At 44.9% G+C, this 57,671-nt stretch carries 46 protein-coding genes and 1 other annotated feature (2 of these 47 running past the window's edge); of the genes, 34 read left to right on the top strand and 12 right to left on the bottom strand.

Translation table 11 applies throughout. From position 1 onward, the window contains the following. A protein-coding gene (locus QNH28_RS07820) for a peptidoglycan D,D-transpeptidase FtsI family protein (RefSeq protein ID WP_283910874.1) crosses the window boundary here: on the top strand, positions 1-477 show its final stretch. 1,332 nt of this gene lie to the left of the window's left edge; the window shows 477 of its 1,809 coding nt (coding positions 1,333-1,809); the start codon falls outside the window, past its left edge; the stop codon is at positions 475-477. Here the strand turns inward: QNH28_RS07820 and QNH28_RS07825 are convergent. Then, complete coding sequence (locus QNH28_RS07825) at positions 438-1,628, bottom strand: AI-2E family transporter (RefSeq protein WP_283910875.1); 1,191 nt, start codon at positions 1,626-1,628, stop codon at positions 438-440. The genes QNH28_RS07820 and QNH28_RS07825 overlap by 40 nt on opposite strands. 209 nt (positions 1,629-1,837) lie before the next feature. On the opposite strand from QNH28_RS07825, the gene QNH28_RS07830 reads away from it, so the two are divergent. After that, the gene (locus QNH28_RS07830; RefSeq protein ID WP_283910876.1) at positions 1,838-3,238 is read left to right on the top strand and encodes a polysaccharide deacetylase family protein; all 1,401 of its coding nucleotides are present in this window, start codon (positions 1,838-1,840) and stop codon (positions 3,236-3,238) included. Between the two features lie 174 nt (positions 3,239-3,412). Here the strand turns inward: QNH28_RS07830 and ilvD are convergent, their stop codons facing one another. Both ilvD and QNH28_RS07840 read right to left on the bottom strand, forming a co-directional pair. Beyond that, positions 3,413-5,098 (bottom strand): dihydroxy-acid dehydratase, encoded by a 1,686-nt coding sequence (gene ilvD / locus QNH28_RS07835; RefSeq protein WP_283910877.1) that lies wholly within the window; start codon positions 5,096-5,098, stop codon positions 3,413-3,415. 315 nt (positions 5,099-5,413) lie between these two features. Then, positions 5,414-6,454 (bottom strand): acyltransferase family protein, encoded by a 1,041-nt coding sequence (locus QNH28_RS07840; RefSeq protein ID WP_283910878.1) that lies wholly within the window; start codon positions 6,452-6,454, stop codon positions 5,414-5,416. 187 nt (positions 6,455-6,641) lie between these two features. On the opposite strand from QNH28_RS07840, the gene QNH28_RS07845 reads away from it, so the two are divergent. The 5 genes from QNH28_RS07845 (at position 6,642) to QNH28_RS07865 (ending at position 11,096) form a co-directional block, all read left to right on the top strand. Then, entirely contained in the window at positions 6,642-7,382 is a 741-nt protein-coding gene (locus QNH28_RS07845) for an alpha/beta hydrolase (RefSeq protein WP_283910879.1), read from the top strand. 33 nt (positions 7,383-7,415) lie between these two features. Then, positions 7,416-8,180 (top strand): HAD family hydrolase, encoded by a 765-nt coding sequence (locus QNH28_RS07850; RefSeq protein ID WP_283910880.1) that lies wholly within the window; start codon positions 7,416-7,418, stop codon positions 8,178-8,180. A gap of 34 nt (positions 8,181-8,214) precedes the next feature. After that, positions 8,215-8,955, top strand: coding sequence for an NAD-dependent protein deacylase (locus tag QNH28_RS07855; RefSeq protein ID WP_283910881.1), 741 nt, complete (start codon positions 8,215-8,217; stop codon positions 8,953-8,955). 105 nt (positions 8,956-9,060) lie between these two features. Next, positions 9,061-10,065, top strand: coding sequence for an L-glyceraldehyde 3-phosphate reductase (gene mgrA, locus QNH28_RS07860; RefSeq protein ID WP_283910882.1), 1,005 nt, complete (start codon positions 9,061-9,063; stop codon positions 10,063-10,065). A gap of 32 nt (positions 10,066-10,097) precedes the next feature. Beyond that, entirely contained in the window at positions 10,098-11,096 is a 999-nt protein-coding gene (locus QNH28_RS07865; protein ID WP_283910883.1) for an aminoglycoside phosphotransferase family protein, read from the top strand. A gap of 86 nt (positions 11,097-11,182) precedes the next feature. Here QNH28_RS07865 and QNH28_RS07870 read toward each other — a convergent pair whose 3' ends face one another. Then, positions 11,183-12,079: an AraC family transcriptional regulator gene (locus tag QNH28_RS07870; protein WP_283910884.1), complete on the bottom strand. Its 897-nt coding sequence runs from the start codon at positions 12,077-12,079 to the stop codon at positions 11,183-11,185. 188 nt (positions 12,080-12,267) lie between these two features. Here QNH28_RS07870 and QNH28_RS07875 point away from each other — a divergent pair, with 188 nt between their 5' ends. The 13 genes from QNH28_RS07875 (at position 12,268) to pulA (ending at position 30,782) form a co-directional block, all read left to right on the top strand. Further along, entirely contained in the window at positions 12,268-13,443 is a 1,176-nt protein-coding gene (locus QNH28_RS07875) for a galactokinase (protein ID WP_283910885.1), read from the top strand. A 4-nt stretch (positions 13,444-13,447) separates the two neighbouring features. Continuing rightward, entirely contained in the window at positions 13,448-14,434 is a 987-nt protein-coding gene (gene galE, locus QNH28_RS07880) for a UDP-glucose 4-epimerase GalE (RefSeq protein ID WP_283910886.1), read from the top strand. A 55-nt stretch (positions 14,435-14,489) separates the two neighbouring features. Beyond that, on the top strand, positions 14,490-16,070 hold the full coding sequence (locus QNH28_RS07885) for a UDP-glucose--hexose-1-phosphate uridylyltransferase (RefSeq protein WP_283910887.1): 1,581 nt from the start codon (positions 14,490-14,492) through the stop codon (positions 16,068-16,070). A gap of 223 nt (positions 16,071-16,293) precedes the next feature. Further along, positions 16,294-17,457 (top strand): iron-containing alcohol dehydrogenase, encoded by a 1,164-nt coding sequence (locus QNH28_RS07890; protein WP_283910888.1) that lies wholly within the window; start codon positions 16,294-16,296, stop codon positions 17,455-17,457. A gap of 562 nt (positions 17,458-18,019) precedes the next feature. Then, entirely contained in the window at positions 18,020-18,556 is a 537-nt protein-coding gene (locus QNH28_RS07895; protein WP_283910889.1) for an NfeD family membrane protein, read from the top strand. Continuing rightward, positions 18,556-20,130 (top strand): flotillin lipid rafts scaffold protein FloT, encoded by a 1,575-nt coding sequence (locus tag QNH28_RS07900; RefSeq protein WP_283910890.1) that lies wholly within the window; start codon positions 18,556-18,558, stop codon positions 20,128-20,130. Before QNH28_RS07895 ends, QNH28_RS07900 begins: the two co-directional genes overlap by 1 nt. Positions 20,131-20,237: 107 nt before the next feature. Next, complete coding sequence (locus tag QNH28_RS07905) at positions 20,238-20,945, top strand: ABC transporter ATP-binding protein (RefSeq protein ID WP_283910891.1); 708 nt, start codon at positions 20,238-20,240, stop codon at positions 20,943-20,945. Continuing rightward, positions 20,929-22,551 carry a hypothetical protein gene (locus QNH28_RS07910; RefSeq protein WP_283910892.1) on the top strand — a complete coding sequence of 541 codons (1,623 nt, stop codon included), beginning with the start codon at positions 20,929-20,931 and terminating at the stop codon, positions 22,549-22,551. Before QNH28_RS07905 ends, QNH28_RS07910 begins: the two co-directional genes overlap by 17 nt. 129 nt (positions 22,552-22,680) lie before the next feature. Then, positions 22,681-23,556: a glucose PTS transporter transcription antiterminator GlcT gene (gene glcT / locus QNH28_RS07915; protein WP_283910893.1), complete on the top strand. Its 876-nt coding sequence runs from the start codon at positions 22,681-22,683 to the stop codon at positions 23,554-23,556. A gap of 331 nt (positions 23,557-23,887) precedes the next feature. Then, complete coding sequence (gene ptsG, locus QNH28_RS07920) at positions 23,888-25,951, top strand: glucose-specific PTS transporter subunit IIBC (protein WP_283912082.1); 2,064 nt, start codon at positions 23,888-23,890, stop codon at positions 25,949-25,951. A gap of 100 nt (positions 25,952-26,051) precedes the next feature. Continuing rightward, complete coding sequence (locus tag QNH28_RS07925) at positions 26,052-26,327, top strand: HPr family phosphocarrier protein (RefSeq protein WP_283910894.1); 276 nt, start codon at positions 26,052-26,054, stop codon at positions 26,325-26,327. Beyond that, a complete protein-coding gene (gene ptsP, locus QNH28_RS07930; protein ID WP_283910895.1) occupies positions 26,320-28,032 on the top strand; it encodes a phosphoenolpyruvate--protein phosphotransferase in 1,713 nt (570 codons plus the stop codon). The genes QNH28_RS07925 and ptsP overlap by 8 nt, the downstream gene beginning before the upstream one ends. A gap of 410 nt (positions 28,033-28,442) precedes the next feature. Further along, entirely contained in the window at positions 28,443-30,782 is a 2,340-nt protein-coding gene (gene pulA, locus QNH28_RS07935) for a type I pullulanase (RefSeq protein WP_283910896.1), read from the top strand. Between the two features lie 60 nt (positions 30,783-30,842). Here the strand turns inward: pulA and QNH28_RS07940 are convergent, their stop codons facing one another. The 5 genes from QNH28_RS07940 to QNH28_RS07960 form a co-directional block, all read right to left on the bottom strand. After that, positions 30,843-32,456 (bottom strand): diguanylate cyclase domain-containing protein, encoded by a 1,614-nt coding sequence (locus tag QNH28_RS07940; protein ID WP_283910897.1) that lies wholly within the window; start codon positions 32,454-32,456, stop codon positions 30,843-30,845. A 418-nt stretch (positions 32,457-32,874) separates the two neighbouring features. Beyond that, on the bottom strand, positions 32,875-34,047 hold the full coding sequence (locus tag QNH28_RS07945; RefSeq protein ID WP_283910898.1) for an ABC transporter permease: 1,173 nt from the start codon (positions 34,045-34,047) through the stop codon (positions 32,875-32,877). After that, positions 34,044-34,742: an ABC transporter ATP-binding protein gene (locus QNH28_RS07950; RefSeq protein WP_283910899.1), complete on the bottom strand. Its 699-nt coding sequence runs from the start codon at positions 34,740-34,742 to the stop codon at positions 34,044-34,046. Before QNH28_RS07950 ends, QNH28_RS07945 begins: the two co-directional genes overlap by 4 nt. Next, positions 34,739-36,178 (bottom strand): efflux RND transporter periplasmic adaptor subunit, encoded by a 1,440-nt coding sequence (locus QNH28_RS07955; RefSeq protein WP_283910900.1) that lies wholly within the window; start codon positions 36,176-36,178, stop codon positions 34,739-34,741. The genes QNH28_RS07950 and QNH28_RS07955 overlap by 4 nt, the downstream gene beginning before the upstream one ends. 55 nt (positions 36,179-36,233) lie before the next feature. Then, entirely contained in the window at positions 36,234-38,795 is a 2,562-nt protein-coding gene (locus QNH28_RS07960) for a hypothetical protein (protein ID WP_283910901.1), read from the bottom strand. Positions 38,796-39,064: 269 nt separating this feature from the next. After that, positions 39,065-39,350, top strand: a binding site (T-box leader). Positions 39,351-39,410: 60 nt separating this feature from the next. On the opposite strand from QNH28_RS07960, the gene pheS reads away from it, so the two are divergent. The 3 genes from pheS to QNH28_RS07975 all read left to right on the top strand — a co-directional run bounded on the left by pheS (position 39,411) and on the right by QNH28_RS07975 (position 45,498). Next, a complete protein-coding gene (pheS, locus tag QNH28_RS07965) occupies positions 39,411-40,445 on the top strand; it encodes a phenylalanine--tRNA ligase subunit alpha (RefSeq protein WP_076120826.1) in 1,035 nt (344 codons plus the stop codon). A gap of 351 nt (positions 40,446-40,796) precedes the next feature. Continuing rightward, positions 40,797-43,241: a phenylalanine--tRNA ligase subunit beta gene (gene pheT, locus QNH28_RS07970; RefSeq protein ID WP_283910902.1), complete on the top strand. Its 2,445-nt coding sequence runs from the start codon at positions 40,797-40,799 to the stop codon at positions 43,239-43,241. Positions 43,242-43,440: 199 nt separating this feature from the next. Further along, complete coding sequence (locus QNH28_RS07975; RefSeq protein WP_283910903.1) at positions 43,441-45,498, top strand: hypothetical protein; 2,058 nt, start codon at positions 43,441-43,443, stop codon at positions 45,496-45,498. A gap of 138 nt (positions 45,499-45,636) precedes the next feature. On the opposite strand, the gene QNH28_RS07980 is transcribed toward QNH28_RS07975, so the two are convergent. Beyond that, positions 45,637-46,017 (bottom strand): cupredoxin domain-containing protein, encoded by a 381-nt coding sequence (locus QNH28_RS07980; protein ID WP_283910904.1) that lies wholly within the window; start codon positions 46,015-46,017, stop codon positions 45,637-45,639. A gap of 507 nt (positions 46,018-46,524) precedes the next feature. Here QNH28_RS07980 and QNH28_RS07985 point away from each other — a divergent pair. Next, complete coding sequence (locus tag QNH28_RS07985) at positions 46,525-47,373, top strand: GGDEF domain-containing protein (protein ID WP_283910905.1); 849 nt, start codon at positions 46,525-46,527, stop codon at positions 47,371-47,373. A gap of 69 nt (positions 47,374-47,442) precedes the next feature. Here QNH28_RS07985 and QNH28_RS07990 read toward each other — a convergent pair whose 3' ends face one another. Beyond that, positions 47,443-47,790 (bottom strand): phage holin family protein, encoded by a 348-nt coding sequence (locus QNH28_RS07990; RefSeq protein ID WP_036683548.1) that lies wholly within the window; start codon positions 47,788-47,790, stop codon positions 47,443-47,445. 152 nt (positions 47,791-47,942) lie between these two features. Here QNH28_RS07990 and QNH28_RS07995 point away from each other — a divergent pair, with 152 nt between their 5' ends. The 3 genes from QNH28_RS07995 to QNH28_RS08005 all read left to right on the top strand — a co-directional run bounded on the left by QNH28_RS07995 (position 47,943) and on the right by QNH28_RS08005 (position 51,513). After that, on the top strand, positions 47,943-50,309 hold the full coding sequence (locus tag QNH28_RS07995) for an endonuclease MutS2 (RefSeq protein ID WP_283910906.1): 2,367 nt from the start codon (positions 47,943-47,945) through the stop codon (positions 50,307-50,309). A 31-nt stretch (positions 50,310-50,340) separates the two neighbouring features. Then, the gene (locus tag QNH28_RS08000; RefSeq protein WP_042125581.1) at positions 50,341-50,760 is read left to right on the top strand and encodes a DUF350 domain-containing protein; all 420 of its coding nucleotides are present in this window, start codon (positions 50,341-50,343) and stop codon (positions 50,758-50,760) included. 213 nt (positions 50,761-50,973) lie between these two features. Further along, entirely contained in the window at positions 50,974-51,513 is a 540-nt protein-coding gene (locus tag QNH28_RS08005; RefSeq protein ID WP_283910907.1) for a hypothetical protein, read from the top strand. Positions 51,514-51,604: 91 nt separating this feature from the next. Here the strand turns inward: QNH28_RS08005 and QNH28_RS08010 are convergent, their stop codons facing one another. Beyond that, positions 51,605-52,828, bottom strand: a complete 1,224-nt coding sequence (locus tag QNH28_RS08010; protein ID WP_283910908.1) for an NAD(P)/FAD-dependent oxidoreductase — start codon at positions 52,826-52,828, stop codon at positions 51,605-51,607. A gap of 177 nt (positions 52,829-53,005) precedes the next feature. On the opposite strand from QNH28_RS08010, the gene QNH28_RS08015 reads away from it, so the two are divergent. The 7 genes from QNH28_RS08015 to QNH28_RS08045 all read left to right on the top strand — a co-directional run. Beyond that, a complete protein-coding gene (locus tag QNH28_RS08015; RefSeq protein WP_042186181.1) occupies positions 53,006-53,239 on the top strand; it encodes a spore coat protein in 234 nt (77 codons plus the stop codon). Positions 53,240-53,269: 30 nt separating this feature from the next. Then, positions 53,270-53,659 (top strand): spore coat protein, encoded by a 390-nt coding sequence (locus tag QNH28_RS08020; RefSeq protein WP_283910909.1) that lies wholly within the window; start codon positions 53,270-53,272, stop codon positions 53,657-53,659. Between the two features lie 260 nt (positions 53,660-53,919). Further along, the gene (locus QNH28_RS08025) at positions 53,920-54,420 is read left to right on the top strand and encodes an Lrp/AsnC family transcriptional regulator (protein WP_060625226.1); all 501 of its coding nucleotides are present in this window, start codon (positions 53,920-53,922) and stop codon (positions 54,418-54,420) included. A gap of 13 nt (positions 54,421-54,433) precedes the next feature. Further along, on the top strand, positions 54,434-55,654 hold the full coding sequence (locus tag QNH28_RS08030) for an aminotransferase class I/II-fold pyridoxal phosphate-dependent enzyme (RefSeq protein ID WP_283910910.1): 1,221 nt from the start codon (positions 54,434-54,436) through the stop codon (positions 55,652-55,654). 315 nt (positions 55,655-55,969) lie between these two features. After that, positions 55,970-56,158: an aspartyl-phosphate phosphatase Spo0E family protein gene (locus QNH28_RS08035; protein WP_283912083.1), complete on the top strand. Its 189-nt coding sequence runs from the start codon at positions 55,970-55,972 to the stop codon at positions 56,156-56,158. Between the two features lie 301 nt (positions 56,159-56,459). Beyond that, entirely contained in the window at positions 56,460-57,026 is a 567-nt protein-coding gene (locus QNH28_RS08040) for a cob(I)yrinic acid a,c-diamide adenosyltransferase (protein ID WP_283910911.1), read from the top strand. Between the two features lies 1 nt (position 57,027). Beyond that, a protein-coding gene (locus tag QNH28_RS08045) for an RluA family pseudouridine synthase (protein WP_283910912.1) crosses the window boundary here: on the top strand, positions 57,028-57,671 show its 5' portion. It continues 343 nt past the right edge of the window; the window shows 644 of its 987 coding nt (coding positions 1-644); it begins with the start codon at positions 57,028-57,030; its stop codon lies beyond the right edge, outside the window.

The raw sequence follows: 57,671 nt of genomic DNA on the forward strand, positions 1-57,671 counted from the left end.
CAGACTGCAATTGGACAGCGAGATGTACAAGTCACACCTTTACAAGCAGCTAACCTTATCGTAACGCTACTGCATGGAGGTGAAGTAAGGGCACCAAGGATTCTGCAGCGAGTCACATTTGCGAACGGGCAGATGCTGGAGGAGCTGCCGGGACATCTGTCCCCTTCCTCAGCAGGAAGGATTTCTCAGTCTACAGCCCGCCAGTTACTGTCCATGATGCGCAAAGTTGTGACGGAAGGAACCGGAACGCGTCTACAAAGCACACACTGGCCCGTTGCAGGTAAATCAGGTACCGCACAAACTTTAGTTAAAGGTGTGCCACGCAATAATCAATGGTTTATCGGCTATGGCCCGGTGGATCATCCAAGATATGCTGTATCAGTTGCTGTAGAGAATGTTGCTCCGGACAGTCCGCATCTTGCCATTAAGCTGTTCGGTCAGATATTTGATTTATTATCGTCTTCTACAGAAGCTTGAGGCTCCGGAGGAGTAGCAGTAGCCTTGCCTTTAGATGAAGGGCCATTTGCAGCAAAGGGTGAAACGATAAACTCCTCTTGCGGCAAATAGATCCAGCTCTGCAGATATCCTTGTTGTATTAGTTCTTTGATCAGAATAAGCAGAATCGGCGACAGGATCAGACCGGCCATACCGAAAGCGGATGTGGACAGAATGACGAAGGACAGCATCAGAAAAGCAGACGATACGCCAATCGAATTCCCGGTAATCTTCGGTTCAAGCAGCTGTCTTACAATCAATACAATCGCCAGGAGTACGATTAAACCGATTGCTAATGAGGTATTGCCAACAATGAACAGATAGATAATCCACGGGACTAAGATTGTTGTTACACCAAGAAGTGGCAAGACATCAAATACAGCACAGATAAGCGCCATAGTGATTTCGTTACCGGTCCTTAGTATGAATAAGCCAACCAGTACGATAACAAAGGTAATGCTGATCAGAATAAGCTGGGCTTTTAAATAAGAGCCGATGGCTTTAAAGACGTTGCCCTGCAAAAAGGCATAAGCGGTTTTAAATGTTTTTGGCATTTTGTCATGGGCAATCTTGCGCCAATCTTTAATTTCCATACTAAGGAAAAATGCTAAAATAATGGCGATTCCAAAATTGGCCATGAAGGAGGAAAAGGATCCGAGCACACCGACCATATATTTTAGAAATGTAACCAGCCATTCTGTAAGAACATCCGTGGCATCTTTAAAGTATCCATTTACTTTGTTGGTAATATCCGGCGGCAAGCTTTCAATTTTTTGCTGAAGGTAGGTTGTGGATTCCACGAAATGTTGTTGTACCACATATGTATACTTAGGAAGATTATCCTGAAAGTGAAGCGCTTGGATGGTGACTAATAGCCCAGCGCCAAATAATGTACCTAGAAGAACGATTAGGAACAGAAGCACTGAGATCGCCGAAGCGAATGGTTTAGCAAGCCCCCGTCGGTTTAAGAAACGGGCAAGCGGTTCAATAAGCAAAAATACAAAAAAAGATAGGAATACAGGTGCAGCTAACTGATACAACTTACTGAAGGCGAACATAACCAGATAGACCGTGAGGACAATTAATCCAATGTCGAAGAACGTGCGCCAATATTTTTTGTATAACGGCAGCATAGATATAAACAACTCCCTTTTTAAATAAGTTGATAGGTCAGGCTGAATACATTGTACATGATTTTACTTAAAAAACGTCTATTTCTTTGATACATGTGTTAAAATAGGGGGTAACGTATTTTTTATCTAACTTCACTTGGCCGTATCACAGGTTCTGCTTGCAGACGTAAGGCGAGCCAAAGTCAACTCTGGAAAAGCGAGGAATTCATATGCAGACTTTGCTGCTCTGGTTATTTTATATCTCATCTTTTTATGCTTTTATCCCGGGTATGATTAGCCGCATTTTTGGTTATCGTGTCTTTCGTAAAGGAACTGGGCGTAATGAATTCGCGTTGACCTTTGATGATGGACCTGACCCTCGATTTACACCGTTACTTCTGGATTTATTGAAGAAGTATGATGCAAAAGCAACCTTTTTTGTAGTAGGATCTAACGCTGAACGTTATCCGGAGCTTATTAAACGGATACATGAAGAGGGACATCTTATTGGAATTCATAATTATGTTCACAAGACGAACTGGCTCATGCGGCCCGCAACCGTCCGTCGGCAGATTCAGCGCACGAATGATATTATCTACAACATTATAGGCGAGCGTAGTACGTATTACCGTCCACCTTGGGGGATTGTCAATTTGTTCGATATTTCAAAACGTCGCCAAGTTGAAATTGTTCTCTGGTCGGTAATGTTTGGAGATTGGCGTGAGAAGCTTGGTGCACAGCGGCTCACCGAGAAGATGTTAGCCCGATTGAATCCCGGTGAAGTGATGCTGCTGCATGATAGTGGCACAACGCTTGGTGCTGATCCGGACGCGCCGGAGAATATGTTGGTGGCCCTTGAATTGACGCTGCAGGAGGCCCAAAGAAGGGGACTGCGCAGTATTCGGGTTGACGACATGATCAAGATGGCGGAGAAGTCGCCCATTCGGCGTTTATCCTATGGTAAACGAGTACTGGTAGGACTCTGGTTGGCTTGGGAGCAAGTGTTTCAAGCACTGTTCCAGCTCAAGACAATTAACCCAGCCGATCCATTCATGCATTATCGAATGCGTAAATATCAGGGAGAGCCTGTTGAACTCGGTGATGGAACCTTGCTGAGTAAAGGTGATAAAGTCATTGAGCTGCATATTGATAACAGGCAATTATTCGAATTAGGTATTCATTCTCGTTCTTCTGCCCAACTTGCGATTCGAATGATTCGCAGAATGGAGAAAGGGTTGCCGATGCTGGCAGAAGTTATTGCCAAAGATGTAAACCTCGCGCAAGCCAAAGCACTTTATGGGGTTAGTATGATTAACCGTGGGCCAGAGAAATTCGGCTTTAGTGTACATGATTTGCCAGATGGCATATTCGCACGCTCCACCAAGTTTTACTTAAAGATCCTGTTAAGTGTGATTCATCCAGATGGTGGTGCTCGGCTCAAGGAGCGGAGTGAGGTCCTTGTACCAAAGCTAATCCTGATGCCTGTCTCAGAATTACTTAAGAAGATGAATAAGCAACTGCCTCATGATGAAAGGTCAGTAAGAAAACGCAATCCGCAGCAAGAGGAAGCACTGTCACTTAATGATTCACTTACAGAAGTGGAATTACCAGGAGCAACAGTAACGAATTGATTCATGATATTATTTAGTCATATATAATGAACCGTAATATAGATGCCTCACAAACCAGAAATGGGATTGTGGGGCATCTTTCTTGTGTCCAATAAAAAAGAGCAGTCCGACCATAGATTTTCTAAGGTGGACTGCTCTTGTATGCTAGGAACAACTAGAACTCGGGTTTGCTAATTAAATCTTCAGTACTGCACCGTTACTTGCGTTGGTAACCATTTTGGAATAGCGAGCCAGGTAACCAGTCTTAACTTTAGGCTCAAACTCTTTCCAGCCCGTACGGCGAACCGCCAATACTTCTTCGTCAACCAGCAGTTCAATCTTACGATTGTTGAGGTCAAGTTCAATGATGTCGCCATCTTCAACAAAAGCGATCGGGCCGCCTTCAGCAGCCTCCGGAGAAATGTGACCGATGCTGATTCCACGGGAAGCCCCCGAGAAACGTCCGTCTGTAATCAGACCAACCTTAGCACCCAGACCCATTCCCACGATTTGCGAAGTAGGAGCTAGCATTTCCGGCATTCCCGGTCCACCCTTTGGACCTTCATAACGGATAACGACTACATGGCCTTCTTTAACCTTACCGTTAGCGATACCTTCGAGTGCGGATTCTTGGGAATCAAAGCAGATCGCAGGACCTTTGTGATATCCACCAACAGAAGCATCTACTGCACCTACTTTAATGATGGAACCTTCAGGAGCCAGGTTGCCGTAAAGTACGGCGAGACCGCCTCTTTCGGAGTAAGGGTTATCGATTTTATGAATTACGGAAGTATCTTGGATTTCATGTCCGGTTACGTTCTCGGCTAATGTTTTGCCGGTAACAGTCATACATTCTCCGAATAGAGCACCCGGTTTCTTAAGTAGTTCATTTAATACGGCACTAACGCCGCCCGCGCGGTCCACATCTTCAATGAAAATATCGGAAGCCGGAGCCAGTTTAGCCAGGTAAGGAACACGGTTTGCAACTTCGTTAATGCGTTCAAGCGGATAATCGATACCAGCTTCTTGAGCCAGTGCAAGGGTGTGCAGCACCGTGTTAGTGGAGCCGCCCATTGCCATATCCAGCGCAAAAGCGTTATCGAGGGATTCTTTAGTTACGATATCTCTTGGTTTAAGGTCTAACTTAATCAATTCCATCAGTTGAGTAGCAGATCTGCGTACAAATTCTCTGCGCTCATCAGCTACAGCTAGGATGGTACCATTACCTGGCAATGCCAGTCCAAGTGCCTCTGCCAGGCAGTTCATGGAATTGGCCGTGAACATTCCCGAACAAGATCCGCAGGTAGGACAACCGAATTGTTCTAATTCAAGCAATTCAGCATCGTTGATTTTGCCGACTTGGTGAGCACCTACGCCCTCAAATACCGAGGTAAGGGAGAGCTTTTTACCTTTACTATCTACGCCGGCTTTCATTGGACCGCCGCTTACGAACATGGTTGGGATATTGACACGCAGTGCGCCCATCATCATACCCGGTGTGATTTTATCGCAGTTAGGGATGCAGACCATGCCATCGAACCAATGCGCCGAAACTACAGTTTCCAAGGAGTCAGCGATGATCTCACGGCTTGGCAGTGAATAACGCATGCCGATATGTCCCATTGCGATACCGTCATCAACGCCGATCGTATTAAATTCAAAAGGAACGCCGCCAGCTTCACGAATCGCTTCCTTAACGATCTTACCGAACTCTTGAAGATGCACATGACCTGGAACAATATCAATATAGGAATTGCAGACCGCAATAAACGGCTTTCCGAAATCTTCTTCTTTTACTCCGGCTGCACGAAGGAGACTACGGTGTGGAGCACGGTCAAAGCCTTTTTTAATCATGTCTGAACGCATTTTCTTAGTTGCCATATTGACATTTCCCCCCTAATAAATTGCAATGAAATATAGTGTCGCATTAACGCAATGAACTCCAAAGACCTGCGTATATACGGTTTATAGAATGAACGGGGACGAGCTTCCTAGAGAAGAAGGGCGAAGCCGATTCTATAAAAAATGCCGCTGTTTTGGTATAAACGGTTCCCGCCTATAATGAACGGGGAAGTCATTGTTATTAGTGAGTCTATCACAAAGAGCGCGTTTTTTCTACCGGACAATGTGAAGTTTCTCTTGAGGAGCCCGACCTTAAATAGTATAAAAAAACCTATCCGCTAGGGGATAGGCTACTTATAATGAGCGCCGTAAGGCAACACGCTGCAGGGTGATCATCCAACCAACTGGGGGCTCAACCATAGGATGCATCAGTCGTTTTACACTGGGTTGGGCTAAGAGAATGGTCAGTATGATTGCAGAAAGCACCAATAACATGGCAGCTATAGAATGGTTGATATAGGAGTACAGGCCAGAAATGGCGGTAAAACGAACGATAAATCCGTGAAGTAGAAAAACATACAACGTACGGGAACCCCAGTCAGTCATCCGGCTGAGCGAGTAAGGAATCCACCCCATAAACGCTAGTGCAGCAGTGAATTGCAGGCCGTAAATGGCCAAACGATAAATTCCTGCGTACCATTCTTGAAGCCCAAGCTGCATGTAGGTCATACTTCCGTAAAGCCAGCCTATCGGCAACTCTGATCCCCAAGATGCAAACAACAGGAGTAGAAGGATGGAGACTGCGGCAGCGGTAATTTTAATCCATTTTTGAAAAAAGCGAGAAAAGGACTGGAACGAAAAATGATAACCTAATACGAAGAATGGCAGGTATACAAAAGTGCGGCTAATGCTGAACCATACGCCATCAAGCTGTAGGTATCCAACGGCAATTCCAGCGGCGACAGCAAAAATGAATTGAGTGGCAGGCACCCATCTACACATCCCGATCATAAGTATACGCCAGAAGGCATGACTTGCCAGGAACCATAAGAGCAAATAGGGGGCGAAAAAGGAATGATGGATACCCTGTACCTGATATATGGTGGCGTCCAGCACAGAGTAGAGGCTCTGAAAAATAATGTACTGCAATCCGATTTGCATGATAATGCGACGGCCTTGCGTCCCTGTAAGATGTTTATTGGCAAAATAGCCCGTAACGAGCACGAAGAGCGGCATATGAAAGCTAAAGATCCACATATATAAGCTATGCAAATTGCTCATTGTGCCTATCAATGGTTCTATGGCGTTTCCAACGATTACAGTGACAATTAGAACAAAACGTAAATTTAGAAAAAAAGTCTGCCCAGGCGTGTCTACCGAGTTTTCCCCTACCATGACTTCCCTCCAAAGATGCTTGATACTTTAATTTTAAAATACAAGATTTTCTTCAATTGAATTGTGAATTAACTCACTATTGAAAACGTTATCATGAGTACCAAATGTGGCGATGTGTTGAAGGTTGTTAGAATAGAGGGTTTCTACTATAATTTTTATATGCACTAACATCAGGGAGTTGAGCTTGTTGAAGAAAAGAATAACTAAAAGCCGCATCGCTATATCTGTATTAATCATTCTTGTTGTAGCTGGTCTGTTTATATGGAAATATTTAACTCCGTATGCACCAGCTGAAGAAGCCGAAACTGCACTGATTTCAAGTGGTGAAGTTACAGTTGAACAGAATGAAAACTGGATCTTGTTCGAACCCTCTATTACTAAGGGGGCCTCGATCATATTTTACCCTGGGGCTCTGGTGAAACCAGAAGCTTACTCCCCACTTGCTAAGAGCATAGCTGCTGCCGGGCATCCTTTCTACATCGCCAAAATGCCGCTTAATTTAGCAGTAATAAAGGGCGATGCCGCAGATGAGATTATTCGTGTGCATCCAAAGCAATCTTTTGTTCTAGGTGGACATTCGCTTGGGGGTGTCATGGCGTCACGTTATGCGATTGAACATGCGGACCAACTGGAGGGTGTGTTTTTCTTGGCCTCTTATCCAGATGAAAAAGGTAGTCTACGAGAGACTACTTTGTCAGTATTGTCGGTAGTGGGTACTGAAGATCAAGTTATTGACAGAGACAGCTATAATAAAGGACGTTCCTATCTGCCAGACAATACCGTTTATAGTTCAATCGTCGGTGGAAATCACGCTCAGTTTGGAAGCTATGGACCACAAAAAGGAGATGGGGAAGCAACCATTTCCGAAGAAGAACAACAAAATGACACTGTGCGTGCCATGCTGGATTGGCTAGGGAATCTCAGGTAGTTTTGGTCTTTCCAATAAAAGGGAGGGTGATTTATGGCATTATTACAGATTAACGATGATCGCATTCCCTGTTCAGGAATCTTGTTCGACAAAGATGGCACGTTATTGGATCTATTAGCCACATGGGGGAATTGGGCCGAGCTTGTACTGCGTGGATTAGAAAATCAACTTGCGGTAATGGGAACCGATTTTATCGTGGATCGGAGTAAAGTGCTTGGTACCCAGCATGATGCTACAGGTAAGTTGATTGGTTATGATCCTGCAGGGCCGCTCACCATGGCTACAGAAGAAGAAAGTTATGGTGTGCTTGCATGGCAGCTGTATGCTGCGGGTGTCCCTTGGAATGAAGCGTTGACCCGTGTAAAGAGTATAGCTAAGGACGCGATGTATGAATTACGTAAACGTCGCACGGCACAGCCTCTAGAAGGACTACTTCCTTTTCTGGAACAGTGCGCGGCTGCATCACTCAAGTTAGGCGTGGTTACCTCAGATGGTGCAAAGACCACTCAGGAGCATCTGGATTGGCTTGGTATTGCTCATTATTTTGATTCGGTAGTTACAAGAGACAGAGTAGTAAACGGAAAACCTGCACCTGAAATGGCTGAATTAGCCTGCCGGGAGCTGGGGCTTTCTCCTGAAGTGACGATTATTATTGGTGACAGTAATGCAGATATGCAATTGGGTAAAGGGGCAGGCTTACGCCTCGCCGTTGGAATCTCCAACATGGGTGATGGGAATCACTTGATTGACGCAGATATGATTATCTCTAGCTTTGATGAGCTACGGATCACCTACTGATCAGCATACTAATGGAAAGGATGTGCTATAACAAATGGATCAATTGCAGACACTTGCTTCTTGGATTAAAGACTGTGACAATATCGTTTTTTTCGGAGGGGCAGGTACATCAACAGAGAGTGGGATCCCGGATTTCCGCTCGGCAGCAGGATTATACCAGACGCAGCACAATTCACCTTATCCGCCTGAAGTGATGCTGAGCCGAACTTTTTTTATGTCCTCACCGGACATTTTTTTTGATTTTTACCGCAGTAAAATGATTCACCCCGACGCTCGTCCGAATGGCGCACATCAGCTGCTTGCAGAATTGGAACGGCGGGGCAAGCTTAAGGCTGTTATTACGCAAAATATTGATGGCTTACACCAGCTGGCGGGCAGCCAAAAGGTACTTGAACTACATGGTTCAATTCATCGTAACTATTGCATGGACTGCTCACGTTATTACGGGCTGGAGCAGCTCCTAGGTACCACGGAGATCGTCCCTCGCTGCCCCGAATGTGGTGGCATTATTAAGCCCGATGTTGTGCTATATGAAGAAGAATTGGACCACTCGGTGCTGGTGAGCTCTGTCGAAGCGATAGCAGCTGCAGATATGCTTATGATTGGTGGAACCTCTCTTACGGTCCAGCCTGCGGCTAGTCTGGTTACTTATTTCCGGGGCAAACGTACGGTGCTGCTGAATGGCGACCCGACACCTTTTGATGATCAAGCTGATCTTCTGATTACAGATCGGATTGGGAAAGTACTCGGCAGTGTAAAGGATCTGCTGGGTTAGACGAGATATTCTCATGGCTTATCCGTTTCCAGATTATTATTGCGCTCAGTAGTTTAAAGATAAGGTAATACAGAAGCAGCGCGTAATGAGAGGCAGGGATAAGCAATGGTATATGTAGCAAGTGATAAACGGTATGAAGACATGCGTTATAACCGTTGTGGGAACTCAGGTCTTAAGCTTCCGGCAATCTCATTAGGACTATGGCAGAATTTTGGTGGAATTGATACTTACGAGAATGGCAGAGAAATGATCACTCGTGCTTTTGATTTTGGAATTACCCATTTTGATCTAGCTAATAACTATGGTCCACCCGCAGGTTCAGCAGAAGAACTGTTTGGTAAAGTGCTTGCTAGTGATATGGCTCCATATCGGGATGAAATAGTGATTTCGACAAAAGCAGGGTATAGCATGTGGCCCGGCCCTTATGGCGAATGGGGTTCGCGTAAATATATGCTGGCCAGTCTAGATCAGAGTCTGAAGCGGCTTGGCCTAGATTATGTTGATATATATTATTCTCATCGGCCGGACCAAGAAACACCACTCGAAGAAACCATGCAGGCGCTGGACTATGCTGTGCGTTCCGGCAAAGCTCTGTATATAGGATTATCTAACTATACCGCGAAGCAAACGCTTGAAGCGGTTAGAATCTTGAAAAGCTTAGGTACGCCACTCTTAATTCATCAGCCGAGTTATTCGATGCTTGATCGTTGGATTGAGGGCGGTTTACAGGATGTACTGGAACAGAGCGGAGTTGGCAGTATTGCTTTTACACCTCTGGCTCAAGGGCTGTTAACCAATAAGTACTTAAATGGGATTCCAGAGGGATCAAGAGCGGTCAAACCGTCCGCTGCGTTAAATGAAGGCCGGATTACACCGGATGTGAAGCGCAAGATCCACGCGCTAAATCAGCTTGCCGTTTCAAGAGGACAGAGTTTGGCGCAGCTTGCACTAGCTTGGACACTACGTGACGGCAAGATTACTTCAGCTCTAATAGGGGCGAGCAGGGTTAGTCAGATTGAAGAGAATATTGCTGCTCTTCAGCATTTGGATTTCTCACAGACAGATTTGGATCGCATTGAGACTATTCTTCAAACGGAGAATGGAACTTGATGAAGACGTGGGTGAAGGGATGAGATTCATCAATGGATTTGCATCAGGATGAGAACAAGGTGAAAGAGTGGACCGAAGCCAACTCGCAATCTTTAGGGTTAAATAAGTCAAATATTGAGGCTAAGTATATTTGGAATCCTGGAGGGTTTGTAAACCAATCTTATCGCATAACGGATGGTCAAACTATTCGTCATCTAAAACTCTCGCAAGAACAAAAAGCAGCAGGACTTAAACAGTGGGTTAAGCTGAGTGAACATCTGAGTAATAATTACAGGGCACCACGGTTAATTAGGGAAGTTACACAAGAAATAACATCAGGTTATTCCTATGGTTTAGTATTTGATTTTATTAAAGGTAAACCATTAAGCGCCATCTCCGATCCACTGCCAGTGATTGAAAAGGTTCTGAAGTCCCTTCATCAATTACATACGGATAAAGAGATTGGGATGATAGTTGCAAGTGAAGATAAGAACTACAACTATGCCGCCGCATTTACTGACGAATACATCACTCGATTTGAAGAAGATTTGCAAATCATTAGAGCGGATAAGCATTTGCTGGACTTTGTAACGGCGGACACTTTGGATTGGTTCGATACTGAAGTGGAAGCACTAAAATTAATGGTTAGTCAGCACCCTTCCTTTCAAAGGAAGGCAACCGATATCGTACACAATGACATAAATTGGCAGAATGTCTTAGTCGATGATAATAATGATTTTTGGATGATTGATTGGGATGACTTAACGGTATTTGGAGACGCTGCAATGGATTATTCCGTACTTCTTTGGCCGCTCTATAAATCAAAGGATTGGACTTATTGCAGAGATCTAGTTATTGATTTAGCAGGCCGTGCAATATTGGAACGAATTGAGTTTTATTTTAGAGCGAAGCTCCTAGATGATGTGATTGATGTTCTCGCTGATTATGTTGATGCGGAGCATGTGCCAGAACTGAAGGAAATGACTCAGAAAAGGGCAAAAGAGATGCATCTTCGTGCTTACCCCGAATATTTAAGGCTATATGCAAGATAACCCCAGCTAACTGAAAGGTCAGCTTAACAAAGGGATCCACATATTAGACTTGTCTAATATGTGGATCCCTTTTGTGTACCCATCTCTTACTGATCTGTCTTCTTTGCATGTCTAGTCGTTGTGAGGCGATAAGCGGTGGGTGACTGAGCACAAAAACGTTTGAATTGGCGCGAGAAATACAAGGCGTCAGTAAGTCCGACGGATGCAGCTACTTGTTCAACTGACAGCTCCGGTCGTTCACGCAGCAGCTGTCTAGACTTCTCAATGCGAAGCTTCAGTAAGTAGGTTACCGGAGACAAACCGGTCTCTTGCTTAAATACACGGGATAGATAGGCCCGGTTATAGCCAAGGGTATCACACATTTGTTCAATGGATACCGGATGCGCGTATTGGGAGGCCATGTAGTGGATCATTTGCTTCACGGTACGCTTAACCTGCGATTCAGCCCCTGGAAGACGAGAGAAGGAAGAGAGCAAATCAGCGGCTTCGCCTACAATGAGATAAAGATATCCTAGAGAGGTTAGGTGGGCACTCTCTTTGTTTGCTTTGAAGGCTTGCATGATACTGGAAAGAGCACCTGGGATGACACTATCACCCGTTGTAGTCACCACAGGTTTTTGAGGTGTGAAACCGGTCTGCAGCACAAGGTCATCAGCTTCACTCCCAGTAAAAGCTGCCCAGCGATAGCACCAGGGCTGATCTTTATCCGAAATATAACTGACCAGCTGTCCTGGATGAATTAGGAAGCAGTCACCTTTTTCCAGTGCATATTGATGATGTTCAGTACGGAAAACACCTGAGCCAGACTCTATAAAGTGAAGTAAATAATAATCATAGATCTTAGGACCTGCTTGATGCAAAGGAATCGTCTGACTCTGACCAGCAAACAGTACATGGAGATTTTGTTTATCGTAATACACGGGATTAGATCCTACGGAATAAGTATGCTCCATTTGAGACAGCCTTTCTTGTGTTATTGTCATTTTATGGCTTATAGTTTAGGGTGTAGCAATTATTTGTGTAATTATTATATTATGGGAAGTCACATTTATCCATACATTACACACATGATTGCATTATCAGAGGATTACTGATTCTATTATAATGAATACATAAAGAACGCTTTACTAATTCCCACTGGCTGAAGCAGCGAAAGGATGGAGTGGCATTAATGAGCACACAGGATCTTAAAAAGAAATTCATCGAAAAGTATGGGGTAAGCGAGCAAGAAGCTCAAGTATTTTATGCACCAGGACGTGTTAATCTCATTGGAGAGCACTTGGATTATAACGGTGGATACGTGCTGCCGGCAGCTTTGGAATTCGGTACAACTTTGATTGTGCGTCCACGCAGTGACAGCAAAGTGAATTTTGCATCTACTAATTTTCCTTATGAAGCATCTATTGATTATAGTGAAATTGGCAAGGCCAAAACTGGGGAATGGATCGACTATCCGGTTGGAGTAATGGTTGAATTGGAGAAGAAAAACACTCCAGTATCTAAAGGTTACGATCTGCTGTTCCATGGTGATATTCCGAATGGCGCAGGCTTGTCCTCATCGGCTTCTCTTGAAGTTGTGACTGCTTATGCTTTCCTAGCTCTCGAAGGCGGCGACACGGATACCGTTGAGATTGCACTCTTGTCTCAGCGTGCTGAGAACCAGTATGTAGGTGTGAACTCCGGAATTATGGATCAGTTCGCAGTTGCTAATGGCAAACGAGATCATGCAATCCTGTTAATGTGCGATACGCTTGAATATAATCTGGTACCTTTCATTACGGGTGCTTACAAACTGGTTATCGGCAATACGAACAAACGCAGAGGACTTGTAGATTCCAAGTACAATGAGCGTCGTCAGCAGTGTGATGAGGCCTTGTCTATTTTGCAAAAAGAAGTGCCTTCACTAGCTTATCTGGCACAGCTCAATCGTGAGCAGTTCGAAGCACATCAAGATAAAATCACAGATGAAATTGTTAGACGCCGCGCTCGCCATGTAGTGGAAGAGAATCAACGCGTACTAGATTCCGTTGAGGTATTAAAGAACAATGATCTAAAACAATTTGGGCAGTTCATGAATGATTCACATGCTTCCTTGCGCGATTTGTATGAAGTTAGCTGTGAAGAGCTAGATATTATGGTTGAAGAAGCACAGCGTATTCCGGGTACACTCGGCTCCCGTATGACTGGTGCAGGTTTTGGTGGCTGTACTGTATCCTTGGTGCATGAAGATGATGTAGAGCGTTTCATTCGTGAAGTAGGCGAGGCATATACGACAAGATCTGGTTTGGTTGGTGAGTTCTACGTTTGCGGCATCGGTAATGGTGTCCAAGAATTGAAGGGAGTGTAATTAGATGGCAATTTTAGTAACAGGTGGAGCAGGGTATATTGGATCTCATACTGTAGCAGAGCTGTTGGATCGCGGCGAAGAAGTGGTAGTCATCGACAACCTGCTAACAGGGCATCGTGAGGCGCTACTGGGTGGCAAGCTGTACGAAGGAGATCTGCGTGATAAGGAGCTGCTTGGCAAGCTATTCGCCGAGAATGAAATTGATGCGGTTATCCATTTTGCGGCAAGCTCTTTGGTTGGAGAAAGCATGAAGGACCCTGTGAAATATTACGACAACAACGTATATGGCACACAATGTATTTTGGAAGCTATGCAAAAAGCTGGCGTGAACAAAATCGTATTCTCGTCCACAGCTGCAACCTACGGCGAACCGGAAAAGGTGCCGATTGAAGAAACAGACCGTACAGAGCCAGCAAACGTATACGGAGAAACGAAGCTGACCATGGAACGGATGATGGCTTGGTTTGACAAAGTACTGGGCATCAAATACGTAGCACTACGTTACTTTAATGCTGCAGGTGCACATGCTAGTGGCAAAATCGGTGAAGACCATCGTCCGGAAAGTCATTTGGTTCCACTGGTATTGCAAACCGCTTTGAAGCAACGGGAGAGCATCGCCGTATTCGGAGACGACTATCCTACAGAAGATGGTACTTGTGTGCGCGACTATATTCATGTTAGCGATCTGGCTGACGCCCATGTTCGTGCAGTAACTTATCTGCGTAGCGGAAGCAGCAGTAATATTTTTAACTTGGGAAATGGACTTGGCTTCTCGGTAAAACAGGTTATTGAAACTGCGAAGAAGGTTACAGGACTAGAAATCCCTGTAGTTATTCAAGAACGCCGTGCTGGAGATCCGGCAGTACTGGTAGCTTCCTCCGATAAAGCGCGCTCTATCCTTGGATGGAACCCTCAGCATGCTGATTTAGAGAATATCATTCAAAGCGCCTGGAACTGGCATTCTGCCAATCCGCAGGGGTACGGAGAATAAGGGGCTTTAGCATAGCTTAACTAGAGCATGAGACCCTACTTAAGGAGAATTGAAAATGCACAACGAGAATAAGGTTACGCCTGCTGGCCAGAAAGCCTTACATGCGATTGAGCAGCTAGTTTTGTTCGCACTACGTGAGCAGCTCATTGCTCCATCAGATGAAGACTATAGCCGTAATGTGCTGCTAGATCAGTTCGGATTTAGTGAGCCGTTCGTTGGCGAGATCGATCAAAGTCCACTTACAGGTCCACAGGTTCCACTGGATGCACTGATTGATTATGGTTTTGAAATCGGATTGATTCCAGAGAATAGCGACACTTACCGTGACTTGCTGGATGCCAAGATTATGGGACTCTTAATGGCCCGTCCTTCAGACGTAAATGCTGAGTTCAATCGTTTAGCTGCTGAAAAAGGCATCTCCGCGGCTACAGATCGCTTTTATAAATTAAGTATAGATTCCAACTATATCCGGATGGACCGGATTTCCAAGAATGTCTACTGGCTGCAAGATTCGCCTTACGGTGACATTGAGATGACAATCAATTTGTCCAAGCCTGAGAAAAGTCCGAAGGAAATTGCTATGGCCCGCTTGCTCCCGCCGCCGGTCTATCCAAAATGTCTGCTGTGCCGCGAGAATGTTGGGTATGCTGGTCGAGTTAATCATCCGCCGCGCCAGAACCTGCGTGTCATTCCACTTCAGCTGAATAATGAGAAATGGCTCTTTCAATACTCGCCGTATGTTTACTACAACGAGCACTGTATTGTATTCCATCATGATCATGTGCCAATGAAGCTTACCAAGGATACCTTGAAGCGGCTGCTTGGCTTCGTAGAATCTTTCCCGCACTATTTTATTGGCTCAAATGCAGACTTGCCAATTGTCGGTGGCTCGATTCTGACGCATGACCATTTTCAAGGTGGACGTCACACATTCCCTATTCAGAAAGCGCCTAAGGAAGATACGTTCACGCATGCATCTTATCCGGGTGTTAGTATCAATATCGTAAAATGGCCTATGTCCGTATTACGTTTGAATGCTGTGGATCCTGCGGTATTGCTGGAGTGTGGAAATGCACTTTATGAAGCATGGAAGACGTATAGTGATCCTGAGGTGGAAGTGTTAGCGTTCAGTGAAGTGAATGGTGATGCTCAGCCTCATAATACCGTTACTCCAATCGTTCGTCGGGCGGAAGATGGCAGCTTCGAGATGGACCTTGTGCTACGTAATAACCGGACCAATGAGCAATATCCTGAAGGGATTTTCCATCCCCATCGGGAGATGCACCATATCAAGAAAGAAAATATCGGCTTGATTGAGGTCATGGGACTCGCAATTCTGCCAGGTCGTCTGAAGGAAGAGCTCGATTCTATTGCCAGCATCCTTGCAGGAGATCAAGCGCTATTAGAAGCGGTGAAGAATGTTCCTAGTCATCCACTTGCACAGCATGCTGCTTGGGTTCAGGAGCTTGTAGAGCGTTTCGGAACGGCATTACAGCATGAAGAAGCCGTCAAGATTGTGCAGAACGAAGTCGGCATCAAGTTTACACATATTCTTGAACATGCGGGTGTCTATAAACGGACTCCGGAAGGGCAAGCTGCTTTCCGTCGTTTCGTGAAGAGCTTCGGCGCGATGTAAGTTTGGATTAGGGATGTCCTTAAGCCTATGAGCTTAAGGACATCCTTTTTTTAGGTTATATATTTGGGGTCCCCGCAAAGTACCTGAGTTTGCATCGAAGCAAAGCACCACTTTGTGGGGATATCTATGTGGTTTGAAGCTACTCCATTTGAATGCAGCCATTTAGAGGTTTATAATACGAGTGAGCAAAATATTCTGAAATAACTAATGGAGGTTTACACATATGCGTAATTTTGATTTTTATAACCCTACCAAGCTGATTTTTGGACAGGGTACGCTGGAAGCTTTGAAGACTGAGGTGCCCAAGTACGGCAAGAATGTATTGTTGATGTACGGTGGCGGTAGCATCAAGCGTAGTGGCCTGTATGAAAAGGTAAAGGCTGAGCTGAGCGCAATAGATGCTGTGGTAACTGAACTTTCTGGCGTAGAGCCGAATCCACGTCTTTCCACCGTACATAAGGGTGTAGAGCTGTGTCGCGAGCATAATATCGATCTCATCCTAGCTGTAGGCGGCGGTAGCGTGTTGGACTGCGCTAAAGCAGTTGCTGTTGGGGCGAAATATGAAGGTGACATGTGGGACTTTGTTGAACGTAAGGCAGCTGCTCAAGATGCTCTCCCACTCGGTACAGTGCTGACGATGGCAGCTACAGGATCAGAAATGAATAGCGGCTCTGTAATCACTAACGAAGTGACTAAGGAAAAAATGGGCTGGGGCAGTATTCATGCCTTCCCAGCATTCTCGATTCTTGACCCAGAGAACACCTTTACTCTGCCACGTGATCAGACGGTCTACGGCATGGTAGATATCATGTCTCATGTTCTGGAACACTATTTCCATAGCGATACCAACACACCGGTACAAGACGGCTTCTGTGAGACTTTGCTACGTACTGTGATCGAAACCGCACCGAAGCTTATTGAAGATTTGAATAATTACGAACTGCGTGAGACGATCATGTACTGCGGTACAATGGCGCTTAACGGTATGGTTAGCATGGGTTTTGCTGGAGATTGGGCGACTCACAACATCGAGCACGCAGTATCAGCTGTATACGACATTCCACACGGTGGAGGACTGGCTATTCTGTTCCCACAATGGATGAAATATAATATCGATACTGATCCTGCCCGTTTCCGCAAGCTTGCTGTAAATGTGTTTGGTGTTGATCCTGCGGGCAAGACCGATAAGGAAATAGGGCTGGAAGGAATTGAAGCGCTGCGTAGCTTCTGGGATTCCATTGGTGCACCGAAGACACTTGCTGATTATGATATTGATGACAGCGAGATCGGCAGTATGGCTGATAAGGCGGTTCGATTCGGACCGTTTGGTAATTTCCGCAAGCTTGACCGTGAGGACGTAGTTGAAATTTATAAAATGGCTCTGTAAGTAAATTCTTCTACGAAAGAGACCCTTCGTCTTTATTCTGGAAAACGAAATAGAACGTCAAAGAAGCGATTCTCCCGTTATGGGAGAATCGCCTCTTCGCTTTTATGGGTCTATTGGGACTAGCTCCCTGACTTAACTTTGCCAACTCAACTTCTCCTCGACTTCGTCCCCGAGCTTCGCTACTGCCGACCGCTGCCTCATCTGCCTCTCGCACCCGTACCGCAATCTAATCTATAACCTCACCCAGAATTTACGGACCTGAATGACGTTATATGTGAATTTTCAGCCTTTTGAGCAGTTGTTCGGATTCCAGAGACACTATTCCATCGAACTGGCTCATTTTTGCTGTTTTTCACGCCAATAGAGGCTATGAGGTCCGATAGCACGTCAAATATGAGAAAAAGCTGCGTATAAGGTCTGCTGTGTCCGACAACATTTTTCGTACTATTATCCTCTGAATGGAACTTTTATGGGTGAATATCCAAAGTTTATGAAACCAATGGCCTACTTTATTCGTTTAAAGTAATATGACAGTCCTGAATGAAGACAGGAGGAAGTTAATATGCAAACGCTGTATTTAGGCTGCTTGGCGCTAGGCGTCATATTTGCCATAGTCAGCGTCCTGGTGGGTGATGTGATCGGAGATGCTTTGCATGGAGTCTTTGATTTCGTATCCGTAGATTTTCTGAATCCCACCGTACTGGCAGGAGGAATAACCGTGTTCGGCGGAGCGGGCATTCTTCTAACCCGGTACAGCGCACTGGAAGCTGGGGCGATCATTGCTTTGTCTTTGTTAGCCGCCGCTTTTTTGGGAGTACTTATGTATCTAGGGGTGGTTAAGCCCATGGAAAAAAGCGAAATGTCCAATGGTTTCTCTATGAATGATCTGCCTGGCAAGATCGGAGAAATCACAATTCCTGTTCCCGCCACGGGTTATGGCGAGATTATGGTAAAGTTTGGCGCCGGCAATAGCCTGCATACGGCAGCAAGCTTTGATCATGAGCTGCTTCCGGCAGGAATTAAAGTTGTTGTAGTGGAGGTTAGAGAAGGCGTTGCATTGGTGTCAGAATTCGAAAAGAGAAGAGGAGTGGATCTTTAATGTTCGGTATTCCTGAGTATTTGTTAGTCCCTGCTGTTGTCGTTGCTGTTTTGTTTGTGCTAGGGATCGCATTCTGGGCACGTTACAAAACTGTTGGACCAGATGAAGGGATGATCGTAACGGGGTCGTTCTTGGGGAAAAATCATATTTCAGACGATGGTTCTGGTCGTAAAATAAAGATAGTACGTGGGGGCGGGGCATTTATCCTTCCTATCTTTCAGAAGGCTGAATTTATGTCGCTTCTTTCTCATAAACTCGATGTGACGACCCCGGAAGTATACACCGAACAAGGGGTTCCGGTTATTGCTGACGGTGTAGCAATTATTAAAGTGGGTAGCTCGACTGAAGATGTGGCGACAGCCGCTGAGCAATTTATGGGCAAACCGATTGAAGCGCTGAAGAGCGAAGCACAAGAAGTTCTTGAGGGTCATCTGCGGGCCATTCTCGGTTCGATGACCGTTGAGGAAGTATATCGTAACCGTGACCGTTTTGCGCAAGAGGTTCAAGGCGTGGCGGCACGTGATCTTAAGAAAATGGGTCTGCAAATTGTTTCCTTTACGATCAAGGATGTCCGAGACAAACATGGATATCTTGATGCATTAGGTAAACCGCGGATAGCTGCAGTGAAGCGGGATGCAGAGATCGCTGAAGCAGAAGCAGTGCGGGATGCGAGAATTCAAAAGGCAAATGCTGAAGAGCAAGGGCAAAAAGCAGAGCTGCTGCGGGATACGAATATCGCCGAAGCCTCCAAGGAAAACCAGCTTAAGGTGGCTGCGTTTAAACGGGATCAGGATACAGCGAAAGCGGAAGCCGATCAGGCTTATCATATTCAAGAGGCACGCGCGAAGCAGACTGTTGTCGAAGAGCAAATGAAGGTTGAGCTGGTACGTAAGGAACGCGAAATCGATCTGCAAGCGAAAGAAATTCAAGTTCGTGAGAAGCAGTACGACGCAGAAGTGAAGAAAAAAGCGGAAGCGGATCGTTACGCAGTAGAGCAAGCGGCGGAAGCTGATAAGGCGAAGAGAATGCGTGAGGCAGATGCCTTGCAATACAGTATCGAAACGCAGGCAAAAGCTACGGCAGAGCAAAAGCGCCTTGAAGGGCAAGCGATGGCGGATGCAGAGCTGGCTAAAGGTACAGCGGATGCCGAAGTTATCCGGTTGCGTGGTCTAGCGGAAGCAGAAGCGAAAGAGAAGCTGGCGGAAGCCTTCCAGAAATTCGGCGAAGCAGCCGTGCTCGATATTATCGTCAAAATGCTGCCTGATTTGGCTGGCCAAATCGCGAAGCCGCTGGCATCCATTGATAAGCTTACCGTTGTAGATACCGGTAATGGTGAAGGAGCGGCACGTGTCAGCAACTATGTAACTCAATTGATGTCTACGGCTCCTGAGATGCTGAAGAGCGTCTCTGGAATTGACGTGGAGGCCCTGATCAAAGGGCTGACGACTAGATCCTCAGGGTCAACTGGAAGCAAGGCTGTTCCAGTCACACCCGTGACCTCTATACAACCTCCAGCAGCAGCGGGGGGAGCGAGCAAAGCTTCAACTTCTGTGGCTGAGCAACCTGAAGACTAATTAAAGCAACAACTATAGAATGATTTAACTTAAGGTAAGCCCGGTAATTGCTACCGGGCTTACTCTAAGTTTTTAGGCCTTAGCTATAGAATAGGAGAGGTGTGCGCGTGCAACTGATTTTAGATCATATCCATAAAAGCTTTGATGGTAAACAGGTGATTAAGGATGCAGATTTCACCTTTGAAAAAGGGAAGATATACGGGCTACTCGGACGGAATGGAGCAGGCAAAACCACACTTTTTAATTGTCTGAGTGGAGAGATCCAGATGGATAGTGGCGCTGCTTTTATTGGTGAGAAAGATGCTGCCCGTCCGCTTCGTGATGAGGACATCGGATATGTGTTTTCTCTGCCCATCTTACCTGAATTTCTGACAGGCTATGAGTTCGTAAAGTTTTATATGGACATTAACCGTGAGAAGATCGATCCGAATAAAAGCATTGAAGATTATTTTTCCATTATTAAGTTTGAGGAAGAAGATCGGCACCGGCTGATTAAGGGTTATTCCCACGGGATGAAGAATAAAATTCAAATGCTCTGCTTTATCATTACTCGCCCGCCTTTGATTTTACTAGATGAGCCTTTAACCTCTTTTGATGTGATTGTGGCTCTTGAGATCAAGAAATTGCTGCGTGAGATGAAGCAGGATCACATCATTATTTTTTCTACGCATATTTTGCAATTGGCCGCCGATTTATGTGACGAGTTGGTCATTCTAAATCATGGAACCCTTCAAGAAATTCCACGTGAGACCCTACAAAGTCCAGAGTTTGAGGAGCAGATTATAGCTTTACTTCAGGATGGCAACAATGATTAGTACACTTCGTACCATACAGGGGATTAGAGGTTCGTCCGCAGCCAATCGGCTGATTTACTATTTCAAAAAGCTACCTGTTCTTGGCAAACTTTTAAAAGGTGATATCTACTCTAACATTACACTTAAACAAGTTTTCGCATGGATTGCACTTATACTAAAGGTCTTTTGGGGATTTTTAAGCAAGTTCGCCTATCTGGGCATTGTGGTTTATTTGCCAATTGTTCTTTTACACAAAGAAATGCCACTCGCTGAACAGTATGCATTGTTCCTACATATCTTTATAATTCTGAGCTTTATAGTGGCTGCGGTATCGTATGTATTTATATTAGAGCCCAAACGGGATAAATATATATGTGTGAAGCTGATGAGGATTCCGGCTAAGCAGTATATGCATGCTACACTTTTGCTTAAAGGCTTAACGTTTTTTATTTATTATGTGCCAGCATTAACCGTTTTTGCGGGAATTTTTGATGTACCACTGTGGCACGGCATATGGCTTGCAGTTCTGCTTACGGCCTGGAGAATAGTCACTGAGGCGCTGAATCTTTGGTTTTTTGACAAAAAAGGAATTGTGTTAGTTAAAAAAATGAGCTGGGTATGGTCGGTGATTGGACTAGGCGCTCTACTTGCTTATTTTCCCCTTTATCTAGGGTATGCTTTTGTAAATGATGCGACAGGATTTAGTGTCCCAGTGAGTCTTCTGATCGTTGTACTTGGAGGAATTGCAGCTGTGTATATTGGAAAATATCCTAACTATCGCAGCGCTGTAGATGTCGTTACCAAGATAGATGATCCACTGCTGGACATGAACCGGATGATGAAAGAAGCAAGGGTGGCCGATGTTCAGACCAAGGAGAAGGACTTTTCGTCGGAAGAGCTTAAGGGTAAAGCATTTCAAGGTAAGACAGGTTACGCCTACCTGAATGCTATTTTTTTCTCCAGACATAAACGCTTGTTGATTCAACCTATCCAGAGGCGTTTAACCATCATTGGTGTACTCTTTATAGTGGCAGTCCTAATCATGTTCATTTCGCCGAAGACATCGTCCAAGTTTACGACGTATCTGCTCGGTGGGCTTCCCTTTTTTGTATTTATAATGAACTATACCTCTATAGGTGAGCGTGTGTGTAAAGCGATGTTTTATAATTGTGATCTAAGCTTATTGCGTTATGGATTCTATCGTGAACAAGCTGCAATTCTGGACAATTTCAAGATACGTCTTATTAAATTGAGTGGCCTTAATCTTATTCCTGCCTTCGCCATATGTTTAGCATGTACTCTGCTGTTTCTGCTCTCTGGTGCTGATTGGGGTTTGATGAATGCGGTGATTTTTTGGGTAACGATTCTTTGTCTTTCCTTGTTCTTCTCAGTGCACCACTTGTTCATGTATTATATTTTTCAACCGTACAGCACGGAGCTTAATATGAAAAATCCATTCTTTTTTATCGTCAACAGCATCGTATTGGGATTAAGCGTGGCTTGTATCGGATTCCCAAAAGCATCGTCACTTTTTACACTAGTTGTTCTTGCGGGAACGATTGCTTATATGGTTATTGCCGTGATGTTGGTTTACAGGTTCTCCAGTCGAACCTTTCGGGTGAAGTAGAACGCAGAGTGTTCTTCTAATATCGGAATGTTGATGATATGATGGTAGCGAGAGTTTTTTAATCGTACCGTTTCATGTTGCGTTTGCTGCTTGGAAGTCAGGTGTTTAGAAATAAAAGAGGTGTCAAAAATGAGTAGCATAACTGTAGCAAAGGTGTTAAATAACAACGTTATCATTGCGGACCATCCCCAATATTCCGAGGTTGTAGTGATTGGCAAAGGGATAGGGTTTAATCGAAAATTGCATGATCGGATTGATCTATCCTCCGTGGAGAAGATGTTTATTCTTCGCAGCCAGGAAGAGCAGGAACAATATAAACAGCTTCTTCCCCAAGTGGATGAGAAGTTGATTGAGATTGTACATGAAATTTTGTTATATATTATGCATAGCAGTAGTCAACCACTAAATGAGCATGTTCATATTGCACTCACTGATCATATCTCATTTGCTATCCGGCGTTATGAACAAGATATCCCAATTCACAATCCGTTTTTGTATGAGACTAAGGAAATTTATCCTGAAGAATATAAGATGGCAGAGTATGCGATTGAGCGGATTAATGAAGGCATGGGTGTGGATTTGCCCGTAGATGAGGTAGGGTTTGTTGCACTTCATATCGTTAGCGCGCTGAGCAATAGACAAATTTCCGAGGTCAGACAGCATTCTCTTTTGATTGGGGATTTGATCGGAATCGTAGAGAATAACCTCGAATATCGAATTCCTCGGGATTCACTTGATTATTCGCGATTGGTGACTCATTTACGATTTGTTCTAGAAAGACTGCGCCGTGGAGAATCGGTAAGGGAGACTTCTACGTTGGATGGTCTTATGAAAAGAGAGTATCCCGAAATGTATACCTTGGCTTGGCAATTAACTAAGGTTATCGAGAACCGAGTGCGAATTCCTGTGTATCCAGCAGAGGTCAGTTATTTGACAGTTCATCTGCAACGTCTTGCCCAGAAGAAAGAGGATGAATTGGATATGGAGACGAATGGTAAAGCCTGAAATGCCTTCGGCGTCCTTATAAGGACGGTAAGCGTTTAAGCGAGAAATATATGGATACAGTATAATGTGTAACTTATACTTTCGTATCTTTTAAAAAAAGCTTGTCACTTCAAAAAAACGGTGCTACAATATCCGTGTCCTATTTAAAACAGAATACCAAGCGTGTAACTGATTCGATCAGGCATGAGTGATTTACAGTATTTTGGTTGCTAGTCCCCAACTTGGGGTAATCTAACCTTAGCGTTAGATAACAACCTTTATACTGTGTTGCTCATGCCTTTTTTGGCATCTGTTTTACTTAAAAAGTAAATAATGAAAGGAAGTGACCATGATGTTCAAAAAGCTTTTCGGCGTTTTACAAAGAGTCGGTAAAGCGCTAATGCTCCCAGTAGCGATACTGCCAGCAGCCGGTCTGCTCCTTGGAATAGGAAACATGCTGGTAAACCCCGATTTTCTACAATACGTTCCGGCACTGGAAAATGATGTAGTTCAGGCAATTGCGAACGTATTGATGAACTCAGGGCAAATTGTATTTGATAATTTATCCTTACTATTTGCCGTGGGTGTTGCCATCGGTTTATCCGGTGGTGAGGGTGTTGCTGGTCTAGCCGCTATTATTGGTTTCCTCGTAATGAATGTTACGATGGGTACTGTAATTGGCGTCAATGATTATGTCCTGAGCCAAGGCGACTTCTCCTATGCTAGCGTCTTAGGAATTCCAACACTGCAAACGGGGGTATTTGGAGGTATACTCGTCGGTATATTGGCATCGTCCATGTACAAGCGATTTTTCAAAATTGAGCTTCCATCCTACCTAGGCTTCTTTGCAGGTAAACGTTTCGTTCCGATCATGACTGCGGTAACGTCTTTGCTTCTTGGTCTGGCATTGACCTTAGTTTGGCCGCCAATTCAGCACGGTCTGAACTATGTATCACAAAGTATGATTGATACGAATAAAACGCTCGCTGCGTTTATCTTCGGAACAATCGAACGCTCGCTGATTCCTTTTGGTCTGCATCACATCTTCTATTCTCCGTTCTGGTATGAATTTGGTACCTACGTAGATAAAGCTGGAGAATTGGTACGTGGTGACCAACGGATCTTCATGCAGCAGCTTCGTGATGGTGTAGAATTTACAGCAGGAACATTTACAACAGGTAAATATCCTTTCATGATGTTCGGTCTTCCAGCAGCTGCTTTGGCCATCTATCATGAAGCTAAGCCTCAGAATAAAAAACTTGTCGGAGGCTTGATGCTTTCCGCAGCATTGACTTCATTCCTGACAGGGATTACTGAGCCGCTCGAATTCTCGTTCTTGTTCGTGGCTCCACTACTGTTCGCGGTACACGCTGTATTTGCTGGTTTGTCCTTTATGACCATGCATATCCTTAATGTCAAGATTGGTATGACTTTCTCGGGAGGCTTTATTGATTACGTGCTCTTTGGTATTATCCCGAACCGTACGGCTTGGTGGCTCGTAATTCCAGTAGGTCTTGCTCTTGCCGTAATTTACTACTTCGGATTCCGCTTTGTTATTCGGAAGTTCAATCTGATGACTCCGGGTCGTGAAGAGGATACAGGTGAAGTCGAAGATACGAACACAGAAGCCATTTCTAAAACAGGTGATGATTTACCACGAAACATTTTGTCTGCGTTGGGTGGTAAAGAAAATATCGCTCATCTGGATGCTTGTATTACCCGCCTTCGTGTGGAGGTTAAAGATAAATCAGGCGTGGATAAGACTCGTCTGAAGAAGCTAGGTGCATCAGGTGTGCTTGAGGTGGGTAATAACGTTCAAGCGATCTTTGGTACACGTTCCGATACCATAAAATCTCAGATTCAAGATGTAATTAACGGGAAGACACCTGCACCAACGCCGGTAGCAGCCACGCCACAGCCTGAAGAAGAGCAGCAGGCAGGTGAAGCTGGTGAAGCGATAATAAAAGAAGATATCGTCTCTCCGGTAAATGGTGAACTGGTGGATATTACTGAGGTTCCAGATCCAGTGTTCTCCCAAAAAATGACGGGTGATGGTTTTGCCTTCCTATCCGATGATGGGAAGATTGCTTCACCAGTCTACGGTAAAGTGTTTAATGTGTTCCCGAGCAAGCATGCGATCGGCATTATGTCCGATGGAGGCAAGGAAGTGCTCGTTCATATAGGGGTAAATACAGTTAAGCTTAAAGGTCAAGGCTTTACAGTTCTAGTTGAAGAGGGCGACCTTGTAGCTGCTGGACAGCCGATCATGGAAGTGGATCTAGAATATGTAAAAGCACATGCACCATCAGTTATGTCTCCTGTTATTTTCTCCAATTTGCCAGAAGGCTCTTCCGTAACCTTGAAGAAGCCAGGCAAGGTATCTATTGGGGATAAGGATATTATTGCCATTCAGTAAAAGTGCAAGGGTGGACGCTTCCTTTAAACATTAAAGGGAGCGAAGCCTTCACTATAAATTAAAAAATATTCTATTAAAAGAAAGCGAGTTGGATAATATTATGCAAACAACATTCAGAATTATCGATGAAGATGGAATTCACGCACGTCCGGCAACTGCCTTGGTAAATACAGCTACTAAATTCAAAGGTACAGAAGCTTATGCAGAAGCAAAAGGCAAAAAAGTTACATTGAAATCTATCCTTGGTGTATTGTCATTGGGTCTAGAAGCTGGAGACACTTTGTCTCTGATTACTGAAGGTGGCGAAGAAGCTGAAGCTCTGAGCGCACTTTCTGATGTAATGATCAAAGAAGGGCTAGGGGAAATCCATGAGTAAAATTTCAGGAATCGCGGCTTCAGCAGGGATTGCAGTAGCCCGTGCTTTTATCCTGAAACATCCGGATTATACAATTACAAAGACTAGTATCAGTGATCCTGAAGCAGAAGTCGCTAAGTTGAATGACGCACTTGCTAAATCAAGTGCTGAACTGCAAACCATTAAAGAGCGTACTTTAGCAGAACTAGGAGAGAAGAAAGCAGAGATTTTTGCATCCCATCTGCTGATTCTTGAGGACCCTGAACTGATTAATCCCGTAATTGATAAAATTCGTCAGGAATCGGTTAACGCGGACTATGCACTAAACGAAGTAGCTACACAATTCATTGAAATGTTCGAAAACATGAAGAGTGCTTACTTACAGGAACGTGCAGCTGACATGCGTGATGTGACCAAACGCCTGCTGAACCACTTGCTGGGTATTCATTATGTTAGTCCTGCAGAAATCAATGAAGAGGTTATTGTGATCGCTGAGGATTTGACACCTTCTGACACAGCACAGCTAAATCGCAAATACGTTAAAGGCTTCACAACAAACATTGGTGGACGTACGTCTCACTCCGCGATTATGGCACGTTCCTTGGAAATTCCAGCGGTAGTTGGAACTAAGAATGTCATGACAGAAGTGAATTCTGGGGATCTAGTGATTGTCGATGGTCTGAACGGTGACGTTCTTATTAATCCTAGTGAAGCAGAAGTGGCGGAGTACGTTCGCAAGCAGGAAGCTTACGACTTGCAAATTGCAGAGTGGAAGAAACTTCGTGATAAACCAACGATTTCTGCAGACGGTAAGCACGTGGAGCTGGCGGCTAATATCGGTACACCAAACGATGTCAATGGCGTAATTGAGAATGGCGGCGAAGGTGTAGGCTTGTATCGTACTGAATTTCTATACATGGGCCGCGATAAGCTGCCTTCTGAGGAAATTCAATATAACGCCTATCGTGCTGTGCTTGAGAATATGAAAGGCAAACCGGTAGTCGTGCGTACACTAGATATCGGTGGCGACAAAGAGCTTCCGTATTTGGATCTTCCAAAGGAAATGAATCCTTTCTTAGGATTCCGTGCGATTCGTCTTTGTCTGGATCGTCAGGATATTTTCCGTACGCAGCTGCGTGCTTTACTAAGAGCAAGTGTTCATGGGGATCTTCGCATTATGTTCCCTATGATCGCAACACTTGGTGAATTCCGTGCAGCCCGTGATCTTCTACTTGAAGAGAAAGCGAAGCTTCGTGAAGAAGGTAAGGAAGTATCTGACAACATTCAGCTCGGCATAATGGTTGAGATTCCTTCCACTGCAGTACTGGCTGACCAGTTTGCAAAGGAAGTTGATTTCTTCAGTATTGGTACGAATGATCTTATTCAATATACAATGGCTGCTGACCGTATGAATGAACGGGTTTCTTACCTGTATCAGCCTTACAATCCGGCCATCCTGCGTTTGGTCAAGAATGTAATTGATGCAGCGCATGCAGAAGGTAAATGGACAGGAATGTGCGGTGAAATGGCTGGGGACGCAACAGCGATTCCACTCTTACTAGGTCTTGGCCTTGATGAATTCAGTATGAGTGCAACGTCAATTCTGCCAGCACGTAGTCAAATTTCTAAATTGTCGGCTGCCGACATGAAGGAACTGGCTGCAAAAGCACTGCAACTTGGCACTGCTGAAGAAGTAGCTGCACTTGTTCAAAGCATCACTAATTAATAATTTCCATATGCATTACTCCGTTTAAGCGTTTTATAGCGTTCCAACTACTATTACCGACTTCCGCTGTTTGGAGGTCGGTTTTTTTGTGCTTATATCCATAATTTATTTGTTACATTGGCTTATGTTCATACGTGAGCGTTATACTCAACTAAGAATAACTAAATTCACTTTTTATTTGCTTTATTGCACAGATGTCTATGCCGATAGTAATAGTGATGAGTATAAAGTCGGTAAAGAACCCAAACCTGTCAATATGTCTTACATATAATAGTATGGATCCATAGAAAGTTTATACTCCTTTATCGACTTGCAGAGCTGTGCAAGTATTAATACGATCATAATTGGAAATATTTGGACTTATAAGTATCCCTATAAGTAGGTAGGGAGCCATAGGATGGTGTTAACTCATGAGTAAAAATGTTATAGATGCAGAATTAATGTTAGAGGTCTATGAAGGTAAAGACCTGGGCTTGACGTACTCGGTAGAGTACAGTGTATTTAAAGTCTGGGCACCTACTGCTTTTGCTGTTTCTCTAGTCTTGTACGAAACAGGTGGAAATCAGCTTAACATTGGATTTGATCCGAGCTCTACAGATAGTGGACGTGTTATATATATGCAGCGACAGAACGGTGGAGTCTGGCAGACTAAGCTATCAGGTGATTTAAAAGGGAAATATTATATGTACCGTGCTGTATATGCTGATGGAAATGTGACAGAAGCAGTAGATCCCTATGCAACAGCCGTATCGGCAAATGGTTTAAGAACAGCAATCGTTGATTTGCGGGGAACCCATCCTGAGCATTGGGAGAAGGATGTTGCTCCTCCATTACAGCATCCGGCTGATGCTGTTATTTACGAGCTGCATGTGCGTGACTTCTCCTCACATGAGAGTTCTGGCATGTACTATAAGGGTAAATTCAAAGCATTTACCGAATTTGGATTAAGGGATTCGGAAGCAAATGCAATAGGCATTGATCATCTGGTTGAATTGGGTATCACCCATGTACATCTGATGCCTGTGTTCGATTTCCAGACCGTTGATGAGTTAAGTGTTATGAAGCGTGGTTCGTCAATAGAACATACCGACTACAATTGGGGTTATGATCCTCAGCATTATAACGTACCGGAAGGATCATATAGCACTGATCCTACCGATCCAGAGCTCCGAATTCGCGAATTTAAAGAAATGGTTCAGGCTTTGCATAGCCGTGGGATTTCGGTGATTATGGATGTGGTTTACAATCATACGTACGCTGTAGAGAAGGGCCCCTTCGAGCCGCTTGTACCAGATTATTTCTATCGCCGTGACTATTTGGGACGTTTATCTAATGGCTCAGGAGTGGGTAACGAGTTAGCTACGGAGCGTCCGATGGTACGCAAATATATTAAGGATTCGTTGTCCTACTGGGCTTCGGAGTATCATATTGATGGCTTCAGGTTTGATCTTATGGGTCTGATGGACAGTGTGACCATGCGTGAAATAACGGAAGAGCTTCGACTTGAGGTGAACCCTAATTTACTGTTATATGGAGAACCTTGGACAGGAGGAGATTCTCCACTGGCAACAAAGACGCTAAAAGGTGTGCAGCGGGGAAAAGGATATGCTGTCTTCAATGATAACTTTCGTTCGGCGATCAAAGGAGATAGTGATGGATGGGGACGGGGCTTCATTACTGGAGAATACGGTAAAGAAGGGGCTATTGCAGCCGGAATCAAAGGAGCCATTCATGAATTTACGGACTCCCCTGTGGAATCTGTGAACTATGTAACCGCCCATGACAATTTGAATTTATGGGATAAGGTGCTTACCGTTCAAGGGGGATTTCAGGATGCCGCTTCACGGGCTAACCCTTATGTGAATGTAGATCTGGGGAATATTCTCAGCAATGAGACCGTACGCCGATCCTTACTTGCAAACGGAATCATCCTGACTTCGCAAGGGATTCCATTCCTGCACGCCGGTGATGAGCTCCTGCGTAGTAAATTTGGAGATCATAATAGCTATCGTAGTGGAGATATGATTAACGCGATCCGCTGGAATATGAAAAGTGTGTTTAAGCCTGTTTTTCAATATTATAAAGGCTTGATCGCACTGCGGCGTACACACCCGGCATTTCGTCTACATGGTCGCCAGGAAATTGAGCGTTCGCTTGAATTTCTGCGCTGTGATGGGGGGATAGTGTCGTACCTGCTTAGTAATCATGCAGGAGGTGACCTCTGGAACAATATAATGGTCATCTTTAATGCCAATAATGATCGAGTAAGGCTGTCTCTTCCTGAAGCTACTAACGGTTGGAACGTGGTAGTGGATCACACCCGAGCGGGGACTGAGGCATTCCGAATGGTTACAGGTAGCGAGGTGGAAATTGAAGGCTTGTCGATGATGGTGCTCTATGATGAATGTGGTGAGCCAGCACCGCGATCCAAAATTATCGAAGTACACTATGAACGGCCAGATGGAAATTATAAGGGCTGGAATCTTTGGGTTTGGGATACAGGCATTCAGGATGGACAATGCGATTTTCGGTATATGGAGGATGGGCGTGCAGTTGCACGAATTGAGGTTTTGCTAGATACCAAATCTATTGGGTATATACTACGACTTAATGACTGGGAAGAGAAAGATGGGGATAGCGATCGCTTTATTGACTGTTCCAAAACTGACGAACTTATCAAGGTCATGGTTATAGATCGTGATCAGGAGAATGATGGGATCTCAGATGATCATCTACAGTTAACCAGTTAAAAGAATAAAAAGAGCTGCTTCAGGGTTAGTTATACCCCGGAGCAGCTCTTCTTGATGTTCTTATGGTTTTCCGATGGTCTGGTTGGTTAAACCTACATCCAAAAGCTCGTAATAGAGATTAGCTTCATTCCCTCCATGGTCTTTGGAAAGGTACATCGCTAGATCAGCGGCACGCAGAAGTTCATTAATACTGCTTCCGTGTTCAGGAAATAGAGCAACGCCAATACTTGCGGAGGTATGAAAGCTAGATCCATTGTCAATAGACCAGGATTTGTTGAATAGCTTAAGCAAACGCTTTAGCATTTCATCTAACATTTCTGGAGAGGTGAATCGGTGCAGTACCACCGCAAATTCATCACCGCCAATCCTGAACGCCTGACCTACACCTTTGACCGTTTGTAAAAGCTCTCGAGAGAGCAGCTGCAGAAATTCGTCTCCAGCCAGATGTCCTAAGGTATCGTTTAGCTGCTTGAATCTGTCACAATCCAGCAGTGCGAGTGCAATATTCTTTCTCCGTTCTTCCGGTTGGTTGATGAGATTCTCCATGTACATTTTGAAATGAGCCCGGTTGGGAATCGCGGTTAAATGATCATAGAAGGCTAGCTTATGTAATCGTTCTTCGTATTGCTTCCGTTGTGTAATTTCACGGGACACTAACATAAATTGTGCTGGAAAATTATTACTTCCTCGAACAGGTGACACCTTTGTTTCCAGCCATACCCATTGCCCTTCAGCTCCACGCATCCGTAGCTCTGAGATACGAGGGGTTCCCTGAACGACACTCTTTAGTTTAGCCCAGGCAATCTCCGGTTCACGAATGTAGTTGGAGAGAGGGGCACCCTTTTTAGGAACATAGCCTAGAATACTTGAATGTGAAGGGGAGCTATACAGGATCAATCCGTTAGGATCAGTCAATATAATAAAGTCAGACATGGTTTCACCAATTAGCTGATAGAGTGTTTGTTCCTCCAGCATTTCATTCTTGAGCCAAATGATTTTGCGACCCAAATAAATAATAACCAAGAGCAGTATAAAAAAGACCAGCGAGTATAACGCAAAGAGCGCACTTTTTTTATCCTGGAACCCATCTGTTACTTGCAAGGCGTAGGTGTCTATCAGGTCTTCTGATTGATCCAGATGAGTTCTAACTTCATTTAACTGCATGTTCAGATTCACAGCTTGATATGAAGCGGGGTCCCATCCGATCTGCATCCGTTCAGCTATCAATGTATTCCCTGTGCTCTTCCATAGGTCTAGGGATGTTTCGAAGGCATAGAGCTTGTTCTCTAATTCAGTAAGTATTCTATTTGCTTGCTTTATACCACTGTAGGGATTGTTGATAGATTTGATGTCTGAACTCGCTAGACTTACCCGTTCTTCTGCTTGCTGATTATTGTCCTTATATTCTTGAATAAACTGATCACGTTCAGCTTCAGTGAGTGTCGAGCTCATGGAGGAGTGGAGAGCGATTGCGGCTTGATAAAGATCACGATCAGCGCTCAGTATAAGCTCAGCGTTCTCAAATACATCTTCATATAAAGAATCTGACATTCTGTTAATAGTGTGATTTAGATAGAGTAAAGAAGCTATACTAATCCCAACCAGTAGAATGGAGAGCGCAGCGAAAATAAAGATTAGTTTGCGTGTTACTTTGAAATCGAAAAATCCAGCCACGGCTATCTTCTCCCCGCATAAGATGGTTAAAAAATCTTATTGCTGCTAACGTATAACCTGCGGAATTTCCATTTGTGGCAGGTGTGTTTTATTTTTAAGCAAAGATGATGAGAGTGATGAATTAAAAAAAGAGGTGTTCTAACATAGTGGAAAATGAGGCATGGGAAAGATAAGTTGTGTGTGGATCGCAGTTTGTCGTACAACAAGTATATAGGACGTCCTACTTATAGAGCAATCGCTTCCTCAAATAAATATCATTAATAAAAAATTTAAATGATTATGGCATGGGCCTATTGCCTTATCTATATTCAAATTCATAAATCCTATTACCCAACTAATTCGCAAATGATATCCACACCAGCTCCTAAAAAAGCTGTCAAAGTCATAATAATGACTTTGACAGCTGACTTTGAAATAACTATTCATTACGTAGGGCATGAATGGGGCGAAGTCGAGCAGCTTTGTTCGCAGGCATCATTCCGAAAATCACGCCGATAAGCAAGGAGAAAACAAAAGATATAAGTACCATATCCCAAGCAATAGATACCGTAAGTGAAGTATACTTTCCTAGCAACCAACTACCTGCGACTCCAATGCCAACACCGATCACCCCACCCAATCCGCTAAGCACGATGGATTCGATCATGAATTGAGCGAGAATATCGAATTTTTTGGCGCCGATTGCTTTGCGGATCCCAATTTCTCTTGTTCTTTCATTGACGGATACGATCATAATATTCATAATGCCGATCCCCCCGACAAACAGTGAAATACCGGCAATGCCCGCTAATGCCATTGAAAGAGTGGCTGTCGTGGAATTCACAGTTTCCAGCATCTCTTGGGAATCAAATACGCTAAAAGCATTATCCGCATAATTAAATTTAGCATCTAACGTACTCTCAAGCTTCTCTTTTACGGTAGCTACAGTGTCTGCTGAAGTCGTCGCAATCGTGATCGACCGTACGCCTTTGCTTTTTAACTGACGCTCTGCAGTAGCTATAGGGATCAGTATGATATCATCATTGGAACCACTTAGACTAGAGCCTTTCGCTTCCAAGAGGCCGACGATTTTATAGCTGATCCCGTTTAGCTGGACCTTTTCACCTACAGGATCGTCTGTACCGAATAAATCCTCAGCCGTACCTGTGCCTATTAGCGCTACCTTCTGCCGGTACTCCGTATCAATATCAAGCAGGAAACGTCCTGACTGTACATGAAAATCCTTAACGTCCTCATAAGAAGGTGTAATGCCTTCAACAGTAACGCTAACATTCTCTGTATTATGCTTGGCTGTAACATTGCCACTGATCACAGGAGCTACATTTTCTATACCCTCTATATCTCCTAGTGCCAAGGCTTCTTCATAGGTCAGGGAGGTGGTAGCTCCACGGCCAGTAATGTTTACCGTCAGTTGATTTGTTCCGAGTCCATTGAGCTGCTCCGTAATCTGAGAAGTCGTTCCCTGACCTACAGAAACGAGGATGATAACGGATGATACACCAATGATAATACCCAGCATCGTTAAAAAGGCTCTTACTTTACTGCTGTAGATGCTTTTTAGAGCCATACGCATACTTTGAAATAATTTCACCTCGCATTCCTCCGATCTTCCACGAGGTTGCCATCCTGAATACGAATGATACGCTTTGCTTGCTTTGCGATTTCGAGGTCATGTGTGATTAGGATGATCGTATGACCTTGCTCATTTAATTCTTGTATCATCTGCATGACCTCTTGCCCAGTTCGCGTATCAAGTGCTCCGGTAGGTTCATCTGCAAGTAGAATCGGGGGAGCTCCTGCCATGGCCCGTGCAATGGCTACACGCTGCTGTTGTCCACCTGAAAGTTCAGAAGGCCGATGATGCATTCTCTCCTCCAAACCTACTTTAATGAGTGCTTGCTGCGCCGTTTCTCTGCGTTCTCGATGTGAGAGGCCACGGTATATAAGCGGAAGCTCCACATTCTCGACAGCAGACAATTTGGGGAGGAGATTGAAGTTTTGAAAGATAAAGCCGATCTTCTCATTTCGGATAATAGCCAGCTTATTGTCGGATAACTTGCGAACCTCTTGTCCGTCCAAAAGATAACTTCCCTCATCGGATACATCCAGGCATCCAAGCATGTTCATGAGTGTTGATTTACCAGAACCGGATGGACCTATAATCGCTACGAACTCTCCGAAATCGATTGAAAAGGAGAGGCTTTTTAGGACCGTCATGCTTTCTCCGGCCATAGTATAGCCATGGGTCATATTCTGAACTTGGATCAGCGGCGCTGAAGCACTCATCTGCTGCCACCTCCGCCGCCACCTGGTGCTCCGCCCATGCCACCAGCACCACCTCCACTGAAGCCGCCACCACTAAAGCCGCCACCGCTGAAATTAGCACCACCCATACCGCCCATACCACCTTGCATTTGCATCTCAGTACTAGTTGTGCCTGTTTTGGTAGAGATTACTGTAGGAATGATCACTTTGTCACCTTCATTTAGCCCACTGATGATTTCAATACTGCTCTCATCATGGATGCCCACTTCGACGGAGACTGTTCGCTGATTACTGTATCCTCGATTTCTTGTACCAGCTGTTCCGTTAGCCATAGCACCGCCGCGAGCATTAGGTGCTCCACTAGGCATAACTCCACCGCGAGCATCAGGAGCTCCGCTAGGCATAGCGCCACCGTCAGCATCAGGCGCACCACCATAAGGCATAGCGCCACCGTTAGCATCAGGAGCCCCGCTAGGCATTGGTGCCTGGCCCTCGCTAGATGCTTTTGAGGATTCAGCTGAACCCGCTGTTAAAGGGAGAGCTACTGTGTACTTGCCATTTCTTTCTTGAACAGCTTCAATAGGTACGGTTAACACATCTTTTTTCTCAGCTGTTGTAACTGAAACTTCTGCGGACATTCCTACAAGGGCACCTTCGGAGGTGGCTAAGCCAACGGTAACATCGAAGAGGGATACTCCATTGGAGACGGTGCCTTCCTTGGCGATCTTAGTAACACTCCCCTTGAATTCAGTGTCGGGCAGGGCATCCAATGAAATGGTAGCAGGCATCCCTATTTTCACTGTAGGAATATCAAGCTCATCCACCTGCACTATGACGCTTAAATTAGCATAATCGGTGATATCGATGAGTTCAGAGCCATCCATCGCTTTTTCACCGCTGGAGATGTTAACTGTTGTAACAGTTCCGTCAATTGGAGCGGTTAGGGGATCTGGAGGGATCATATCCTCTTGTACAGATGCGATTTTTTCGATTTGAGAAGCGATATCCGTTTTCGCTTTTTCAATCGAACGTTTGGCACTGGCCAATTCATCCTCGGAGGCACCTGCCACGGCAAGCTTCTTATACTGCTCCTGCTTGTCCTGAAGATCTGTTTCAAGCGAGGTAAGAGAGGTTTGTTCCTGCTTGAGATTATCGCTCAGGTCATCGCCTTCGAAGGTAATTAACTTTTGACCTTTTTTCACGACGTCGCCTTCTTTGACAAGCACCTCAGCAACGGTTCCAGCATCCTTCGTTTTTACTTTCCCTGTTTCGGTGGCCGTGACGGAGCCTGCTCCAGATACATTTACTACGATATCGCCCTTCGTAACCGTGGCTGTATTAACAGGCACTTCAGCGGCCTGACTATTCTTATCAGGTAGAAACGTATACACCAACAATCCGGCTGTTGCTACAGCTACTACTCCGATGGTCCAGAGCAACACTTTTTTCTTCTTCATTTCTTTCCTCCATAGATCATCAAATTTCTTAACACAGGCCACCCTCGCATTCCTACTAATTGCTGGATGGATTGCTAGCACCTGAATCGGTGTTTGAAGCGGAATTGCTGTTTGAAGTAGTAGATGCCGCCTGATAAGTGACAACATAGGTTTGTGTTCCCACCAGATTTCGATGACCTTGGAATTCGTCGTATAGATTCAACCGGATCGCACCGCCACCTAGTGTTTTGTAAAGATTGCTTGTGAATGTTGTGGTGTACGACTTGAAGTTACCTAATGGTAGATCTGTGCCAAGCGTTAATGTCTTCTCCATTGTTTGTCCGATGGGGTCGATCAGCTCTAGTACAAGCTTGTGCTCATAGGTGCCTGATTCGTAAAGCGTGCTGCTTGACAGGTTGTAGGTTAGTACAGTACTGAGCGTATCTTTACCACCAGTGACGGTGGCGACTGCATTTGTGACGGATAGGGTATAAGGGAACAATTCTATCTCCAAAAGATTCCCCTTTGACTCCACCGCAACATTATTAAGTCCCAGTGACACCGTATTGATATACCCCGTTGATTTCCCGCCAGGAGCCGTAAGCTTTCCTTCGGATACCCCTTCACCGATATAAAGAACAAGCTGAGAAGGATCTACCCCAAGTGGAAGCTTAGTCCAAATGGTAATCAGATTTTTCCCGTTAGGGCTCATGGAGGTTGTGGACTGGTTGACCTCGGCGTCGTAATATTGATTGTCTGGCGTTTTGTAATAAGCTACGAGTTGAGCCTGCTCCGATTTACGTGTTTCCTCACTGTTCATTTCCAGTTCTGTGTACATGATATTGGAGCTCGTACCCTGATAAATCGTTGTCCGGCGCTCTAACACTTCTGCCTTTTTACTTTCAAGCTCAATATGGAAGGAACTTAGTGCTGCAACTTCCTGAACACGGCTGTCTAACTGATTTGTACTTAATGAAAGAAAATTAATTTTGCTTTCGCCGGAGGTTTCTTGCAGCGTTATTTTTAATTGATTGAACTGATAGGTGTAAGGAACATTGGCCACGACATAAATGTCTGCGGATTCATTTGGCCCGAGAATGGTTTGCGTGCTTTCTGTGACGACTTGGGAAGTGCTGCTAATATCACTCTCACCAGCTTTAATGACACTTGTAAACGCCGGAAGCTGCACAGAGGTCGATTTCGTGTTGCGAATATTGATTTTAGCTACAAGCTGATCTTTGTCTGCCCAAGGTAGCCGCTGAATGTTCTCAAGCTTGACAGCAAATGTACCGTGACTGTTCTCCACCGCATATTCTGTGTCCTGCCAATTGTTAGTTTGCAGTGTGTAAGGAATCTGATAATAGGCAGTAGGAAAAATAATCTTACCCTCAACAGCGGGCTCAGTCATTTGCAGCTGCAACGTTCCTTGATTAATCGTTAGTGGAACGTCTACGCTGAGCTCGATCATTTTTTCTTCCAGCGGCTTGAGTGTTAGGTTAGCAAAAGCCTTTGTGTCCACCGGAAAGCTATATCCTTCAGTGGCTTTAACGGCAAACTCGTAAGCTGGCAAAGTCATCGCCTTGTTGCCGCTATTCTTTACTCGGAACTGCAGCGTCCACTTCGCGGTGCCGTTGTCGGCATAGACGTTAGCGCTTTTTAACTGCGTCTCGACAGTATTACTGTTGATCGTAAGCTTCTTGATGACATTGCTGGCTACGACAAGATTTGGTGTGGTAGCAGCAGGAAGGTTATAGGTGACGATGGGCAACGCTATTTTTAATGAGGTATCTTCTCCAGCAAACTGCAGAGTCATATTGTCTGTCTTCATATAAGAGGGGATTTCCGTCATGTAGTAGATCGTCTTTTTTTCCTGTGGCTGTACTTTGTAGTTACTGCTCGCATCATCAAGCGTCAGTTCAAATACAGATCCTCCTGCGGATGCGAGGTATCCCTTAAGTCCAGGATCACTTAGCACTTTGGTTCCTTGATTGGTTAAGCTCACACCTACTTTGGCGTATACCTTACCGTTATATTTGTAAATTTGCAGACTTTCCGTTTTGGTTGTTACAGGCTGATTATTCAAGGTTATCTTTTTACTCTGGCCTCTAGCGACCGCTTGTGAAAAAGCTGTAGGCAGGGTGAAGGTCCCCAGCTTCTTTTGATAGTCGGTACTGCTAAAATCCCAACTGAATACTGAAATCTTAACTCCATTTAAAGATGTGGATTTACCGACGTTTACGTAATAGGTTACGGATTGACTGCTTTTGGAGGGGATGGATTTGATGGTTGCACTGCTGGTTACTGAGCTTCCTTGGATAACCGTTCCTCCGGCAGTAGTTACCTTAGAGAAATAGTCCACAAGATTGATACTGCTTCCGCTCCCATTGTAATAGCTGAGGGTGTATGTAAGAATATTGCCGCCATCCTGAGTTAAAAAGCCAACATCGCTCAGCTTCACGCTAAAGTTGCTCTTTAAAGCTATCGAGCCGAGTTTATCCAGAGTGGATACGGTGGTGGTAGTTGCTGTTTTGTTCGATGTAATAGTCGTTGATGCCGCGTATGCTCCATACGCTGAAGCTTGACTCAGAACTGCTGCGCTAAGCATGAGCACAGCTACTTTTGTTCTTCGTGCATGCATGTAATTCCCTCCCGGTATAAAAGTCCTTGTACTATGAAGGTGGTGTATGATTGAGTACAACCATGCCTTCTTAATAATGGAAATTATCAAGCTCCGCTGAACGTTAGCTGAAAAAAAAGCCCCAAAATGGTGCTGAACCTTAAAGCCAGCTTAAAGCCAGATAAAAATTGCCCTAAATATGCTTGAGCTTGTCAAAACGACAGATTTTGCATATAATAAATAGACATATCTCTTGCATAAAAGAGATACCTGACAATTAGATTGAATTGTGAAATGCAGTGATGGAGAAGAGTACACAGTGCCTGACTTACAGGGAGGAGACGCCGTTGATTGAGAGCGTTTCTAGGAAACAGAGCTGTCGAAGTTCACTCCGGAGCAGTTCCTTGAATTCCTTAAGATTGCCTTGTAAGGAAGCGTAGGGGAAACCGGTCGCAGACCGTTATTTCTGTTAAAGTGAGATAGGTATCTGTCCAGCCAAAAGAGGGAATGAAGCTCTTAAGGGGAACAGATCAGCTTGTCTAACAAGGGTGGTACCACGGTCTTTTCGTCCCTTACCGGGAGGAAAGGCCTTTTTTTGTTGAACTAGACAATGATTGAAGGGGGCTGTACACGGCCATGAAAGAGAAGTTGGAAGCATTGAAGGTTGAGGCGCTGGCTAAGTTGCAGGAGGTTATGGATCCACAGGTTCTGAATGACCTGAGAGTGAAGTATCTCGGTAAAAAAGGCGAGCTTACAGAAGTTCTACGTGGTATGGGAGGACTTAGTGCTGAGGAGCGTCCGGTTATCGGGCAAGTAGCAAATCAGGTACGTAGTGCCATTGAGGAGATTATTGGAGCAAAGCAAGAGGCTTTTCAACAGCAAGAGACTCAGCAACGTCTGCAAGCTGAAAAAGTAGACGTAACCCTACCGGGTCGCCGCATGCAGCAAGGGGGCATTCACCCGCTTAGCAGAGTGGTTCAGGAAATCGAGGATATTTTCATTGGTATGGGCTACCGTGTGGCTGAAGGTCCGGAAGTGGAGACCGATTATTATAACTTTGAAGCCCTAAATCTGCCTAAGAATCACCCGGCACGTGATATGCAGGATTCCTTCTATTTGACAGATGACCTGCTTATGCGCACTCAAACGTCTCCGGTACAGATTCGTACTATGCAGGCGATGAATGGTGAAGTTCCAGTTAAAATCATTTGCCCGGGTAAAGTATTCCGCCGCGATGATGACGATGCAACGCATTCCTTCCAGTTCCATCAAATCGAAGGTTTGGTTATCGGCAGCAACATTCGGATGAGTGATCTGAAAGGTACCCTGCAACAATTCGTACAAGAGATGTTCGGCCCGAATACAGGCATTCGTCTTCGTCCGAGCTTCTTCCCATTCACTGAGCCAAGCGTTGAAGTGGACGTAAGCTGCTTCAAATGTGGCGGCGATGGCTGCAGACTGTGTAAGCAAAGCGGATGGTTAGAAATCCTTGGTGCGGGCATGGTGCATCCAAATGTTTTGAAAATGGGTGGCTATGATCCTGCTAAATATAGCGGCTTCGCATTCGGAATGGGTGTTGAGCGGATTGCTATGCTTAAATACGGCATCGATGACATCCGTCATTTCTATAACAATGATATGAGTTTTGTAAAGCAGTTCAAGGGCGTTTAGATTTTTGGTGGGCGAGCTGGCTTGCGGGTTAGGAGAAAGTAAGAAAGTAGGAGTTAGATTGCCGATCTTGCTTAATAAAAGACTATTTATAGAAGGAACGGAGAGAAATTTTGGAACTGTAGAAGCGCCAGCGTTCGCCTATATCCTCGGATTTCTACCGCGAGAAGCGGTTTTAATCAGGAAATCTGAGGATAACAGCGATCGGAAGTCCAATATTTTTCGTAGTGACTGCTCTAAATAGGACGGGTATGAAGCTTTGATCGAGTAATCCTAAATCGTACTACTCCCACAGGAAGCAGATCGAACGGCAAGTAGATAAATACATCTGAAACATAAAGGAAGTGAGCGGACATGAAAGTATCAACCGGATGGTTGGCTGATTATACATCGATTGAAGGAGTAACCGCCGAGAAGCTAGCGGAGAAGATTACCGCTGCCGGCATTGAAATTGACGGAGTAGAGCGCCGCAATAAAGGGATTTCCGGCATTGTAACCGGCTATGTGAAATCGAAAGAAAAACATCCTGATGCGGATAAGCTGAACGTATGTATCGTGGATGCAGGTCAAGGTGAAGATCTGCAAATCGTCTGTGGCGCAAAAAATGTGGCAGCGGGACAAATCGTTCCTGTAGCTCTTGTTGGCGCTAAGCTGCCAGGACTGGATATCAAAAAAGCGAAGCTGCGCGGAGTATTATCGCAAGGGATGATCTGCTCGGCTAAAGAATTGGGACTCAATGATAAATTGCTTCCTAAAGAGCAGCAAGAAGGCATTCTTGTGCTTCCTGAAGGCACAGAAATCGGTCAAGATATTTCAAAGCTGCTGGGACTAGATGATGAGATTCTGGAATTCGATCTGACTCCGAACCGTTCAGATTGCCTAAGCATGATTGGGGCAGCTTATGAAGTGGGCGCGATTCTTGGACGCGACATCAAATTGCCTGATCCAGCAAGCGAAATGATTGAGATTAGTGGGGCAGCTTCTAATTCCATTTCCGTAAAAATTGAGAATGAAGAACTCTGCAGTCATTATGCAGTTCGTTATATCTCAGGCGTGAAACCAGCAGCATCACCACTGTGGATTCAGAATCGTCTGATGGCGGCAGGGATTCGTCCGATTAACAATATCGTGGATATCACCAACTATGTGATGCTCGAATACGGACAGCCGCTTCATGCTTTTGATGCAGATAAAATAGAAGGCGGAGAACTCGGCGTTCGTCTTGCTCATGAAGGTGAAGTCCTGACTACACTTGACGGTCAAGAGCGGAAGCTAGAGCCGCATATGCTCGTTATCGCTGATGGAGCTAAAGTAGTAGGTCTGGCCGGAGTAATGGGTGGCCGGGATACGGAAGTTACTGCTGAGACGGTAAATATCGTTCTGGAATCCGCTAAGTTTGACGGAGGAACCGTTCGTAAAACCTCGCGTCAACTGGGACTTCGCTCGGAAGCATCGCTTCGTTTCGAGAAAGAAGTGGATCCAAATGCAGTGATCCCTGCATTGAATCGCGCTGCAGTACTTATTGCGCGTTATGCTGGCGGATCTGTGCATGAAGGAATTGTGCAAGCAGGAACAGTCGGAGGAGAAGAGAAGGTACTTACTTTGTCCTTGGAGAAGCTGAACCGTTATCTCGGAACAGATCTGTCCTTGCTAGAAGTGAAGACATTGTTTGGTCGTCTACATTTCAAATGCGGGGATACCGCACAAGGATTGATCGAAGTTCAGGTGCCAACTAGACGTGGCGATATCAGCTATGATGTTGACCTTATCGAAGAAATTGCTCGTTTGTACGGGTATGACAATATTCCAACGACTCTGATTGAAGGAGTTACAACACCAGGCGCATTAACGCATAAGCAATCGCTCCGTCGTGAACTGCGTCGCTTGTTGGCGCATGGCGGTTATCAGGAAGTGATGGGTTACTCCTTCATCCAGCCGAAACAAAGCAAAATGTTCCCTGAGTTATCTGAAGGCTCACAAGCGGTTAAATTGGCGATGCCAATGAGTGAAGAACGCAGCGTATTGCGAACTAGCCTTCTGCCACAGCTTTTGGATATTGCTAGCTACAATACTAACCGTCGTCAAAGTGACCTAGCGTTGTTTGAGATTGGCAATGTCTTCTTCACAGATGAAGAACAGTTGACTCGTCAGCCGCGTGAACTGCCGGTGCTGGGACTGTTGCTTAGTGGTAGTCTAACAGTGAAGCAATGGAACGTTTCTGCACAGCCTGTCGATTTCTTTGATTTGAAGGGTGCGCTGGAATCAGTATTTGCTTATTTGGGTCTCACAGACAAAATCATCTACGAGGGAGATAGTCCAGAAGGGTATCATCCTGGACGTTCCGCGTCGGTATATTTAGTTGGAGACGAGGGTCGTGTGAAGATTGGAACTATGGGCCAGCTTCATCCGGAACTGCAAAGAGAGCTTGATCTAGTGGATACTTATGTAGCTGAGATTCTATTGCAGCCGTTGTATGATAACACGCACAGCCGTCTGCAATATAATGAGCTTCCACGTTTCCCGGGGATGGAACGGGATATTGCCGTAGTTGTAGATTCAACTGTTCCAGCGGGTGATCTGCTAGCTTCCATTCGTGCAAACGGAGGAACTTTGCTGCAATCCGTACAGGTATTCGACGTGTACACTGGTGGCAAGTTAGAGAGTGGAAAGAAGAGTATTGCGATCTCACTCCTGTATCGTCACGGTGATCATACATTGACAGATGAAGAGGTTGGAGAAGTGCATGATAAGCTATTATCGTCTCTTCAACAAACTTTTGGTGCAGAATTAAGAAAATAGCAGGAATTGTGTAAAGCCGCAGCGAATCCATTTAGAAACTGAGATTCACTGCGGCTTTTTCTGGGTAGAGTGAAATGCGGAGGATATCAGCGAGAATCTATTGAATACAAGGGATTTTGCCAAATGCTTAAGAAAAAAGCTACAATAGAAAGAGTAAGACTAGCTTAGAATCCGCACACATACAAAGGAGGGCACAACTGTGGCTATGGACCGGACTCGTGTCGCCGTGGAGATATACGGAACTTCCTATAAACTCGTCGGAAGCAGCACTGAATATATGAAACAAGTGGCCCGTTATGTTGACGAACATATGCGCTCGATTTCTAAATCACACAACAGACTGGATACGCCGCGTATAGCGGTGCTTGCAGCAGTACATATGGCGGAGCAGGCTATTCAGGTTCAGGATTTTAAAAATGAACTCAACATGATGACTGGTGAACGCAGTGAACTGCGATTGGAAGTATCTCGCCTGCTGGAGGTTCAGCGGGAGCGACAAGAAGAATATGAACGCCTTGAAGCGGCGGCTAAGGAAGAAGCTGAACGACTGATTGCTGCGGTTGAAGAAGAACGCAAGCGTCATCTGGAAATTCAGGAGAATGAGCGCAAGGTACATGCGAACCAGCTTCAGGAGGCAACCCAAGCGGCTGAAGCCGCGCGAGAGAAGCTGGAAGAGGAACTGCTTGCACGTGAGCAGGAGCTGCAAGCACTGCGAGCAAGCTATGAGGCAGAACAGGCTGCTATTCGCGAGAATCATCGAGAGGAACTAGCAACTGCTGAAGCCATCCGTCTACAGCAATTGGAAGAGCAGAAGGCGGCGCATTTGCAAGAGCTGGAAAATACTCGTGAGACGCTGATTAAGGAGAAGACAGATACATTGTCTGCTCTGGAGCTTGAGTTAACCGAGACCAGATCAACATTAGAGAAACAGCTTGAGGAAACCAAATCAACATTAGGTAAGGAACTCGAGGAGACTAAGCTGACACTGGGTAAGGAGCTTGAGAATACGACAACGAAGCTAGGCAAGGAACTGGCTGAAGAGCGGGAAGCTTTACAACGGGAGCTTGCTAAGAATAAGGAACTTCGACAGTCGCAAGGTACTCAGGAACATAGACATAAGCAAAGCATTCAAGAGCTCGAGAAACAGCTGGCTGAGCTTCGTGGTGGTACAGGACAACTTCAGTCTAGACTCCGTGCGGCTGAAGCCAGTCTTAAGAGTGAACGGGATGCTCGACAGACGCTGCTTGGACAATATGAAGCGGTGGTTAAACGCGAAGAACAGCTCAGTGAGGAGCTGCGTACGGCTACTGAGCTAGGCACGCTGTTGAATGATGAGCTGGAAGAATTGCGCCAGCGTTATCAGCAGTCTCAGAATGAAACATCAGAGCTGCGGAAGTCACTACAGGAAACGAGTGACAATCTGCACCGTGCTCAGGAAGAACTCGCTGGTTCTATGGCAGAGGCAGCAAATTGGCAGGAGCTCTCGGATAAACGGATGGAAGATATTAGTGAACTTGAAATGAATCTGCTGGAGACCGAAGAGAAATCATTGGCACTTCAGAAGGAGATTGAGATCCTACGTGGTCAAGCGGATGGATTAGTACAACAGTTAGACCGGGAAGCTCAGCTTCGTACGGATGCAGAACACGAAACTGCAGCACTCCGTGAACAAGGTGGACAGGTTCAGAAGGAACTGTCTGCACTTCGGGAACGCTATGAGGAACTAATCTCTCAATATGATGAAGTTCTGCAAGATGGAGAACGTCTGCAGGAAAGATATCAACTGCTGCAGGAAGAAGGCGAAGAGACAGCTCGACGCTTAGAAGAATTGTCTGAAGCTAGTCTTGAGGCTGCTGCTACCGTTGCAGAGCAGCAGGATGTTCTGAGGGAAGCAGAGGCGTACGGTGCTTCATGGAAGCATAAGTACGAGGAGTTATTCGAGCGGCAGCAGCAGTGGAGTGATTTGGAAGCGAAGCTGCGCGAAGAGATAGATATTTGGCAGCAGGAGGCCGGTGAGGCTGAGGCGAAGCAGGAATCTATTGAACGTGAACGCAGTGAGGTGCTTCAGCAGCTTGGTGAGGTCGGCGAGAACTATGAACTGGCCCAAGGACAACTTCGTCTGCTGCAGGCCCAGTTTGAGATGCATCAGAATGAGCTTCAGAAGATGACAGATGAGCATCGTAACCTTCAAGAGGAATATGCCAAGCTTCAGAATGAATATAATGAATGGATTCAACTGATCGAACAGGATAGTTGAATGTCGGATGCAAGGAAGGGCTGTACCTGATGAGTAGAGAGATCTATTTCAGGTCAGCCCTCTTTGTCTATGATTTAGGGTAAATAAATAGCCGGTCGTCAGGGTGATTCCCTAACGATCGGCTATTTAATGATTCATCTATTCCACAATGATTTTTGCGTTCATGCCGCTATGTCCGGAACCGCACATAATCGAACAGGTCATTTCGAATGTGCCAGCTTCCTCTGGAACAATTACTTTCGAGGACTTTTTGCCATTAAGCTGGAGTTCGAATTCAGGAACAAGGATGCCGTGATTGCCGCTATCGTTTTTAAAAATAATTTTGACGGGCACACCTTTTTTTAAATGGTATTCTTCTTGATCAAAACTGTAATTTGTAGCTGTAATTATGAGTTCGGTCTCTGCTTCGATTTCCGGTTCCAACTTGTTAGCATTACCAGCAGCGCTATTATTGCTGTTCCCGCAGGCCGTAAGTGCTATAACGAACACAATTGAAAGTAGAATTGCAACTCTCTTCATAATCTTTATCCCTCCCAAGAAGTCCAAGCATAGTGAAAATGTGACAATTATGTAGACATCATAACTTAAAATTTTAGTAAGCGCTTTGATGAAATGTGAATAATCCGTGAACAAGGGAGACTGTTCAAATTTTGTCGTAAATTGCAAAAATATGATGAAAATATAACTAAAATTTATTATAATGAAAGCTATTACATTAACGTATAAAAGTAGGGGATACATATTTCAAGTATTAACGATACCTTAAATACGGAGGTTTGGCACCGTAGAATCTTAAAAGGTTATTGGATGTTAGTTATTCTTTTATTAATATCACAGTTGCTGTTTTTGTCGAATATTGCCAGACTCCAAATAAAAACAACCTTGACCACGAATCTATGGCATTTATTTATTGCCTGTAATTTACTAATTGTCATCCTTATGATTACTGCGGAGCTGTGGCTTCGTTATAGTAAACATTCCCCTAAATATGGGGTGGTAAGTTGTGGGTTTTTAGTGTCCTATCTTATGTATTTTGTATTAGAGCCTTTTGTTGATGGTGCTCAGATGACGCTCATGATGCCGATTATGGTCGCTCTTATATATTTTGATCGTAAGCTCCTGTTCCTAATGGGGTTATTTAGTATTGTGTTTTACGCCGGGGTCTATTTTGGGTTGGAACGGCCATTCTTACATAAACCGCTGCTTGAATTCTTGGTGGTAGAGTGCGTATTCATGGTATTTGTACTGATGGCTATTGCAGTAATTATTCGTGCTCGTGAAGCGCGCATTAATTTAGAGAGATTAACGAAGGCGGGCCAAGATCTAATGGTAGAGAGGGCTATTTCGGATAAGCTGCTGAAGATAGACGCACTCACTGGACTATATAATCATAAAACCTTCCATGAATATCTGGATACATTATTGGAGCAATGTGAAAGTAACAATCTCAACTTACAGCTAGCTCTTTTCGATATTGATAATTTCAAACTGGTTAACGATACATACGGACACTGGGTAGGTGATCTTGTTCTAAAGGCGGTTGCGGACAAGGTTGGAGGCATGATTGGACTTAATGATTTTGCAGCCAGGTATGGTGGTGAAGAATTTGCAGTGATTTTTACGGACAAAAGTTATCCCGAGGCTTATAAAGCTGTAGAGGAACTGCGGGTCAACATTGCTCGAATAGAGCATTTGCACGCTGGGAACAAGCCGATTACCGTAAGTATTGGAATATGCGATTATCAGCTTGGAGATGGGAAAGAGCTTCTCTTTCGTAAAACGGACAAAGCGCTCTATACCGCTAAAAAGCAAGGCAAGAACAGAGTGGTCAATTGTGCTGAGAGTCATGAAGAGGAGATTGTGTCTTTTACATAAAAACAACACAGAACCCTTATTCCTGGAAAAGAACAGGGAATAGGGGTTCTGTGTTGTGGATAACATTCGTTACTTTGCTGCCTCAAACGGCGTGGATACCGGCAAGAACAAGTCGATAATCCCAATGACCAGAGCTGCTAAGATGGCACCCAGAATGGATACGCTGACACCGCTGACTACGAACTGGGCGACCCAGATAACCACCGCACTGACAATAAAGCCAACGATACCGCGACCGAAGGGCGTTGCTTTTTTGCCGAAGATTCCTTCGACTACCCAGCCGAGTAGCGCAATCACCAGTGCAAGGATTAGAGCGCTCCAGAACCCACCAACCGTGAACTGTGGAACAATCCAGCCTACAACCATCAGGACAAGCGCTGCGACCACAAAACGACCAACATGACTTAAGAAATTCACTGTACTAACCTCCTTTGGCCCATGCTAAGGATATGTGCAGTTCTTATTGTGACCTTATTACGTGATTCTATGCTTAAAAATAAGACCCAAATAGCGAAATTCACCTGAATTCTGTATAATGGAAACATCTATGAAGGGAGCTGTGACTGTAATTGGACGACAAAATTTTGCATACGCTTGAATATCGCAAGATTTTAAATAAATTAATGCAATATACGCAAACCCCCATGGGGAGATTGGCTGCGGAGCAGCTAAGGCCCTCCGGCGATTTCGAAGGTGTGAAGAAGCTGCTTCAAGCCACGGATGAAGCGGCTAATGTGGATCGTCTGAAGGGCATTCCTTCATTCGGTGGGATAAGCGATATTCGAGCGGCACTAAAACGTGCCTCTATAGGCGGAATGTTGGGAACAACTGAACTGCTGGCAGTGGGAACTACCATTGGCGGCGCACGAAGAGTCAAAAGATTCCTGGCAGCCATGCATGAGGAGGAAAAGATTGAATTCTTATTTTCACTCAGCGATGTTTTGTCGGAACAAAAACATGTAGAAGATGCCATACGTTTATGTATAGACGAGAACGCAGATGTACTGGACACAGCTAGTTCTGAATTGGCTACGATTCGTCGTGAATTGCGCGGAGGAGAGACCCGAATTCGTGAGAAGCTGGATTCCATGATTCGTTCTTCTTCCGTTGCTAAAATGCTGCAGGATCAGCTGGTAACCATTCGTGGAGATCGGTTTGTTATTCCTGTAAAAGCGGAGTATCGTGCGCATTTCGGTGGTATCGTACATGATCAGTCTGGATCAGGAGCGACATTATTTATCGAGCCTGAGTCTATTGTGGCGATGAATAATAAGCTGCGTGAAACACGGCTGCGTGAAGAACGGGAGATCGAAATCATTTTGCACAGGCTGACAGCGCTTGTAGCTGATATAGCCGAAGAAATGACTTATGATATCGATATTCTTGGCGAGCTTGACTTCATCTTCTCCAAGGCGCGTCTTGCCCGAGATATGAAGGCTACTCAGCCTCGTATGAACGATCGCGGATATTTGAAGCTGCGCAAAGGACGCCATCCACTTATTCCCGCGGAGCATGTTGTTCCTCTGGATGTGGAGCTGGGGAACCAATACAGCTCTATTATTGTAACTGGACCGAATACGGGTGGTAAAACCGTTACACTCAAGACCATTGGACTGTTGAGTCTCATGTCGATGTCTGGTTTGTTCATCCCTGCAGAAGAAGGTAGTCAAATGTGTGTGTTTGATGCCATTTATGCAGATATTGGGGATGAACAGAGCATTGAGCAAAGTCTGAGTACGTTCTCCAGCCATATGACGAATATTATCTCCATTCTGCGTAGAATGACTCCCAAGAGTCTTATTCTGCTTGATGAAGTGGGTGCAGGAACGGATCCGGCAGAAGGCTCCGCGCTGGCCATTGCTATTCTGGAGCATATTCACCGAACGGAATGCCGTATGGTCGCTACCACGCATTATAGTGAACTGAAAGCTTACGCTTATGAGCGTAAAGGGGTCATTAATGCCAGCATGGAGTTCGATGTTCAAAGTCTCAGCCCTACCTACCGTCTGCTGATTGGTGTTCCTGGACGAAGTAACGCCTTTGCAATTGCAGAGCGATTAGGTCTGCCAGGCGCGATTCTGGAGCATGCACGTGGCGAAGTGAAGGAAGAGGATTTACGTGTAGAGCATATGATTGCCTCTCTCGAAGAGAATCGTCTTGGAGCGGAACAAGAACATGAGCGTGCAGAGAGCATCCGCCGTGAAGTAGAAGAACTACGCAGCAGACAGCAGCAAGAGCTTGAGAAGCTGGAAAGCCAGCGGGACAAACGACTGGAGAAAGCGGAGAAAGATGCCAGCGCAATCTTAGAGAAAGCGCGTAAAGAAGCGGAAGAAATCATCAGTGATTTGCGCCGTTTGGCTATGGAAGAAGGCGCTTCTGTCAAAGAGCATAAGCTGATTGAAGCACGTAGACGTCTAGATGATGCGGAACCTTCACCGCGTAAGAAAGCCGCTACTCGTAAGCCCGCAAAGGCTCCACGGACGATTGGTCCTGGTGATGAAGTGAAGGTAGATAGCTTAAACCAAAAAGGTTTTGTAGTGGAATTAAGCGGCTCAAAAGAGGCTGTAGTGCAGTTTGGGATCATGAAGATGAAGGTAAGTCTGGATGATTTGGAATTGCTCTCTTCGAAAGGAGCCGCTGCACCAACACCCCTTCGGCAAGCAACAACCGTTAAACGCTCTCGTGATGAGAATATTCGTAGAGAGCTGGATTTACGCGGTACGAATCTCGAGGAAGCGATTATGGAGACGGATCGTTTTATTGATGAAGCCTTCTTAGGCAATCTGGGTCAAATTTCCATCATTCATGGTAAAGGCACAGGTGTGCTCCGCACAGGAATTCAGGAATATTTGCGTAAACACAGACATGTTAAGAACTATAGGCTTGGAAATTATAATGAAGGCGGCGCAGGCGTAACAGTAGCTGAGCTGCAATAGCGGGATTGCCCGGCAGAAAGAGGGGAAAAGTGTGCAAGGAGATATTGATCTTTTGCTGGGTCATCCGCTAGGTGCCTTGCTTGGCTACTTTGCAGTAGCAATTCTTGGGCTTGTTGTATTTCTGTCTATTTTTGAAATGGTAACGAAATATAATTGCTGGGAAGAAATTCGCAAGGGGAACTTGGCAGTAGCTATGGCTACTGGCGGCAAAATCTTCGGAATTTGTAACGTGCTGCGTTTCAGTATTGAATCAGGTGTCTCCATTTATGAGACGATGAAGTGGTCAGTCGTCGGTTTTTTACTGCTGCTGCTTGCCTATTTTTTATTTGAATTCCTAACCCCTGTGTTCTCTATTGATGAGGAGATCGCTGCGGATAACCGAGCTGTTGGGCTAATAGCGATGCTGATCTCGGTTTCATTGTCTTATGTGATCGGTGCAGCTATATTCTAAAAAATAGATAGTTTTGCACCTCCCTGCAAAGGATTCTAGATGAATCTGGACAAGCTTTGAAGTGAGCAGCTCCACTTTGTGGGGTATTAGGAGGATATCATGAAGATTCTTACCCGAGTTCTGTTTGTGTCAGCCATTGCTTTTATAGGAGCCGGTATTATTTATTTAATGATGAACTAAATTTAAAAGTGAAGTATGAAGGAGATTATAAAGATGGAAACAACTGTGTGCCCTTGGTGTCATACTGAAATCGTATGGGACGAGGAATTCGGACCCGAGGAAAATTGTCCTCACTGCAACAATGAACTTAGCGGGTATCGTACGGTTACTGTAGGGATTGACGGTATTGAAGAAGAGGAAGAAGTCGTAGAAGAACCTAAAGAAGAGGTTATTAATGATGATGATCTCTGGGGAGACGTCGACAAAGACAGTATAGTTCCTATCTACAACACGCTCAACCAATTCGGTGAAGATTATGATTTGAATAAGTATGAAGAGCGTGTATCAGCTATCTTAGCGATTCAGGAAGAAGCTCCGGAATGTACACAATGCCATGAACTGACAATCCTTGCTGGGAAGCAGCTTGTTAACAATTTTGAGCCGTCTGCACCGGCTACATTGGGTGGATCTGTATTAACATCTCCATTCTCTCTTAATGTTTATGTGTGCCCTTCGTGTTTCCATGTACAGCACAGTCTAGCGCAGGAAGACCGTATTCAGCTTGTACGTAATCTGAGTACCGATAAAGGATAAGTATCCTCATAAAAAGCTTAGCCCTCTTATTAGTAATAAGAGGGCTAAGCTTTTTTTTAATTTCTCAATTCTGTTTATTCAGGTCCGTATTCTAAGATGGAGAAGGTTTAGCCGATCGTGTCAATGAGAATAGATCAAGCTCCAGTCGATGTTTACCCGCAATCGTATCTGTTAATAACTCCGCAGCAATCATGCTGTACACCGTCCCATTGCCTCCATAGCCCTCTATGAAGTAGCAATGAGGGAACTTGGGATGAGGACCAATGTAAGGCAGTCCATCACGCGTAGAGCCAAATACAGCTCCCCAGGAGTATTCAATCTCGACGCCTTTGATCTCAGGAAACAAAGCTTCCAGCTCTTCCAGTAACCGTTGACTCTGTGAAATCACTCTGACATCACGGCGCTGCGGATCCGTCAACGGTTCATCTTTACCTCCTGCAATAATGCGTCCCTCCGGTGTTGTCCGAAAATACAAATACGGTCGGGCGGTTTCCCAGAGGAGGCTACGCTCATGCCACTTGGGGAATTCCTTCAGAGGCTTGGTCATCACAGCATACGTATTGATCAGCTCAGCGCCTCGGTCCTTTTTAAACTCCTGCGTTTCATAACCCATTGCAAAAATAACCTTCTTCGCAATAATACGTCCATTCTCTGTGTGGCAAATCACCCCATCTTCAGTAAACTCATAGTGTTTGGCCTCGGTTTGCTCATATACGTGTACACCATTCATTGCTGCCTTGGCGATCAGGCTGTGAACCGTCCGGAAAGGGTTCGTTTCTGCATCACTGCGTGAATAAAGCGCAGCTGGTTTAGAAAAAGAATACACCGAAGCTATTCTTTCTTCATCCCAGAATTCAGAATCGAATCCGTGAGCAACGAGATTCTCATATTCTTCTCGCAGAGCAGGTACATCCTGGGGTGTACTGGCATATAGAAGGCTGCTGCGAGGAATGATCTGGGGATCAATATCTAGCTTGGCTGGCAGATCCAGAATATTTCTAACCCCTGCTTGGCATAGCTGATAAAAGAGCAAGCCGTTCTTTTCTCCAAAAGTGTTCATACATGAGGTTAACGATTTATCGTTAGATATCTGTAGTAAACCTGTGTTGGCATGTGAGCTTCCGCTTCCGACTCGTCTTTTTTCGATCAGAACAGCCTCAGCTCCGCTTAAAGACAAGCGATAGGATGCCATTGCTCCACCCATTCCAGCACCTACAACCAGGCAATCACAGTAAATGGTATTCTCTAGCGCAGGATAAGTTGGTGGGTCTTGTAAAGTACTTTTCCAAGGTGGGGTGCCGCTATTTAGTCTCATGAAAATGATCGCTCCTTCATTTGTTCCATAATTTAGTATGGGCGGCATTTTACCGTCTCATTCGCAGCATGTTCTTATTTCTGTCATAACTCTCTAGTGCTGTTGGGCAAATAAATGGTGTGCTTTGGCGGTATACTAAAGCCTGTTTGGATCAACTACAAGGAGGGACTACAACTCATGCAATCAATGCAAATGCAGGCACTAAGTGGAAAAGAATTGGAATATATCGCAGACTCCATCTCTAATGAGGACTTGCTTCTTAAGCAATGTGCGGCTACCGCCGCGACAACGCAGAATGAGCAGGTCCGACAAGTTTGTTTGCAGCATATCCAAAATCACACGCAGCACATGGATACACTCACTCAGTTACTCCAGCAGCATCAACAGTACGCACCAACAAGCCCACAATAATTGCATTATTAATCTTAAGGAGGTTATAAAATGAATGCACAGAATCCAGCAGCATTTATGCCAGATGAGGATTTAATGAACACCATTTTGTGTGATTTGAAGCGGACGGTTCGTGAGTATGCGACAGCTGCTACGGAATCGGCATGTCCAGCGGTTCGCCGGGTCTTTAATGAGATGACCATGAACACGCTTCGACTTCAGGGCGATCTGTATACGCATATGTCCCAAATGAATATGTATCCTGAGCCTGCAAAAGCATTGCGCCAAGATGTGGACAAGCAGCTTCAAACTGCACAGCAATTGCAACAAAAATCAGGTCAGTTCGTGCAGCAAAAAACAGGTCAATCCGGATCTATTGCTCACAATGCGAACAGTCACCTTCATTCGAATGGACAACATCAACCGTCTCATTTAATGTAACCAAGATGGTTAGCGGATGAAGCATCCTGCCACATAACCTTAAGGCTGACGCCCGTTTATACCGAGAGCTCCGGTATAAACGGGCGTTTTTTGTATAAAAATCCATTTAGCTGAGTAAACCTAGTCTTCTATGCGGATATCATATGGGGTTATTTTGTTTGCAGAGATGCTCAATTCGTGTCATATTAGTATTAAACTCTTTTCGCGGGGCGACGCATGAATAGCGCAACGTCATTTGCGAACTATCCGGAGGGGAAGGCATGAAGGAAATGAACGAACTAAAGAGGAAAGTGCTGGAACTGCTTAAAGAGGACGCGAGAAGATCTACTGCACTCTTAGCTACGCTACTTGGCGCGGAAGAAGAAGACGTAAAGACGGCGATTGGGCAATTAGAGAAAGATCATGTAATTGTTAAGTATGCAGCCGTTGTAAACTGGGATAAAGTGGATGATGAGAAGGTGACTGCGCTGATTGAGGTGCAGATTACACCCGAACGGGGTCGCGGCTTTGAAGGCATTGCGGAAAGAATTTACCTGTATCCACAAGTGAAATCCGTGTACCTGATGTCAGGTGCCTACGATCTCCTGGTAGAAGTGGAAGGCCGAAATTTACGTGAGGTGGCCAATTTTGTTTCCGAGAAGCTGTCTCCAATTGATTCAGTACTCTCAACTAAAACGAACTTTACCCTTAAAAAATACAAACAGGATGGGATCATCTTCGAGGAGCATGAGGAAGACAACCGTCTGATGATCTCTCCATAAAGGAAGTAATCATATGATCACGAATAAAACGCAGCTAACTGGAGAAGACAGCAAATCTATGAATTCTTATTTGGCCCCGCTAGTACAGCAAATTCAGCCTTCGGGTATTCGTAAGTTTTTTGATCTGGCTGCAGGCAGCAAGGATATTATATCACTTGGAGTCGGGGAGCCTGATTTTAAGACCCCGTGGCATGTCAGAGAGGCTTGTGTCTATTCGCTGGAAAGAGGGTTTACGGGGTATACATCCAATGCAGGTATGCCCGAGCTACGGGAGGGAATTGCGAATTATTTGCACACCCGTTTTGCAGTGGAATATGATCCTGCTAATCAAATTATAGCAACGGTCGGCGGAAGCGAGGCTATTGATCTGGCTTTGCGTGCATTGATTACACCGGGCGATGAGATTCTCATACCCGAACCTTGCTATATTTCCTATTCGCCGATAACGGCTATTGGCGGGGGAATTCCGGTAGGTATTGAAACGACTGGAGAGAATAACTTTAAGCTTACAGCAGAGAGTTTGGAAGCCAAGATTACTCCGCGCTCCAAAGTTCTGATTCTGTGCTACCCGAGTAACCCAACCGGAAGTGTGATGACCCGAGAAGATTGGGAGCCGATCGCCAAGGTTGTAGAGAAGCATGATCTTATTGTAATTTCGGATGAGATTTATGCGGAATTGACTTATGGAATTAATCATGTAAGCTTTGCCGCACTGCCAGGTATGATGGATCGGACGATTCTGGTCAGCGGCTTCTCCAAGGCTTTTGCCATGACTGGATGGAGAATGGGTTATGCTTGTGGTCACCCAGATTTAATCTCCGCTATGCTTAAGATTCACCAGTACACTGTGATGTGTGCTCCTTCTATGGGCCAGGTGGCTGCACTTGAGGCACTGACCAATGGAATGGAAGAGAAGGATCGAATGGTTGATTCGTATAACCAACGGCGGAGGCTGATTGTTAAAGGTTTGCGTGATGCCGGACTGGAGTGTCATGAACCACAAGGTGCATTTTATGCTTTTCCTAGCGTGCGCAAAACGGGACTGACCTCTGATCAATTTGCACAGCGATTATTGCTTGAATATAAGGTAGCAGCTGTACCTGGAAGTGTCTTTGGATTAGGTGGTGAAGGATACCTGCGCTGCTCTTATGCTACGTCAGTATCTCAGCTGAATGAAGCGATAGAACGCATTGGTGCTTTTGTCATACAATTGGAACGAGAGAGAATGGAATAGAGAAAATTGGACTATAGCCTATCCCATAAACCTATGGTATTATTTTACTTTGAGAGTAATTAGCCCCTATAATAGAACTAACAAGGATGTATTTTACTCTGGAATTAAGCGTTGCTTTGAAGTTGCTTTTATTACTTTAATGATATTTTGTGGCACGCGCTCAATAATACTTTAGGCTTATGCTTCTAAAGCGAGTTTTGTACAAAGCTCTTACGAGAAGCAATGCTGTACAAACTTTTAGGAGGGATGATTGTGCTTAGTGCCGATTATTACTTACCTTCCTATGGAGGGCAATGTTATTCTGGAAGTGGGAAACTGTCCGCCAAGGGTGATGCTTCTGCTCGCATACTCTCTCTGGAAGATGAAATTAGAATACTCCGTGCCAAGATGGAGCAACTTTTTTTGCAGGAAAAATCATTCACTTCAGATAATGTGATTGAAATTAGCAGTTTACTGGATCTCAAGATAAATGAATACATGAAGGGGCGTCCAGTTGGAAAATAACGTCGCTACATGCTGTTAAAGAGGACCCTAGGGTCCTCTTTTTGTTGTTCCTTTTTAAGCTCACAACTCGCAATATTGCAGTCACTATTGGAGAGAATATGTTTAAAATAGATTCCTCGGGCAATAGTCTTAACTTCATTAAGGACAACATGGCGTAGGCCGTTTACTAAATTCATAGAAATGTGGACTAATGGTGGTTATCTTGTGTATACTCTTAATTTGCCTTCTTTATTGCCTTCCTTATAGAAGAAAGCTTAAACTATCAGTATATGATTTCAAGAATGGATGGGAGGCATGAGCCATGGCGATTTATACACGTACGGGTGATGCAGGTCAGACCTCGGTAATTGGTGGCCGGGTTGGCAAAGACGATGTTCGTGTCGAGGCCTATGGAACGATTGATGAACTGAATTGCTTTGTAGGGCAAGCATGCAGCCTGATGGAAAGTGATAATTTCGACGATGTCCGCGAACAATTGCTAGAAATTCAACACGAGTTGTTTGATTGTGGCACAGATCTAGCATTTGTTAAGCTTGCTGACGGTGGTCAATATATGGTAACAAATGAGATGGCTAAACGGCTGGAAGGTTGGATTGATGCTCTACAAGAGGAGAATCCGCCGCTTGAGAAATTTATTTTGCCAGGAGGCAGTCAGTTGGCTTCCGTTCTACATGTTTGCCGTACGGTATGTCGGCGTGCGGAACGTCGGGCGGTTACCTTAGGACGAACTGCGGACATTAACCCGGAAGCGGTTATTTATTTGAACCGGTTATCGGATTATTTCTTTGCACTGGCAAGAACGGCTAATACACGGGCAGGGATTACTGATGTAGAATACATCCGTAGTAAAAAGGTGTTCCGGGACTAATATGACAAGCTACTATTCACCTATTACTTACATCATACCACCCGAAGAGGATGACTGGCTCTTGAAGACGATCCTGCATAAACGGATGGATGTCTCTCGCAAGCTGCTGTCCCGACTGAAACAGACGGAGCAAGGCATCACATTAAATGGAGAGAGAGTCTACATTAGTGTGCATGTTAAAGCAGGAGATACCGTGCAGATTCGCATGGAAACGGAGACTTCGGATGATATTTTACCGCAACCGATTCCCTTTGAAATTCTATTTGAAGATGAACATCTGCTAGTGGTTAACAAGGCAGCAGGAATCATCGTCCATCCCACCCATGGGCATTACACTGACACGCTTGCTAACGGCGTGGTTCATTACTGGGCGCAGAAGAATGAACGCTTCCGCTTCCGACCTGTTCACCGTCTGGATCAGGAAACCTCCGGTGTATTAGTCATCGCTAAGAATCCTTACAGTCATCAGCACATCTCCGAGCAGATGATCGCTGGTACTGTAGATAAGCGTTACGCTGCATTTGTTCACGGGGTTCCTTCGGAGCCGTCCGGCGATATAGACGGACCTATCGACCGTGACCCTGAGGAGCCGCATCGGCGTATCGTGACCCCGGATGGATATCCTTCACTGACTCGATATGAGGT

It is taken from the genome of Paenibacillus sp. G2S3 (genome assembly GCF_030123105.1).
GTDB lineage: Bacteria > Bacillota > Bacilli > Paenibacillales > Paenibacillaceae > Paenibacillus_AQ.

What these genes read in the sequence shown, in the direction of transcription:
- QNH28_RS07825 (WP_283910875.1), bottom strand. Translation starts at nt 1,628, where the DNA reads ATGCTGCCGTTATACAAAAAATATTGGCGCACGTTCTTCGACATTGGA.
- QNH28_RS07830 (WP_283910876.1), top strand. Translation starts at nt 1,838, where the DNA reads ATGCAGACTTTGCTGCTCTGGTTATTTTATATCTCATCTTTTTATGCT.
- ilvD (WP_283910877.1), bottom strand. Translation starts at nt 5,098, where the DNA reads ATGGCAACTAAGAAAATGCGTTCAGACATGATTAAAAAAGGCTTTGAC.
- QNH28_RS07840 (WP_283910878.1), bottom strand. Translation starts at nt 6,454, where the DNA reads ATGGTAGGGGAAAACTCGGTAGACACGCCTGGGCAGACTTTTTTTCTA.
- QNH28_RS07850 (WP_283910880.1), top strand. Translation starts at nt 7,416, where the DNA reads ATGGCATTATTACAGATTAACGATGATCGCATTCCCTGTTCAGGAATC.
- QNH28_RS07855 (WP_283910881.1), top strand. Translation starts at nt 8,215, where the DNA reads ATGGATCAATTGCAGACACTTGCTTCTTGGATTAAAGACTGTGACAAT.
- mgrA (WP_283910882.1), top strand. Translation starts at nt 9,061, where the DNA reads ATGGTATATGTAGCAAGTGATAAACGGTATGAAGACATGCGTTATAAC.
- QNH28_RS07865 (WP_283910883.1), top strand. Translation starts at nt 10,098, where the DNA reads ATGGATTTGCATCAGGATGAGAACAAGGTGAAAGAGTGGACCGAAGCC.
- QNH28_RS07870 (WP_283910884.1), bottom strand. Translation starts at nt 12,079, where the DNA reads ATGACAATAACACAAGAAAGGCTGTCTCAAATGGAGCATACTTATTCC.
- QNH28_RS07875 (WP_283910885.1), top strand. Translation starts at nt 12,268, where the DNA reads ATGAGCACACAGGATCTTAAAAAGAAATTCATCGAAAAGTATGGGGTA.
- galE (WP_283910886.1), top strand. Translation starts at nt 13,448, where the DNA reads ATGGCAATTTTAGTAACAGGTGGAGCAGGGTATATTGGATCTCATACT.
- QNH28_RS07885 (WP_283910887.1), top strand. Translation starts at nt 14,490, where the DNA reads ATGCACAACGAGAATAAGGTTACGCCTGCTGGCCAGAAAGCCTTACAT.
- QNH28_RS07890 (WP_283910888.1), top strand. Translation starts at nt 16,294, where the DNA reads ATGCGTAATTTTGATTTTTATAACCCTACCAAGCTGATTTTTGGACAG.
- QNH28_RS07895 (WP_283910889.1), top strand. Translation starts at nt 18,020, where the DNA reads ATGCAAACGCTGTATTTAGGCTGCTTGGCGCTAGGCGTCATATTTGCC.
- QNH28_RS07900 (WP_283910890.1), top strand. Translation starts at nt 18,556, where the DNA reads ATGTTCGGTATTCCTGAGTATTTGTTAGTCCCTGCTGTTGTCGTTGCT.
- QNH28_RS07910 (WP_283910892.1), top strand. Translation starts at nt 20,929, where the DNA reads ATGGCAACAATGATTAGTACACTTCGTACCATACAGGGGATTAGAGGT.
- glcT (WP_283910893.1), top strand. Translation starts at nt 22,681, where the DNA reads ATGAGTAGCATAACTGTAGCAAAGGTGTTAAATAACAACGTTATCATT.
- ptsG (WP_283912082.1), top strand. Translation starts at nt 23,888, where the DNA reads ATGTTCAAAAAGCTTTTCGGCGTTTTACAAAGAGTCGGTAAAGCGCTA.
- QNH28_RS07925 (WP_283910894.1), top strand. Translation starts at nt 26,052, where the DNA reads ATGCAAACAACATTCAGAATTATCGATGAAGATGGAATTCACGCACGT.
- ptsP (WP_283910895.1), top strand. Translation starts at nt 26,320, where the DNA reads ATGAGTAAAATTTCAGGAATCGCGGCTTCAGCAGGGATTGCAGTAGCC.
- pulA (WP_283910896.1), top strand. Translation starts at nt 28,443, where the DNA reads ATGAGTAAAAATGTTATAGATGCAGAATTAATGTTAGAGGTCTATGAA.
- QNH28_RS07950 (WP_283910899.1), bottom strand. Translation starts at nt 34,742, where the DNA reads ATGAGTGCTTCAGCGCCGCTGATCCAAGTTCAGAATATGACCCATGGC.
- QNH28_RS07955 (WP_283910900.1), bottom strand. Translation starts at nt 36,178, where the DNA reads ATGAAGAAGAAAAAAGTGTTGCTCTGGACCATCGGAGTAGTAGCTGTA.
- QNH28_RS07960 (WP_283910901.1), bottom strand. Translation starts at nt 38,795, where the DNA reads ATGCATGCACGAAGAACAAAAGTAGCTGTGCTCATGCTTAGCGCAGCA.
- pheS (WP_076120826.1), top strand. Translation starts at nt 39,411, where the DNA reads ATGAAAGAGAAGTTGGAAGCATTGAAGGTTGAGGCGCTGGCTAAGTTG.
- pheT (WP_283910902.1), top strand. Translation starts at nt 40,797, where the DNA reads ATGAAAGTATCAACCGGATGGTTGGCTGATTATACATCGATTGAAGGA.
- QNH28_RS07980 (WP_283910904.1), bottom strand. Translation starts at nt 46,017, where the DNA reads ATGAAGAGAGTTGCAATTCTACTTTCAATTGTGTTCGTTATAGCACTT.
- QNH28_RS07985 (WP_283910905.1), top strand. Translation starts at nt 46,525, where the DNA reads ATGTATTTTGTATTAGAGCCTTTTGTTGATGGTGCTCAGATGACGCTC.
- QNH28_RS08005 (WP_283910907.1), top strand. Translation starts at nt 50,974, where the DNA reads ATGGAAACAACTGTGTGCCCTTGGTGTCATACTGAAATCGTATGGGAC.
- QNH28_RS08010 (WP_283910908.1), bottom strand. Translation starts at nt 52,828, where the DNA reads ATGAGACTAAATAGCGGCACCCCACCTTGGAAAAGTACTTTACAAGAC.
- QNH28_RS08015 (WP_042186181.1), top strand. Translation starts at nt 53,006, where the DNA reads ATGCAATCAATGCAAATGCAGGCACTAAGTGGAAAAGAATTGGAATAT.
- QNH28_RS08020 (WP_283910909.1), top strand. Translation starts at nt 53,270, where the DNA reads ATGAATGCACAGAATCCAGCAGCATTTATGCCAGATGAGGATTTAATG.
- QNH28_RS08025 (WP_060625226.1), top strand. Translation starts at nt 53,920, where the DNA reads ATGAAGGAAATGAACGAACTAAAGAGGAAAGTGCTGGAACTGCTTAAA.
- QNH28_RS08030 (WP_283910910.1), top strand. Translation starts at nt 54,434, where the DNA reads ATGATCACGAATAAAACGCAGCTAACTGGAGAAGACAGCAAATCTATG.
- QNH28_RS08040 (WP_283910911.1), top strand. Translation starts at nt 56,460, where the DNA reads ATGGCGATTTATACACGTACGGGTGATGCAGGTCAGACCTCGGTAATT.